This is a genomic window from Thalassospira sp. CA1 (assembly GCF_059052855.1).
Genome location: NZ_JBZCIA010000005.1, coordinates 115,001 through 172,671 on the forward strand (window position 1 = coordinate 115,001; position 57,671 = coordinate 172,671).

At 54.4% G+C, this 57,671-nt stretch carries 50 protein-coding genes (2 of these 50 running past the window's edge); 23 read left to right on the forward strand and 27 right to left on the reverse strand.

Features of this window, described 5'->3' with window-relative positions:
* Positions 1 to 29, reverse strand: partial view of a 30S ribosomal protein S6 gene (gene rpsF / locus AC5Q5A_RS10705; RefSeq protein WP_008890544.1) — the start only. The gene continues 349 nt to the left of window position 1, outside the view; 29 of the gene's 378 nt are visible here — the first part of the coding sequence; it begins with the start codon at positions 27 to 29; the stop codon falls past the left edge of the window.
* A gap of 644 nt (positions 30 to 673) precedes the next feature.
* Here rpsF and fabD point away from each other — a divergent pair.
* The 5 genes from fabD to mltG all read left to right on the forward strand — a co-directional run bounded on the left by fabD (position 674) and on the right by mltG (position 5,157).
* Complete coding sequence (gene fabD / locus AC5Q5A_RS10710; RefSeq protein ID WP_008890545.1) at positions 674 to 1,615, forward strand: ACP S-malonyltransferase; 942 nt, start codon at positions 674 to 676, stop codon at positions 1,613 to 1,615.
* A gap of 42 nt (positions 1,616 to 1,657) precedes the next feature.
* Positions 1,658 to 2,398 (forward strand): 3-oxoacyl-[acyl-carrier-protein] reductase, encoded by a 741-nt coding sequence (fabG, locus tag AC5Q5A_RS10715; protein WP_008890546.1) that lies wholly within the window; start codon positions 1,658 to 1,660, stop codon positions 2,396 to 2,398.
* A 170-nt stretch (positions 2,399 to 2,568) separates the two neighbouring features.
* Positions 2,569 to 2,805 carry an acyl carrier protein gene (locus tag AC5Q5A_RS10720; protein WP_008890547.1) on the forward strand — a complete coding sequence of 79 codons (237 nt, stop codon included), beginning with the start codon at positions 2,569 to 2,571 and terminating at the stop codon, positions 2,803 to 2,805.
* 88 nt (positions 2,806 to 2,893) lie between these two features.
* The gene (gene fabF, locus AC5Q5A_RS10725; RefSeq protein ID WP_064781619.1) at positions 2,894 to 4,153 is read left to right on the forward strand and encodes a beta-ketoacyl-ACP synthase II; all 1,260 of its coding nucleotides are present in this window, start codon (positions 2,894 to 2,896) and stop codon (positions 4,151 to 4,153) included.
* A 29-nt stretch (positions 4,154 to 4,182) separates the two neighbouring features.
* A complete protein-coding gene (gene mltG / locus AC5Q5A_RS10730; RefSeq protein WP_493895252.1) occupies positions 4,183 to 5,157 on the forward strand; it encodes an endolytic transglycosylase MltG in 975 nt (324 codons plus the stop codon).
* Between the two features lie 62 nt (positions 5,158 to 5,219).
* Here mltG and AC5Q5A_RS10735 read toward each other — a convergent pair whose 3' ends face one another.
* Positions 5,220 to 6,011 (reverse strand): SDR family NAD(P)-dependent oxidoreductase, encoded by a 792-nt coding sequence (locus tag AC5Q5A_RS10735; protein ID WP_493895253.1) that lies wholly within the window; start codon positions 6,009 to 6,011, stop codon positions 5,220 to 5,222.
* A gap of 192 nt (positions 6,012 to 6,203) precedes the next feature.
* Between AC5Q5A_RS10735 and AC5Q5A_RS10740 the strand changes: the two genes are divergently transcribed.
* Positions 6,204 to 7,088: a YicC/YloC family endoribonuclease gene (locus AC5Q5A_RS10740; protein WP_493895254.1), complete on the forward strand. Its 885-nt coding sequence runs from the start codon at positions 6,204 to 6,206 to the stop codon at positions 7,086 to 7,088.
* Between the two features lie 20 nt (positions 7,089 to 7,108).
* Complete coding sequence (gene gmk, locus AC5Q5A_RS10745) at positions 7,109 to 7,741, forward strand: guanylate kinase (RefSeq protein WP_063088361.1); 633 nt, start codon at positions 7,109 to 7,111, stop codon at positions 7,739 to 7,741.
* Between the two features lie 23 nt (positions 7,742 to 7,764).
* Here the strand turns inward: gmk and rsmA are convergent, their stop codons facing one another.
* From rsmA to AC5Q5A_RS10780, 7 genes are all read right to left on the reverse strand, one after another.
* Positions 7,765 to 8,634 (reverse strand): 16S rRNA (adenine(1518)-N(6)/adenine(1519)-N(6))-dimethyltransferase RsmA, encoded by an 870-nt coding sequence (rsmA, locus tag AC5Q5A_RS10750; RefSeq protein WP_493895255.1) that lies wholly within the window; start codon positions 8,632 to 8,634, stop codon positions 7,765 to 7,767.
* Between the two features lie 5 nt (positions 8,635 to 8,639).
* On the reverse strand, positions 8,640 to 9,656 hold the full coding sequence (pdxA, locus tag AC5Q5A_RS10755; protein ID WP_493895256.1) for a 4-hydroxythreonine-4-phosphate dehydrogenase PdxA: 1,017 nt from the start codon (positions 9,654 to 9,656) through the stop codon (positions 8,640 to 8,642).
* A gap of 27 nt (positions 9,657 to 9,683) precedes the next feature.
* The gene (locus AC5Q5A_RS10760) at positions 9,684 to 10,964 is read right to left on the reverse strand and encodes a peptidylprolyl isomerase (protein ID WP_493895257.1); all 1,281 of its coding nucleotides are present in this window, start codon (positions 10,962 to 10,964) and stop codon (positions 9,684 to 9,686) included.
* Between the two features lie 6 nt (positions 10,965 to 10,970).
* The gene (locus tag AC5Q5A_RS10765; RefSeq protein WP_493895258.1) at positions 10,971 to 13,139 is read right to left on the reverse strand and encodes an LPS-assembly protein LptD; all 2,169 of its coding nucleotides are present in this window, start codon (positions 13,137 to 13,139) and stop codon (positions 10,971 to 10,973) included.
* Positions 13,140 to 13,160: 21 nt separating this feature from the next.
* Positions 13,161 to 14,264 (reverse strand): LPS export ABC transporter permease LptG, encoded by a 1,104-nt coding sequence (gene lptG / locus AC5Q5A_RS10770; protein ID WP_493895259.1) that lies wholly within the window; start codon positions 14,262 to 14,264, stop codon positions 13,161 to 13,163.
* Positions 14,261 to 15,379 carry an LPS export ABC transporter permease LptF gene (lptF, locus tag AC5Q5A_RS10775; protein ID WP_493895260.1) on the reverse strand — a complete coding sequence of 373 codons (1,119 nt, stop codon included), beginning with the start codon at positions 15,377 to 15,379 and terminating at the stop codon, positions 14,261 to 14,263. The genes lptG and lptF overlap by 4 nt, the downstream gene beginning before the upstream one ends.
* A gap of 214 nt (positions 15,380 to 15,593) precedes the next feature.
* Positions 15,594 to 17,360 carry an acyl-CoA dehydrogenase family protein gene (locus tag AC5Q5A_RS10780; RefSeq protein WP_493895261.1) on the reverse strand — a complete coding sequence of 589 codons (1,767 nt, stop codon included), beginning with the start codon at positions 17,358 to 17,360 and terminating at the stop codon, positions 15,594 to 15,596.
* A gap of 381 nt (positions 17,361 to 17,741) precedes the next feature.
* Here AC5Q5A_RS10780 and AC5Q5A_RS10785 point away from each other — a divergent pair, with 381 nt between their 5' ends.
* Positions 17,742 to 19,244, forward strand: coding sequence for a S41 family peptidase (locus tag AC5Q5A_RS10785; RefSeq protein ID WP_232308362.1), 1,503 nt, complete (start codon positions 17,742 to 17,744; stop codon positions 19,242 to 19,244).
* Between the two features lie 84 nt (positions 19,245 to 19,328).
* On the opposite strand, the gene AC5Q5A_RS10790 is transcribed toward AC5Q5A_RS10785, so the two are convergent.
* From AC5Q5A_RS10790 to AC5Q5A_RS10800, 3 genes are all read right to left on the reverse strand, one after another.
* On the reverse strand, positions 19,329 to 20,198 hold the full coding sequence (locus tag AC5Q5A_RS10790) for an NAD(P)-dependent oxidoreductase (protein WP_008890561.1): 870 nt from the start codon (positions 20,196 to 20,198) through the stop codon (positions 19,329 to 19,331).
* Between the two features lie 123 nt (positions 20,199 to 20,321).
* On the reverse strand, positions 20,322 to 21,374 hold the full coding sequence (gene ppk2, locus AC5Q5A_RS10795) for a polyphosphate kinase 2 (protein ID WP_493895262.1): 1,053 nt from the start codon (positions 21,372 to 21,374) through the stop codon (positions 20,322 to 20,324).
* A 246-nt stretch (positions 21,375 to 21,620) separates the two neighbouring features.
* A complete protein-coding gene (locus AC5Q5A_RS10800) occupies positions 21,621 to 21,863 on the reverse strand; it encodes a DUF1127 domain-containing protein (protein ID WP_493895263.1) in 243 nt (80 codons plus the stop codon).
* Positions 21,864 to 22,001: 138 nt separating this feature from the next.
* Between AC5Q5A_RS10800 and gcvA the strand changes: the two genes are divergently transcribed.
* Entirely contained in the window at positions 22,002 to 22,949 is a 948-nt protein-coding gene (gcvA, locus tag AC5Q5A_RS10805; RefSeq protein WP_493895264.1) for a transcriptional regulator GcvA, read from the forward strand.
* A gap of 2 nt (positions 22,950 to 22,951) precedes the next feature.
* Here gcvA and AC5Q5A_RS10810 read toward each other — a convergent pair whose 3' ends face one another.
* Positions 22,952 to 23,368, reverse strand: coding sequence for a DUF1489 family protein (locus AC5Q5A_RS10810; RefSeq protein ID WP_493895265.1), 417 nt, complete (start codon positions 23,366 to 23,368; stop codon positions 22,952 to 22,954).
* Positions 23,369 to 23,584: 216 nt separating this feature from the next.
* Between AC5Q5A_RS10810 and AC5Q5A_RS10815 the strand changes: the two genes are divergently transcribed.
* From AC5Q5A_RS10815 to AC5Q5A_RS10845, 7 genes are all read left to right on the forward strand, one after another.
* Complete coding sequence (locus AC5Q5A_RS10815; protein WP_008890566.1) at positions 23,585 to 23,878, forward strand: DUF2849 domain-containing protein; 294 nt, start codon at positions 23,585 to 23,587, stop codon at positions 23,876 to 23,878.
* A gap of 10 nt (positions 23,879 to 23,888) precedes the next feature.
* A complete protein-coding gene (locus AC5Q5A_RS10820) occupies positions 23,889 to 25,544 on the forward strand; it encodes a nitrite/sulfite reductase (RefSeq protein WP_064781601.1) in 1,656 nt (551 codons plus the stop codon).
* On the forward strand, positions 25,531 to 26,046 hold the full coding sequence (locus AC5Q5A_RS10825; RefSeq protein WP_008890568.1) for a DUF934 domain-containing protein: 516 nt from the start codon (positions 25,531 to 25,533) through the stop codon (positions 26,044 to 26,046). The genes AC5Q5A_RS10820 and AC5Q5A_RS10825 overlap by 14 nt, the downstream gene beginning before the upstream one ends.
* Before the next feature lie 341 nt (positions 26,047 to 26,387).
* Positions 26,388 to 28,055 (forward strand): methyl-accepting chemotaxis protein, encoded by a 1,668-nt coding sequence (locus AC5Q5A_RS10830; RefSeq protein ID WP_493895266.1) that lies wholly within the window; start codon positions 26,388 to 26,390, stop codon positions 28,053 to 28,055.
* A 178-nt stretch (positions 28,056 to 28,233) separates the two neighbouring features.
* A complete protein-coding gene (locus tag AC5Q5A_RS10835) occupies positions 28,234 to 29,904 on the forward strand; it encodes a methyl-accepting chemotaxis protein (protein WP_493895267.1) in 1,671 nt (556 codons plus the stop codon).
* A 426-nt stretch (positions 29,905 to 30,330) separates the two neighbouring features.
* Positions 30,331 to 31,668 carry a hypothetical protein gene (locus AC5Q5A_RS10840; protein ID WP_493895268.1) on the forward strand — a complete coding sequence of 446 codons (1,338 nt, stop codon included), beginning with the start codon at positions 30,331 to 30,333 and terminating at the stop codon, positions 31,666 to 31,668.
* 37 nt (positions 31,669 to 31,705) lie between these two features.
* Positions 31,706 to 33,094 carry an MATE family efflux transporter gene (locus tag AC5Q5A_RS10845; RefSeq protein ID WP_493895269.1) on the forward strand — a complete coding sequence of 463 codons (1,389 nt, stop codon included), beginning with the start codon at positions 31,706 to 31,708 and terminating at the stop codon, positions 33,092 to 33,094.
* A 16-nt stretch (positions 33,095 to 33,110) separates the two neighbouring features.
* Here AC5Q5A_RS10845 and AC5Q5A_RS10850 read toward each other — a convergent pair whose 3' ends face one another.
* From AC5Q5A_RS10850 to AC5Q5A_RS10870, 5 genes are read right to left on the reverse strand one after another with little or no spacing between them, the layout of a single operon-like run.
* Entirely contained in the window at positions 33,111 to 33,620 is a 510-nt protein-coding gene (locus AC5Q5A_RS10850) for a GNAT family N-acetyltransferase (RefSeq protein ID WP_064789742.1), read from the reverse strand.
* A gap of 3 nt (positions 33,621 to 33,623) precedes the next feature.
* Positions 33,624 to 34,553 carry a hydroxymethylglutaryl-CoA lyase gene (locus tag AC5Q5A_RS10855; protein WP_493895270.1) on the reverse strand — a complete coding sequence of 310 codons (930 nt, stop codon included), beginning with the start codon at positions 34,551 to 34,553 and terminating at the stop codon, positions 33,624 to 33,626.
* Complete coding sequence (locus AC5Q5A_RS10860; protein ID WP_493895271.1) at positions 34,553 to 36,556, reverse strand: acetyl/propionyl/methylcrotonyl-CoA carboxylase subunit alpha; 2,004 nt, start codon at positions 36,554 to 36,556, stop codon at positions 34,553 to 34,555. Before AC5Q5A_RS10860 ends, AC5Q5A_RS10855 begins: the two co-directional genes overlap by 1 nt.
* A 1-nt stretch (position 36,557) precedes the next feature.
* Positions 36,558 to 37,370 (reverse strand): enoyl-CoA hydratase/isomerase family protein, encoded by an 813-nt coding sequence (locus AC5Q5A_RS10865; RefSeq protein ID WP_493895272.1) that lies wholly within the window; start codon positions 37,368 to 37,370, stop codon positions 36,558 to 36,560.
* A 7-nt stretch (positions 37,371 to 37,377) separates the two neighbouring features.
* Positions 37,378 to 38,988 (reverse strand): carboxyl transferase domain-containing protein, encoded by a 1,611-nt coding sequence (locus AC5Q5A_RS10870; RefSeq protein ID WP_493895273.1) that lies wholly within the window; start codon positions 38,986 to 38,988, stop codon positions 37,378 to 37,380.
* Positions 38,989 to 39,244: 256 nt separating this feature from the next.
* On the opposite strand from AC5Q5A_RS10870, the gene AC5Q5A_RS10875 reads away from it, so the two are divergent.
* Positions 39,245 to 40,111 carry a hypothetical protein gene (locus tag AC5Q5A_RS10875; RefSeq protein ID WP_493895274.1) on the forward strand — a complete coding sequence of 289 codons (867 nt, stop codon included), beginning with the start codon at positions 39,245 to 39,247 and terminating at the stop codon, positions 40,109 to 40,111.
* Between the two features lie 62 nt (positions 40,112 to 40,173).
* Here the strand turns inward: AC5Q5A_RS10875 and AC5Q5A_RS10880 are convergent, their stop codons facing one another.
* Together AC5Q5A_RS10880 and AC5Q5A_RS10885 are read right to left on the reverse strand one after the other, a co-directional pair.
* Positions 40,174 to 40,806, reverse strand: coding sequence for a 2-hydroxychromene-2-carboxylate isomerase (locus AC5Q5A_RS10880; RefSeq protein WP_008890578.1), 633 nt, complete (start codon positions 40,804 to 40,806; stop codon positions 40,174 to 40,176).
* A gap of 119 nt (positions 40,807 to 40,925) precedes the next feature.
* A complete protein-coding gene (locus tag AC5Q5A_RS10885; protein WP_008890579.1) occupies positions 40,926 to 41,399 on the reverse strand; it encodes an Lrp/AsnC ligand binding domain-containing protein in 474 nt (157 codons plus the stop codon).
* A 204-nt stretch (positions 41,400 to 41,603) separates the two neighbouring features.
* On the opposite strand from AC5Q5A_RS10885, the gene putA reads away from it, so the two are divergent.
* The 3 genes from putA (at position 41,604) to AC5Q5A_RS10900 (ending at position 46,664) form a co-directional block, all read left to right on the forward strand.
* Entirely contained in the window at positions 41,604 to 45,407 is a 3,804-nt protein-coding gene (gene putA, locus AC5Q5A_RS10890) for a bifunctional proline dehydrogenase/L-glutamate gamma-semialdehyde dehydrogenase PutA (RefSeq protein ID WP_493895275.1), read from the forward strand.
* Positions 45,408 to 45,635: 228 nt separating this feature from the next.
* Positions 45,636 to 46,265 (forward strand): BON domain-containing protein, encoded by a 630-nt coding sequence (locus AC5Q5A_RS10895; RefSeq protein WP_064781583.1) that lies wholly within the window; start codon positions 45,636 to 45,638, stop codon positions 46,263 to 46,265.
* A gap of 165 nt (positions 46,266 to 46,430) precedes the next feature.
* Positions 46,431 to 46,664, forward strand: a complete 234-nt coding sequence (locus tag AC5Q5A_RS10900) for a (2Fe-2S)-binding protein (RefSeq protein WP_063088336.1) — start codon at positions 46,431 to 46,433, stop codon at positions 46,662 to 46,664.
* 93 nt (positions 46,665 to 46,757) lie between these two features.
* Here the strand turns inward: AC5Q5A_RS10900 and AC5Q5A_RS10905 are convergent, their stop codons facing one another.
* Positions 46,758 to 47,807 (reverse strand): Glu/Leu/Phe/Val dehydrogenase dimerization domain-containing protein, encoded by a 1,050-nt coding sequence (locus AC5Q5A_RS10905; RefSeq protein ID WP_493895276.1) that lies wholly within the window; start codon positions 47,805 to 47,807, stop codon positions 46,758 to 46,760.
* Positions 47,808 to 48,345: 538 nt separating this feature from the next.
* On the opposite strand from AC5Q5A_RS10905, the gene AC5Q5A_RS10910 reads away from it, so the two are divergent.
* Positions 48,346 to 48,579 (forward strand): hypothetical protein, encoded by a 234-nt coding sequence (locus AC5Q5A_RS10910; RefSeq protein ID WP_063088334.1) that lies wholly within the window; start codon positions 48,346 to 48,348, stop codon positions 48,577 to 48,579.
* A gap of 108 nt (positions 48,580 to 48,687) precedes the next feature.
* Here AC5Q5A_RS10910 and AC5Q5A_RS10915 read toward each other — a convergent pair whose 3' ends face one another.
* From AC5Q5A_RS10915 to AC5Q5A_RS10940, 6 genes are all read right to left on the reverse strand, one after another.
* A complete protein-coding gene (locus tag AC5Q5A_RS10915; protein ID WP_493895277.1) occupies positions 48,688 to 50,364 on the reverse strand; it encodes a thiamine pyrophosphate-dependent enzyme in 1,677 nt (558 codons plus the stop codon).
* A gap of 67 nt (positions 50,365 to 50,431) precedes the next feature.
* Positions 50,432 to 51,781, reverse strand: coding sequence for an NADP-specific glutamate dehydrogenase (gene gdhA / locus AC5Q5A_RS10920; RefSeq protein WP_493895278.1), 1,350 nt, complete (start codon positions 51,779 to 51,781; stop codon positions 50,432 to 50,434).
* 113 nt (positions 51,782 to 51,894) lie between these two features.
* Positions 51,895 to 52,494 carry a 2-hydroxychromene-2-carboxylate isomerase gene (locus AC5Q5A_RS10925; RefSeq protein WP_493895279.1) on the reverse strand — a complete coding sequence of 200 codons (600 nt, stop codon included), beginning with the start codon at positions 52,492 to 52,494 and terminating at the stop codon, positions 51,895 to 51,897.
* A 164-nt stretch (positions 52,495 to 52,658) separates the two neighbouring features.
* Positions 52,659 to 53,837, reverse strand: coding sequence for a hypothetical protein (locus tag AC5Q5A_RS10930; RefSeq protein ID WP_493895280.1), 1,179 nt, complete (start codon positions 53,835 to 53,837; stop codon positions 52,659 to 52,661).
* 32 nt (positions 53,838 to 53,869) lie between these two features.
* The gene (locus tag AC5Q5A_RS10935) at positions 53,870 to 55,006 is read right to left on the reverse strand and encodes an NAD(P)/FAD-dependent oxidoreductase (protein ID WP_493895281.1); all 1,137 of its coding nucleotides are present in this window, start codon (positions 55,004 to 55,006) and stop codon (positions 53,870 to 53,872) included.
* 31 nt (positions 55,007 to 55,037) lie between these two features.
* On the reverse strand, positions 55,038 to 56,027 hold the full coding sequence (locus AC5Q5A_RS10940; protein ID WP_493895282.1) for a hypothetical protein: 990 nt from the start codon (positions 56,025 to 56,027) through the stop codon (positions 55,038 to 55,040).
* A gap of 239 nt (positions 56,028 to 56,266) precedes the next feature.
* Between AC5Q5A_RS10940 and AC5Q5A_RS10945 the strand changes: the two genes are divergently transcribed.
* Both AC5Q5A_RS10945 and AC5Q5A_RS10950 read left to right on the forward strand, forming a co-directional pair.
* Positions 56,267 to 57,166 (forward strand): division plane positioning ATPase MipZ, encoded by a 900-nt coding sequence (locus AC5Q5A_RS10945; protein WP_008890591.1) that lies wholly within the window; start codon positions 56,267 to 56,269, stop codon positions 57,164 to 57,166.
* Between the two features lie 67 nt (positions 57,167 to 57,233).
* On the forward strand, positions 57,234 to 57,671 hold the 5' portion of the coding sequence (locus AC5Q5A_RS10950; protein ID WP_493895283.1) for a VWA domain-containing protein. 285 nt of this gene lie beyond the right edge of the window; only the first 438 of its 723 coding nucleotides appear in the window; it begins with the start codon at positions 57,234 to 57,236; its stop codon lies off the right edge, out of view.

Genomic DNA, 57,671 nt, shown 5'->3' on the forward strand with positions numbered 1-57,671 from the left:
GCGATAAACACGCTTTCGTATTTGCTCATAATACTCCTATTACTCCTTTTGGCTTATCTCTTCCTGCATGACCTCGTGCCATGCAGGCATAGCCGGACAATCCCGGCAAGGAGCCGTGAGACGGCGGAATATACACTTTTCGCCCATGAGTGCAACGCCAAATGCAGCTTTTTGCCGATTACGGGATAGTGCGATGGCTTTGACAGTATCGGCAGAAACCTGCGTGTTTCTGGCTTGGATCTGTCATGGGGTGAGCATTGCAGTTTCGGGATAACCGACATGCACGCGATTGTGAAGGCGGCGTTTGTCCCTGCATTCAATGTATCTTCCGACTTAAAGCGACAGCAGGCCTTGGTTTTCCATACGGCTTCGGCGGTGGAGCTTGTGGATGTGTGGGTGTTGCGTATTGTGCGCTGCGCAACAGCCAGTCCTTCGTAAATGACGCAAAATATGCCATAAACGCGCAAATCGGGTGTCAAACCCGAAAGTCACACTATTGTTATAGTGTGATCGCGACGTGCAGTTTTGGGGCGTAAAAAAATCAAACCAACCGCGTCCATCAGGTTTCAGTTCTTGACAGTGCGCTTGCGCACGCTATCAAGGGTGGCTCAATTTCAAGGGGCCGGTTTTCGGCACAGTCTTCGTAGAAGCGGACAAGGGTTTATTTAATATAATGACACGCGCACTCGTTTTCCCCGGACAGGGGTCGCAAGCGGTAGGTATGGGCAAGGAACTGGCAGACGCATTCCCGGTTGCCCGCGAAGTTTTCCAGGAAGTTGATGATGCGCTTTCGCAAAAGCTTAGCGCGTTGATGTTCGAAGGTCCGGAAAACGAACTGACCCTGACCGAAAACGCGCAGCCGGCCTTGATGGCGGTCAGCCTTGCGGTGACCCGTGTTCTGGAAAAAGAAGGCGGCTTTACCCTGACCGATAAGTGCGATCTTGTTGCCGGTCATTCCCTTGGCGAATATTCCGCCCTTGCAGCAGCGGGCACCTTTGCCATTTCCGATGCCGCGCGCCTTTTGAAAATCCGTGGTCAGGCGATGCAGGCCGCCGTCCCGGTCGGTGTTGGCGCGATGGCAGCCCTTCTTGGTCTTGATTATGTCGATGCGGTTGCGGTTGCCGAAGAAGCAGCACAGGGTGAAGTTTGCACCGCCGCCAATGACAATGCCAGCGGGCAGGTTGTTGTTTCCGGTCACAAGGCCGCTGTGGAGCGCGCGATTGAGATCGCCAAGGAAAAGGGCGCAAAGCGCGCTGTGTTGCTGCCGGTATCGGCACCGTTCCATTGTGCCCTGATGCAGCCGGCAGCCGATCGCATGGCAGAGGCGCTTGGCGCTGTGACCATGAACGCACCGGGCAAGCCGGTCGTGGCCAACGTGACCGCAGAAAAAACTGATGATCCGGAAACCATTCGTAAACTCCTTGTAGAGCAGGTTTGCGGCACCGTGCGCTGGCGTGAGTCGGTTCTTTATATGAAAGAACAGGGCATCACCGATCTGGTAGAGATCGGCGCAGGCAAAGTTTTGACCGGCATGGTGCGTCGTATTGACCGCGATCTGAGCGGTACGGCTGTGAATGGTCCGGCAGATATCGAAGCATTCCTCGGCGCTCTGTAAGAGTGTCCGGAACACGAACGAACCCAAAGGGAACGAAAATTTATGTTTGATCTTGCAGGGAAAACAGCACTCGTAACCGGTGCGACCGGCGGTATCGGTGGCGAAATCGCCAAGGTTCTGGCCGAAGCTGGTGCGAAGGTTGCTCTGTCGGGGACCCGTCAGGAACGCCTCGAAGCGGTTGCTGCCGAAATCGGTGGCAACGCTGTTGTTGTTCCGGCCAACCTTTCGGATAAAGAATCGGTCGATGGTCTGATCAAGAATGCCGAGGAAGCCCTTGGTGGTCAGCTTGATATTCTGGTTAACAATGCCGGAATTACCCGTGATCAGCTTGCCATGCGTCTTAAGGATGAAGACTGGCAGGCAGTTCTTGATGTGAACCTGACCTCTGCCTTCAAGCTTGCGCGTAATTCGCTGCGCGGCATGATGAAACGCCGCCACGGCCGTATTATCAACATCACCTCGATCGTTGGTGTGACCGGCAACCCGGGCCAGACCAACTATGCCGCTGCCAAGGCCGGGATGATCGGTTGGTCAAAATCGCTGGCGCAAGAGGTTGCGGCGCGCGGAATTACGGTTAACTGTGTGGCACCGGGCTTTATTACCACGGCCATGACCGAAGAACTCGGAGATGCCCAGAAAGAAAAGCTTTTGGGCGGTATTCCGGCAGGTCGCATGGGCGACAGCAAAGAGATCGCAGCAGCGGTTCTGTATCTTGCAAGTGACGAAGCTGCTTATGTCACAGGACAGACCTTGCATGTGAATGGCGGAATGGCGATGATTTAACCCGTTGCGGGTTGCCTTCTTTTCTGTTTAAAAGAGGCCGCTATACCAAATATTGAAACTGGCGATTGTTCGTTGCCGGTTTCCGGTTCCCGGGAACTCCTTCAATAGGGGGACACAACGGGTACCACGTGTAAACTAACTGACAGAAAACCTATTGAAGGATTTGAGCTATGAGTGATGTCGCAGATCGCGTGAAGAAGATCGTTGTCGAGCACCTCGGTGTTGAAGAAGACAAGGTCACTGAAAACGCAAGCTTCATCGACGATCTGGGCGCAGACAGCCTGGACACCGTTGAGCTGGTTATGGCGTTTGAAGAAGAATTCGGTTGTGAAATTCCGGATGACGCGGCTGAAAAAATTCTGACCGTTAAAGACGCGATCGACTTCATCGAAAAGGCGGACAGCTAAGTTTGCTGTTAGACATGGGCGCCTAGAGGGCATCCTCAGGCGCCCTTTTCGTCTTTGCTGGATTCATAGAATAAAGGCGTAATGCGGGATGAGACGCGTAGTTGTTACCGGTATTGGTGCTGTTACTCCGCTTGCTAGCGGGGCACAGAATACTTGGCAGAAACTGCTGAACAGCCAATCCGGGATCAAAAGCATCGATACGTTTGACGTGTCGGATATCCCTGCCAAAATCGCAGGCCTCGTGCCGCGCGGTGAGGGTGACGGACTTTTCAACGCTGAAGATCATGTCTCGATCAAAGACATGAAGAAAATGGACGATTTCATCGTCTATGGGATTGCTGCTGCTGATCAGGCGATTGCGGATTCTGGCTGGAAGCCGGAAACCGACGAAGATCAGGAAGCAACCGGCGTTTTGATCGGTTCGGGGATCGGTGGGTTGCCCAAGATTTCCGAGGCAACTGATCTGGTCAATAACGGCAAGACCCGTCGTGTCAGTCCGTTCTTCATTCCGTCTTGTCTGATTAACCTGGTCTCGGGTCAGGTTTCGATCAAACACGGTCTTAAAGGTCCGAACCACGCGGTGGTTACCGCTTGTTCGACCGGTGCACACGCCGTTGGCGACGCATCGCGCATGATTATGCTTGGCGATGCCGATGTCATGGTTGCCGGTGGTGCCGAAGCTGCTGTTTGCCGTCTTGGCATGGCGGGCTTTGCTGCTGCACGTGCGCTTTCGACCAGCTACAACGACACACCGACCGAAGCATCCCGTCCATGGGATGAAGGCCGTGACGGTTTCGTCATGGGCGAAGGTGCGGGCTGTGTCGTTCTTGAAGAATACGAACACGCCAAGGCGCGTGGTGCCAAGATTTACGCCGAAGTTGCCGGTTACGGCATGTCAGGTGATGCTTATCACATCACCGCACCGGCCGAAGACGGCAATGGCGGCTTCCGTTCGATGCGCAATGCCATCCGCAATGCGGGTCTGAACCCGGAAGATGTTGATTACGTCAACGCGCACGGTACCTCGACTCCGCTGGGTGATGAAATCGAACTGGGTGCGGTCAAACGCCTGTTTGGTGATCATGCCCAGAAAATGTCGATGTCTTCGACCAAATCGGCAACCGGTCACCTTCTGGGTGCTGCCGGTGCGATTGAAGCAGTGTTCTCGATCCTTGCGATCCACGAAGGCGTTGTTCCGCCGACGTTGAACCTGCGCAATCCGTCCGAGGCATGCAAAGGCATCGATCTGGTTCCGCTTGAAGCCAAACAGCGTAAAGTCAATGTCGCTCTGTCGAACTCGTTCGGCTTTGGCGGCACTAACGCATCGCTTGTTTTCAAGGCCGTTTAAACAGCAGAGCAACCCCCGGGAGCATTCCCTTGAAGCGTTTTCTGCTTTTTATTGGCTTTCTGATCATCACCGCTGCTCTCGCCACAGGTGGGGCAGCGGTGTATGTTTATGTGCAATACACATCGCCCAGCAATTTGGCGCAGGAACGCGACATCATCATCCCGCAGGGGACCGGTGTTCGCGGTATTGCCGAGATTTTCCAACGTGAAAACATCATCACCGAACCGCTGATCTTCCTTGCCGGGGTTCGCGTCAGTCAGCTTGACCGGTCACTACGTGCGGGTGAATACCATTTCCCGGCCCGGGTCAGCCCGAAACAGGCTGCTGAAATTCTGGCCTTTGGGGATACGGTCAAACGGTTCGTCACCATCCCCGAAGGTCTTCGTTCCGGCGAAATCGTCGATCGGATCAATCTGGTTGACGGATTAAGTGGCGAGATCACTGATATTCCGGCCGACGGAACCTTGTTGCCGGAAACTTATCAGTTCTCGTTTGGCGATACGAAGCAAAGCATCATTGATCGCATGCGCGCAGCTCACGATGAAATGGTCAAACAGCTTTGGCCGGGCCGTCAGGAAGGATTGCCGTTCGACACCATTGAAGAGGCGGTCATCCTGGCCTCCATCGTTGAACGCGAAACCGGTGTTGCTGGCGAACGGGCACGGGTTGCCGGCGTGTTCATCAATCGCCTGCGACGCGATATGCGCCTGCAGTCTGATCCGACAGTTGCCTATGCGCTTAGCCCGGACAAGCGTCTTGAACGTCCACTGACGCGCAAGGATTGGCGTTTTGAGAGCCCCTATAACACCTATGTCACCAGCGGCCTGCCGCCGGGGCCGATCACCAATCCGGGGCGCGATGCGTTTTATGCCGTGCTGCATCCGGCTGCGACCGAAGATCTGTACTTCGTTGCAGACGGGACAGGTGGGCATGCCTTTGCCAGAACCCTTGATGAGCATAATCGCAACGTTGCCAAGTGGCGGCGCATCCGTGACGGGCAGTGATCACCAAAGAGTTTGGCTAAAAAGATAAAGGCGGCATCAATCTGATGCCGCCTTTTTACTTCCTAATGTTCGCCGTGGCTATCGGGCGATGATGTTTTCTTCGGGATCCGGGATGCCGCAAGATCCATCAACCATTGCGGTGTCATCTTAAGCATTCCGATAATCAGGTTCATTTGCCAGGGGAAGGCGATCATGCCCTTGTTGCGTTCAAGACCGCGCACGATCTTCTTTGCAGCCTTGTCGGCCTGCATGAAGAAGGGCATCGGGAAATCATTGGCATCAGTGATGCGGCTTTTAACAAAGCCCGGGCAGATGACATTGACCTTCACGCCATCGGGCGCCAACGCACCACGCAATCCTTCGCCGTAAACCCGGACAGCCGCCTTGCTGGCGCAATAGGCCGGGGCAGAGGGCAGTCCACGCCAGGATGCCTGGGATGCAACCAATGCGACCTGACCCCGTCTGCGCGCACGCATAACCTTGATCGCCGGATCAATCGTGTTCAGGACACCGCCAACATTGGTTGCAAAGATATCGCGAACCTGTTCTGGGCTTTCGCCAAGGCCACCGGTACCGGCCGAAATGCCTGCATTGGCGATGACGAGGCTGAGCTGCGCAATTTCATCGCAATGGGTGACATAGGCGTCCATGGTTTCGCGCGACGTCACATCGAGAACATCGGCATAAACATTGGCCCCGGCGGCGCGACAATCATTTTCCACCAGTTGCAAGCGCGTTTGATTGCGACCGCTGATAAAAAGGGTCACGCCGGTACGTGCGAAATGGCGGGCAAGGGCAGCGCCAATACCCGAACTGGCACCGGTGATCAGAATGGCATCGTACTGAAAAGACATTGTTGCTCGTACTGGGTTTTGAATTAAGGAAATTGATTTTTGCGGAACATGCTGCAGCAATAGGGCAGCATTATGAAATACGGCTTATGTTTACCATATTGTCGTTATCGCGTGATGATCGGTGTTCACCCTTGGCGGGACACGGGCCAATGGTTATAAACGCCCAAACACAAAAGCGAACTGGATGAAAAGATGACCGTTTCAAGCATGACCGGATTTGCGCGCGTTGATGGCGCGGCCGATGGGTTCGGCTGGACCTGGGAACTGCGCAGTGTCAATGGCAAGGGGCTTGATGTTCGCATGCGTCTGAATGGCGGGTTTGAGCGTCTTGAGGCCAAGGTGCGTGATGCGGTTTCCAAGCGGTTCAAGCGCGGCAATATGGGCGTGACCCTGAATGTTACACGTTCCGGTGATAGCAATGCCTATTCGGTGAACCGTGAACTGCTTTCCGAACTGGTCCAGATCGCCGAGGAGTTTGATAATACCAGCAGCCTATCGGCAGGAACGATTGCAGATCTTATGAATGTGCGCGGTGTGCTTGAGGCCTATGAGCCACAGGAAGACGAAGCAACCCGGGACGCCAATGACACCGCCGTGCTGGCAAGCCTGAATGATGCGATTGATCAGATGGCCGCCCACCGGGCAGAGGAAGGCGAGAAACTTGACGCCATGCTGCGCGGCCATGTCGACAACATCGAGGCAACTGTTACACGTGCTGAAAATTGCGAATCAGCGCGCGCAGACGCGATCAAGGATCGTCTGAAACGTCAGGTCGAAGAATTGATGGATGCGGGCAAGTTCGACCCCGAACGCCTGCATCAGGAAGCGGCGATCTTGGCAACCAAGGCCGACATCCGCGAAGAGATTGATCGTCTCAAAGCCCATATCAGCGCAGCACGCGATATGCTGACCAAGGGGGGCGCAATCGGGCGCAAGCTTGACTTCCTGTGTCAGGAGTTCAATCGCGAGGCCAACACGCTATGCTCAAAGGCCAATGATATTGAACTGACCAATTGCGGCATGGAGCTTAAAGTGATCATTGATCAGCTCCGCGAGCAGGTTCAGAACGTCGAATAAGCGGCAGGGAAGGAAACATCATGATCGATCCGCATAACCGCCGTGGCGTGATGCTGGTATTCTGTGCGCCGTCCGGTGCCGGGAAAACGACCATCACCCGTCAGTTGCTTGAAAATGATGACAAGATCTCCTTGTCTGTTTCGGCAACAACGCGTGCGGCCCGCCCCGGCGAAGAAGAAGGCACACACTACTTTTTCAAATCGGTTGATGAATTCAAACATATGATTGCCGATGACGAACTGCTTGAATGGGCAGAAGTGTTTGGCAATTACTATGGTACGCCGATTGGACCGGTTGAAAAGGCACTGTCGGAAGGCCGCGATGTGTTGTTTGACATTGACTGGCAGGGGGCCCGCCAACTGCGCGACAAGGGCGGTGATGACGTGGTTTCAGTCTTTATCCTGCCACCGTCATCGGGTGAGTTGGAACGCCGCCTGCGTGATCGCGGACAGGACGCCGATGACGTGATTATGAAACGCATGGCCAAGGCCGGTGCCGAGATCAGCCATTGGGAAGAATTTGACTATGTGCTGATCAATGATGATCTGGATCGTTGCATCGCCGATGTTCAACACATTATCGGTGCCGAACGGATCAAACGCGAACGCCAGACAGGCTTGCCGGGCTTTGTCAAAAAACTTCTGACAGACTGATACCAGATAGAAAAATGGCCGCTTTACGAAGCGGCCATTTCATCATGAACCTGTGTCAGGCGGACAAAATCCGCAACACTGAGTTCCTCGGCCCGGACAGTTTCCGTAATCCCTGCCTTCGCAAGCAACTCAGTTACATTGATGTTCAGGGTCTTGAGGCTTGCGCGCAGCATCTTGCGACGTTGACCAAATGCGGCCTGGGTAATTTTGGCAAGGCTATCCAAATTGATGTCTGTGCCGCGATCCGCCTTGGGGCGGAGTTGCACGACGGCCGAGGTCACCTTCGGCGGTGGGGTAAAGGCACTGCGGTGGACATCAAACAGGATGTCGCAGTCACAAAGATACTGACACAGGACGGACAGACGCCCATAAGCCTTGGTCTTCGGGCGGGCGACGACACGTTCGGCCACTTCCTTCTGAAACATCAGGGTCAGGCTGGCGAACTGATCAATCTGCATCAGCCAGCCAAGCAATAGTTGCGTGCCGACATTATAGGGCAGGTTGGCGACGATCTTGCGCGGGGCGGGGCCCAATGTTGTAACGTCGACCTCAAGCGCATCGCCATCAATGACGTGCAGCGCACCGGGGTAATGATTGCTGATCTGTTCCAGAACCGGTTGGCAGCGCGGGTCACGCTCGATCACGGTCAGGTTCTTCGCACCGTTGAACAGCAACGCACGGGTCAGGCCGCCCGGGCCCGGACCGATTTCAATCACGGTAGCATCATCAAGCGGTGCGGCCGCACGGGCAATGCGCCCGGTCAGGTTCAAATCAAACAGAAAGTTCTGGCCGAATTTCTTTTGCGCGGAAAGATCATGGGTTGCGATCACTTCGCGCAGCGGCGGAAGGCCATCATTGGCAAGCTTGCCAGTATTATCGTTGTCTTCTGACACGTCGGTCAGGCTCCTGTCGCAAGGCGTTTTGTTGCCATTTCTGCCGCCATCTTCAGGGCTGCAATCAGGCTGTCGGGGCGCGCGATGCCTTTGCCGGCAATATCAAGCGCGGTGCCATGATCGGGCGATGTTCTGATAAATGGTAATCCGAGTGTGACATTCACGCCACCATGGAAATCAAGCGTCTTGACCGGTATCAGGGCCTGATCGTGATAGGGGCAGAGCGCCACGTCGTAATTGGCGCGTGCCTCTTCATGGAACATGGTATCGGCCGGAAGGGGACCGATAACATCCACATCTTCGTCACGCAGTTGTTTGATGGCCGGGGCCATGATGGTTTTTTCTTCGGTACCCATCGTGCCATCTTCGCCCGCATGCGGGTTCAGCCCGGTAATTGCAAGGCGCGGCTTGGCGATCCCGAAGGCATTTTGCAGGGACTGATGCGTGATCCGGCAACGCTCGACAATCAGCTCAGTTGTCAGCTGTGTCGGGACATCCTTGAGCGGGATATGGATGGTTAGCGGCACCACGCGCAGTTTGCTGTTGGCCAGCATCATGACGGGTATTGTGCCCGGTCCGGCGAGCTCTGCCAAAAACTCTGTATGGCCGGGATGGCTGAAGCCCGCTTCATACAATGCGCTTTTCTGGATCGGGTTGGTGACGACGGCACTTGCTTTACCGGTAGTCGCCAGTTCTACGGCCTTTGTGATGCTCTCAATCACGACGCTTGCGGTTTTGGGTGATGCTACACCTGAAACGACTTCGGCAGCGCTATCTGTGATTTCCAGAACCGGCAGAGCATCGGTAAAGATGGACGTGGCTTCGTCGATTGTCTGGATCACGCGCACCGGAACATCAGTGCCGCTTCGGATGATTGCTTGAGTGATCATGCTGACAGGCGAGATCAGGCAAAATGGTGCAAGCTCATCCTGCATGCGACGCAGCCATGCCTTGATAGCAAGCTCGGGGCCAATGCCGCCGGGTTCGCCGATCGTCAATGCGATGGGGGCGCGTTCTGTCATCTTGCTATCGGGGTCCTGTAGACCGGATCAGATCCGGATATCAATAAATGCCTGACGGCGCAGTTCACGAAGTTTGCGACGTGCCAGAATATCAAGACGTTCCAACCGCAGACGGTTTTCAATGTCCTGACGGCTGGGCAGGTTGCTTTCTTCTGTGATGTTACAAATCATCACCATCAACGCACCGCCATCAACCTGAATAATGTTGGACGGTGTTCCTTCATCAAGGTTGGTGACGGCTTGGCGGATCGGGCCAGAAAGTTCGCCGGGCGAAATGCCTTCCATCTTGCCGCTCAGATCAGATCCAAGGTCGACAGCGACAGTTGCCATGGCGTCACAGCTATTTGCCGTTTCACGGGTGTTTTGCAGGACTGCGATTTTGGCGTCGATCTGGTCTTGCGGCATGTCACCACTGATCGGGACAAACAGCTGATAAAGGTCCAGTCTGGTGTCGGTAATAGCATCGGCGTCACCAACGCGGCGGTCCAGCAATTTGACGATGTAATATCCGCGGACGGTCTGGACCGGCGCACTTACGTCACCGGGTTGCAGCTGGTTGACCGCCTGCTGCAAGTCAGCCGACATTTCACCGGCATAAAGCCAACCAAGGTCGCCACCATTGGCAGCACTTGCACTGGCTGAGAACTGCCGTGCCAGACCTGCGAAATCCGCGCCCTTGTTCAGGGCATCACGGATTTCTTGCGCGGTTTGGTAAACACGTGTGCTGTCCTGCGGGTTGTCGACAGGCAGGAAGATTTCCTGAACGCGGTTACGCGGCTTGTTCTGGTTGCTGACGATGCGCTCAAGCGTGTCGTCGATCTCTGCTTCGGAAATCTGAACTTCACCGCGCATACTGCCAAGAACTTTTTGCCAGGCGACCTGCGGGCGGATCTGATTTTCAATCGTTCCGGATGCGATTTGCCGTTGCGACAGATACCTGTCGAGCATGCCGTCCGGAAGGCCGGCATTCTGTTCGATCATTGACTTGCCGCGCGCGATGTCTTCATCGGTGACTTCGATGCCACGACGCTCTGCTTCCTGCAGTTGCAGTTTTTCATTGATCAGTTGCTGCAGGATCTGCGGCGCCATCTCGTTGCTGCGCTGAGGTGTCATCTCGATGTTGGAGGACACGGCAACAAGTTTGATGCGTTCAACCAGATCAATGACTGAAATCGGATCATCATTGACCACGGCAGCAACGCCAACTGGCGACTGTGCTCGAACTGGTGCGACCATCATCGATAGTGTGACAGCAATCATCACAGCGCAGATTTTCAAGGACGTCGAAATCGAAATATTGGAAATCATTTTTACTTACAATCCGGCTGCAGATGCAAACTCGCCCAGGGTTTTGAAAACGAGACGGAAAAGGACTTCGTCAGATTCACCTAAATCCTGATCCCGATAGAAGGTCCGACGTACACGACCATCGAAGATGAAGCACTCATCTTCATAAACGAAACCGATACCATATTCCAAGGGGTCGGTTTCATCGAGGTCGTAGCGCCCATACGCTTGACCCGACCAGTACTGATTAAACTGACGTTCCGCGCGGAAGTAGATTTCCTCACGCTCGTCAAACTCTTCGCTGCCTGCTTCATCTGTGAAGTGTAGATACGTCGTATTCAGGCGTAACGTATCAAGTGATCCGACAGTCGCTGTTACCTGATTTCGGCGAGCAGAAAAATCGTCTTTTGAAAGACGGTAGCGATATGTCAAATCAAGATATTGGTTCGGGGCGACAGTCACTCGGCCAACATAATCTGAAAGATGCTCATCTAGTCCAGAGCCTCGGGCAAAAGTATCATTTTCATTTGCGCGGTAGCTTTGACCAAACATCGCGCTGGTATAGCCTCCTTGGGGACCGTAGATACCCCACTCAAGGCCATAACTTGCCCTGAAACCGTCTTCTGCGCGATCCAGGCCGCCAAACCTGTCGTGGGAGAACAGGTTGATATCGTCCAGTTCAAACGATTGCGAGTCCTCATTGGGAATCTCGTCAGGATTGCCGCCGTTCGGAGACCAAGCTGCCATGGCGATTGGAGTAATGACCTGTTGGTAGCTGCCTTGGTTGCTTACGAACGGCATTTGCCAATCAATCGCAGCCAATGGCAGCAGGCGTCCCGTATATCCACTGTAGTTTTCTCTATTAGTGCGAGATACGTCTGAGACGAGGTAGTTGTCACTTCGGACGGAGAGACTGAGTTTGGTGACATCACCCATTGTGCCGACGTGAGGGAGCTCCCAACCGGCTTTGGCAGACACACGATGCGAATTGGTACCCTCGTCGCGGGTCAGGGAGAGGCCATCCAAGTCCAAGGTTGTTATGCTACCGTATTTTGCTGGCACGGATTGTCCGTGAAACTGCAGATGCGGCAATACAATGGGGGTCGTGTCCCGATCATCATCACTCTTTAGGCCTTGGAAATAATATGCATCAGCGCGCGTGTAGCTGGCGCCGCGAAACCCCTCGGTAAACAGGTTCGAGGTCAGGACAGAAGGTGAGCCAAAACCATACCGTGAGAGATAGGTTTTTTCTGAGGCTTGTTCGGCGTCAAAGCCCCAACGCCACGTCGGATCGATGTCAAACCGTCCTTTGGCATCAATATGGCCTTGCCAGTCATCCTCTGTGTCTCTGGTAATGCTATTGACGACGTCGAATTCTCCGCTGTCCAGGCGCTGTCTGTACTCGGTTGCGAGGACAGGACCTTCATCCGTTGTGTAGGTTGGCGTGAAAGTCATGTCCTTGCTATTGTCGATCGACCAGTAATAGGGTTGGCTGAAGTAGCTTCCAACGTGGCTGGTGCTGCCGAATGACGGCGCAAGCAAGCCGGACTGGCGTTTCACTGTCGGGTCAGGATGCTGAAAATATGGGGTGTAGAGAACAGGAATACCTGCGACCTCCAGACGAGCGTCTTCGTATTCCACCGTTTTACTATCTGAGTCATGCAGGACGCGCGCTGCGCGGATGCGCCAAAGCGGTGTCGAGCTGCTGCCATTGTCTTCGCAGACTTTGCAGGGGGAGTACACGGCTTTGGCAATCTCGGTAAAGTTCCCGCCGCTGCGGCGGGCACCAGCTCCGGCAATCCGGGTGTTCTCATCCAACAGTACGTAAATATCCTGAACGATTCCTTCCTTGAAATCACCGCTCAGTTCGACATAGCTAGCGAAGGTGACTTCGCCCGTCGGTTCAGTGATACTGACATTTCCCGAAGCCGTGAGAACATCCTGGGATCTGTCATAGCTTACCGTGTCAGCAAGCAATATACGTCCTACCCGGGAAATTTCGACATTTCCACGCGCAGTGACGGTTTGGAGTTCCTGATTGTAATCGACCTCATCGGCACTGAACAGAATGGCTGGTTCCGGCGGAGGAACTTCTGAGCCTGTTGTTTGTGCCGTGGCTGAATGCAAACTCGCAAGACCGCCACCAACGAAGATCCCACAGCCCAGAATGGTACTGGTCACAAGTCTTTTTATCATTCCCCCCGCCATGACCATAGGCTAGCCATCCTCAAGATGTAGCAATGTAGTAACCCCGAGCAACAAAGAAATTCCAGCTGGAGCCCACGCCGACAAAATCGGTGGAATTCCGCCGGAAACGCCCAAAGCTGAAATCACGTCTGTGCAAAAATATAGAACGAAGCCAGATGCAACACCCCCACCGATAACAAGGGATGCGCGCCGACGTCGAGAAAATTTAAGGCAAAATGCAGCCGCGATCAAAACCATGGCACATAGAAGTAAAGGTCTCGACAACAGGCTGTGAAAATGGATGCGGTGACGGGTGGCGTTAAAACCGGCACGTTCAAGTAGTGTGATGAACGGCTTCAGGTCCCAGAATGACATTGTCTCAGGTGACGCGAAGCTGTCTTGTATCTTGCGCGTCGTCAGATTGGTGGGCAGCATCATTTCTTCTGCAAACGTGCTGGCCTGTCCGGGGACGAAGGTCCATGAATCATAGAAACGCCAAGTTCCCGGTTCGAGAACTGCCCGACCGGCATCGATCCGCATCGTGAAATCATCCGCATCTTCAAAACGGAAGATTGTCACGTTTCGAAGATCAAGTTGGTCGCCTTGCTGGTTGCTGACCGATCGCGCAAAAATAACAGCCTGGCCATCCTGCGTGCCTTGACGTAACCAGAGGCCGCTTGAAGACAGGTTCATGACACTTGCATTGTTCTGCAAATAGCGTGCTTCAAGCGTTTCGTACTTCTGAAGCAGGATTGAGGACAACGGATTGAGTGCGCCTACCTGAAGGCTGCCAAGAACGAGGGCGCATAAGATAGGTGGTAGCATGAACTGCCATGCAGAGACACCTGCCGCGCGCGTCACTACAAGCTCCTGATTTCCGGTCAGTTTCCAGAATGAAAACATCGACCCGAACAGGACGGCGAAAGGTAGGACTTTCTCCGTCATGAACGGAATACGACTGGTGGCCATTTGCAAAACAATGCTCACCGTGGCGTCCGGTTTATTGCCTGCACGACGAAGGAGCTCGATAGTGTCACCGATCAGGATCAGACCAATCAGCAGTGCAAGAATAGACAGGATTGAAATCAGGACATGCTTGCCAAAATACCATGTCAGAAGCGGTGAAATTCTCATGCTTCCGCCTCTTGGCTTATTGCGCGCCTTGCCTTGATAACAGGACCACGGAAAGTCCAGTAAAGCCCCAAGGCAATCGGTATCATTGCATTCATATACATCAATGGCACGAGCGACGGATTTTTGGCCGCAAGGTTTTTCATGGCGATACCGGCTGCCTGAAAAACTACCATGACACCAATTGCGAGCAACAATCTGCCGGTCTGACCACGTCTGGAGAAGCTGCTTGATACAAGCACAGCCAGTGCAATGCTGGCAAATGCGATGGCATTCAGTGGTGAGATCAGGCGGTCATGCCCCTCTGCCCGAAACGCATTTAGGTCTCTCTCAATTATGTCCGGGGGGACGGCAGTTAAGAGATTTTCAACGCTGCGTTCTCGCGCGTCTTGATAGCGAAGGCCCTCGTCGACAGCGCCTTGCGCGATATCAACCGCATAACGATCAAAATACAGGATCGACATGGTGCCGTCGTCGGCATTGACTTCCTGGCGGTTGCCATCAAGCAGAACAATGCGTGGCCCCTCGTCAGTCCTCAGCAAGGCGCCATGTTTGGCCATCATGGTCGTTTGGGCATCGGGATCACGTGCGTCATGCACCAGAATTCCCAGCAATTCGTTATCCCGACCGACTTCGCGAACATAAATGGTCAGGCCGTCAATGTCGGTGAAGCTGCCTTCCTGCAACAGCACCGATGAAAAATCATTGCGGATCGAGAATTGCAGTTCCTTGAACTGCGTGTAGCTGTAGGGAAGGTAGAACAGTGTCAGGAAATAACAGACTGCCGTCGACAGAAGTGCGACAATCAGGGCTGGCTTGGCGAGTGCCCACTGGCTCAATCCCGCCGAGCGCATGACGATGAGTTCGCGGTCCTGGATCAGTTTGTTGTAGGTAAAGACAATAACGAAAAACAGGGCGATCGGAATAATGATCGTCAGAAAGCTGGGCAGCAGCAGGGATGTCAGCTGCAAAAAGACGGAGATCGATAAGCCCCGATTCACAATCATTTCGACAAAGCGCAAGCTTTGCGATAGCCAGATCACACACATAAGTCCCAGTGTGACAAAGACCATCATGATCAGCTGCTGTTTGAGCATATATCGGGTTAAGCGATTCATTGGGCGGATTATAGACAAGCAATCAAAAACCGAAACAGGAAATTGTCGTCAAACCCGTTCAAATCTTGCGGGATTTCCGAATGTTGGTCGGTTGGTGTCGTTAAGATCGGATGGGTTGAATAGGGGCACTAAAAAAGTCGCACCACCGTTCTGCCTTTGCGGCGATGGTGCGACGTCGTCATGATCAAAAAGCGCGGCAAAAATATGACTGTAGTTAAAGCAGTTCCGTTTCCGTGCAATTCCTGATCTGTGTTGCCATGAAAGCGGCCTCAGGCAGGAGTTGAGTGAAAAAGAACATGCAGCTTTTTGTCTTAGCCTTGCGCACGTCTTCCGGCGTTTCGGCGTTATTCACAGCGCCAAGCGAGCGCAGCATCAACCATCCGGAAATGCAAAGCGCGGCCTGACGCAAATACGGGGAGGCAAGTACTTGTGCCATATCAGCATCCGCGACACAGCGTTCCAACACGGACTCCGTAGAATTTTCGAGATCGGTAATGGCGTGATCCAGTTCACGGCGTGCCTTGGCGAGGTCGCTTGTTGCATCGATATCTTTCAGGCCGTGGGTCGTTTCCTTGATATCTGCAAGCATTGCTGTCAGTGCGGTCGCCTGATCCCCAAGCACCTTGCGCCCAATGAAATCAAGCGCCTGTATGCCATTGGTTCCCTCATAGATCGGGGCAATGCGGGCGTCACGAAGGTGCTGGGCTGCCCCGGTTTCTTCGATAAAGCCCATGCCGCCGTGGATCTGCACGCCAAGGGATGCGTTGTCGACCCCGAGATCAGTCGACCAACCTTTGACCAGCGGGATCAGGAGGTCAGCACGCGCCTGTGCTGCCGCGCGATCCTGCTTGTCAGAAAGGTGGTGGGCAAGATCAAGCTGGGCGGCGGCATAGAGCGAAAGTGCGCGTGCGGCATCGGTTGAGGACCTTATGCGCATCAACATGCGCTGCACATCACCGTGGACTGCGATCGGTGTCTCTTCGCCGGTTTTGGCATCTCGTCCCTGTTTGCGTGTGTTGGCATAATCAAGGGCTTGCTGATAGGCACGTTCGGATATGGCGATACCCTGTTGGCCAACGGCAAGCCTTGCGTTGTTCATCATGGTGAACATATAGGCCAATCCCTTGCCTTCTTCGCCAACCAAAAAGCCGGTCGCACCGCCTTTGTCGCCAAACTGCAGAACCGCCGTAGGGCTGGCATGAATGCCAAGCTTGTGTTCAAGCGACACACAGGTGACGTCGTTGCGTGCGCCGATTTCACCACTGTCCGAGACCAGATATTTGGGAACGATAAACAGTGAAATGCCTTTGATACCGGCCGGGGCATCGGGTGTTCGGGCCAGAACAAGATGCACGATGTTCTCGGTCATCTCGTGATCGCCATAGGTAATGAAGATCTTCTGGCCGGAGATTTTGTAGCTGCCATCCTCTTGCAAAACGGCTGTGCTGCGTACTTTCGAAAGGTCCGATCCGGCTTGCGGTTCGGTCAGGTTCATGGTGCCGGTCCATTCACCTGATATCATGCGCGAAAGATACAGTTCACGCTGTTGTTCTGATCCATGGGCAATAAGGGCCTCAATCGCACCGGATGTCAGCATCGGGCAAAGCGCAAAGGCCATGTTTGCCGCCTGCCACATTTCGGCAACCGCCGCGCCAAGCAAGATCGGCAAGCCCATGCCGCCTTCTCTTTCCGGGGCGGATATACCTTGCCAGCCGCCTTCACAGAATTGCGCATAGGCCTCGTTCCAGCCCGTCGGTGTGCGAACAGTACCGTCCTCAAGAAGTTTTGCGCCTTCCTTGTCGCCAACACGATTGAGCGGGGCGAGGACGGAGGCTGAAAATTTCCCAGCTTCTTCAAGGATTGCGTCAACCAGATCCGCACTGGTTTCACCATAGGGCGGCAGGTTGGAAACCGTATCCAGACCAATCACGTCATGGATCAGAAAACGGATATCTGAAATGGGGGGCGTAAAGTCGCTCATAAAAAAAGACGTCTCCCTGAAATGTGAGCCGCCCGCTCGGAACAGTCGGCTTTTTGCCAACCTTGTTTTATTGCCTCGTAGCATAACGACCCGATCCCGCAAGATCGAGTCTGATTCGTGCAGTTGGGCGACAGGACGCATTCAACATTGGTTTAAGTCACGCTTTGTGGCTTTCACACTGGCGAAATGACAAAAGACTACCGATATGTCCCAAAGACCCTAGTTCGATGCCTTAAACAGGTAAAAGTTGCGTGATCTGGCATCTATTATTTGCCAAGGGGTCGCCAATCGAAAAGAGGCAGGCTAGACTTGTCGTTGTTCAAGGCCACTTGATGTTCAATATGCATTTGGTCAAAAAAATCGAAGGACAGGAGCAAGCTGTTGCTGCGTAAAGGAATATTGCCAATTTTGTTTGCGGTGGTGATTTCGTTCGCCGGGACAAGACTGGTGGCCTGTGCCGGACCGGCATGGCCAAGCGATGAAGAACGCAGATTTCTGGACGCTTACCGCACCAGCGTGACCGCTGGCGCGAGCGAAGAACAGTTTGCCCATGCCGACAAGCTTTACGTCGAAGCACTTCAGGTCCTGTCGGAAACCTATGTCGAGCAAATTGATCGCGTGGCGTTTGTTGATAACAGCATTGCGATGTTGGGCGACCTTGAAACCGATGACACTTCGCCGATCGGTGTGGTTGGTGCCGTGCTTGATGATAGCTTGCATGACCTTGATCCGCACAGCGCGTATATGACCGACGATATGTTCCGCCGCCTGCAGGAAAGTACCGAAGGCAGCTTTGCCGGTGTCGGGATCGTCATTGCCCTTGATGATGAAAAGCGCATCCGGATTGTCTCTCCGATTGATGATACGCCGGCGGCACGCGCCGGTTTGCGACCGGATGACCGAATTACACACATAGATGGCTACCAGATGGTTGGCGAACCGATTTCAGAGGCCGTACGTCGGATGCGTGGCCGGGTCGGGGATCCGGTGACCCTGACCATCCAGCGTGTCGAAGACAGTTTTGATGTCACGGTGAAGCGTGCCCGGATTGAGGTGCCCTCGGTCACGGCAAGCATCATTGATCAGGATATCGGTTATATCCGGGTGTCGCGGTTTGACGCGACCACACTCGACCAGACGCAGGAATATTTGCAGGAACTCGAAGACCGCATTGCATCGCCGCGCGGCATTATTGTCGATTTGCGCCGTAATCCGGGTGGGCTTCTTGATAGTGCGGCAGACATCGCCGATCAGTTCCTGACAGAAGGTCTGATCGTCGCCACCGAAGGACGTGGGGAGCGCAAACTGAGGAGCTACGAAGCCGACCGATCCGATTTCTTTGAGAAAGTGCCAATGGCAATCCTGCTTGATCGCGGTTCGGCATCCGGTGCAGAGCTGATGGCAGCGGCCCTCCGTGAAAACGGTCGCGGCATCATCATCGGGGAGCGGTCCTTTGGTAAAGGGTCGATGCAGCGCATCATGCCGCTGACGTCTGGTGGTGGGCTTAAAATCACCACCGGTTACTACACCACACCTGAGAACCATATTGTGCAGGGTCATGGTGTGATTCCGGATATCGAAATTACGCTGGCGGATGCCGAGGAATTCGAACGCGAGATTGATCTGGAACACGCACTGCCCTCGCGCCGTCGCGATCCGCGTCAGTCATTGGCAACCCTTGAGGCCACCAGTTGCGAACAGGACATCGAGATCGAACGCCTCGGTAAATCGAGCCGCGAGAATCTAGAGGAAAATCTGGCAGACGGTGAGGGTGAGAAACCCCTTCGCGATTCCGTTCTTGAATGCGCGGTGGGCTATTTCGATAAAGGGCCGCTGGCAAACTACCGCAATCAGATGGAGCCGCTGCTGCGCGCAGGTCTCTGATCGGTATCGCCTGATATCGTATCAAAAAGCGCGACCTTAACGGGTCGCGCTTTTTGTTTTGTCGGTCTGATGCCAGGCGGCAGTTTAACCGCGTGCCAGCAAATCAATCAGGCTCGAGGTATCCCAACGGTTGCCGCCGCGTTCCTGCACCTGGGCATAGAACTGGTCAACCAGGGCCGTGACCGGCAAACGGGCACCATTGCGTTTTGATTCTTCAAGACAGATGCCCAAATCCTTGCGCATCCAGTCAACCGCAAAGCCGAAATCAAACTTGTTCTCGACCATGGTGCTGCCGCGGTTTTCCATCTGCCAACTGCCAGCCGCACCCTTGGAAATCACATCAAGGACCTTTTCCATATCAAGGCCGGCCTTAACACCGAAATTGACACCTTCGGAAAGGCCCTGAACCAGACCGGCGATGCAAATCTGATTGACCATTTTGGTCAACTGGCCAGAACCACTTTCACCCATCAGCTTGCACGATTTGGCAAAGGCATCAATGACCGGGGCAGCGCGATCAAACGCATCCTGATCGCCGCCACACATGACGGTCAGAACGCCATTCTCGGCACCAGCCTGACCACCGGAAACCGGGGCATCGATAAATGAAATTCCCATATCCTTGGCCGCAGCATAAAGTTCGCGGGCGACATCGGCCGATGCGGTGGTGTTGTCGATCAGGACAGATCCCTTGTCCATACCGGCGAACATCCCGCCGTCGCCCAGCATGACGCTGCGCAGATCGTCGTCATTGCCGACACAGGAAAAGACGAATTCCGCACCCTTTGCCGCCTCGGCCGGGGTAGGGGCGGACGATCCGCCAAACTCGGACACCCATTTTTCTGCTTTGGCTGAAGTACGGTTGTAAACGGTAACGTCGTGACCTGCCTTTTGCAGGTGACCGGCCATCGGATATCCCATGACACCCAGACCGATAAATGCACATTTTGCCATTGTTTGCCTCCCGAAGGTTTATATGCATCCAGTAAAGGTTGCAGCGCGGGCAATGTCAATGAACGCAAATGTTACCGCGACAATGTTTTCACCATCCGGAAGACCAGAGATTGAGCGATCTGGTCAATCCTCATCAAGTTCCTCGGCGACGCTGTGAATGATCCGGCGGTCATATACAAGGATTTCCGGCCGTTTTCCGGGGTATTCAAATTGCGACAGATAGAACCGGATGGCGTTGATGCGCGCACGTTTCTTGTCATCCGACTTCACGATCACCCACGGGCTGTCGGTGGTGGAGGTATGGAAGAACATGTCGCGTTTGGCCTCGGTATAGGAATCCCAAAGGTTCTGGGAGGCCAGATCAACCGGGCTGAGTTTCCATTGTTTGAGCGGATCGCTTTGACGCTGTTTAAAGCGCCGTGCCTGTTCTTTCTTGCTGACCGAGAAATAGAACTTGGTCATGTGGATGCCTGATCGGATCAACATGCGTTCAAGTTCGGGGACGGATTGCAAAAACTCGCTGACGTCAAACATGCTGCAAAAGCCCATCACCCGTTCGACCATCGCACGGTTGTACCAGGACCGGTCAAAAAGGGCGATCTCGCCGCCGCTGGGCAGATGTTCGATATAGCGTTGGAAATACCATTGCGTCAGTTCGCGGTCGTTGGGTTTGCCAAGCGCCACAATCCGCGCACCACGCGGATTAAGGTGTTCGGTAAAACGTTTGATCGTGCCGCCCTTGCCAGCGGCATCGCGCCCTTCAAAAATAATCAGCGATTTGAGGTTTTCCGCCTTGATCCAGTTTTGCAGTTTCAAAAGCTCGATATGAAGCGGGGCAATCAGTTCCAGATATTGCTTTCCCTGCATCTTTTTTGCCCGTGCCTTCGGGTTCAGGTCGATATCGGGTGGAAGCTGATTTTCCGGAATGTTGTGCAGGTTCTGGCTGGTTGTTTTGTTCGGGCCGGAAGGATGATCGTCAATCCGGTCCATGGTCAGGTTTTCGGAGTCCAGCAAGAAGTGGTCCTTTGCCTCAGTATCAAGTTTTGAAAGCGCATCGGTACGGTTGGCCGCAGATCGGCTTTTACCCGTGCGCCGGGTTGCGTCACCGAGCACATCATTGCTGTCCTGCTTGGCTGTTTTCACGGTTTTCTTTGACGTTTTCTTTTCCGAGGTCATGCGCCCGATTCCGCCGGTTGTGGTCAGATGTAACCATAACTTTGCGGGATTATTGAACTCATCGCAATGCAATGGATCAAATTACGACCTGTTGCGCGCTGTATGAATGTGACGCACGAAAAAGCCCGGTCAATGTGAGGGCATTGACCGGGCCAAGGGTGGGTTGTGCGGTGGCACGAAGGGGGGATCTGTCTTGCGCTGTGTTCCGTGGGGGGCGGGGTAATGCAGGACAGATCCCGTGCAGGGTTATCGCAGCGGGAAAGACTGCCGGTATTCTTCTTCAGCCTGGGCACGGGTGATCCCGATGTCCGCAAGCTGCTGATCTGACATTCTGAGCAACATCCGACGTTCTTCACGAACCGCAAGCAACCGTGCAAATCGGTTTGAAAGATCATTAAGGCGGCTAACAAGGGTGGTGACGAACGTACGGATACTTGCTTTGGGCGGGCGCTCCACGGCAGACGGAGCAGGGCTAAGTGAATAAGCCATCATTCTCTCCATGAGTTAATATTGCTAATGCAATGTTTGCTGTTGAAGGCATATTGCGGCTATATTTCGAGCGCGACAAACGAGTATTTCTGATCAAACGGATTAGGAATTCTAATTCATGATGTTGGAGTGATATCCATGCGGCTTCCGCCTTTGCAGTCCGTGCGCGCCTTTGATGCCGCTGCCCGCCATCTGAGCTTTACCAAGGCGGCCGAAGAGTTGTTTGTCACCCAGGGTGCGATCAGCCAGCAGGTCCGCCAGCTTGAGGATTATCTTGGTTTCAAGCTGTTTCATCGGTTGCCGCGTCAGATCCATCTGACCGAAGAGGGCGCGCAACTGGCCCAGGCAACCACAGCAGGCTTTTCATGCATTGCCGAGGAGATCGAACGCCTGACCACGATTGAGGAAGCCGGTGTGGTAACGGTCAGTGTGTTGCAAAGTTTTGCGGTGAAATGGCTGGTGCCGCGTCTCGGGCATTTCCGTGATGCGTATCCTGATATTGATGTGCGCATTCATGCCGATGACCGGCTTGTCAATTTACGGACCGAGGGCATTGATCTCGCCGTTCGGTTCGGCAGTGGCAATTATCCAGGGCTGGTGTGCGAAATGCTGATGCGTGACGAGTCTTTCCCGGTTTGCAGTCCGGCCTATCTCGCCGCCAATCCCGAACTGAAAGAACCGGCCGATGTCGCCGGGCACCAATTGCTTCATGATGCCACCACCTTTATGGATCACCCGCATGCGGCCGATTGGGAATTCTGGCTTAACGGTGTCGGTGCCGAAGGTGTCGATGTCAGTCGCGGTCTTCGATTTAACTCTGGTGATATGGTCATTCAGGCCGCCCTGATGGGGCAGGGGATTGCCATGGCGCGCACCAGTCTGGCCGCCCTTGATCTGGCGGCGGGCAATCTGGTGCGGCCGTTTGCACAAAGCGTTGCCTCAAGCGGGGCCTATTATCTGGTGTATCCGGAAGAGCACCTGAGACGGCCGCGCGTAAAGGCATTTGTCAGCTGGCTTAAAAATGAAGTGGCTGAAACCTTGCGCGAAATTGATCCCGATGAAGCGGACGCGCCTGTGGAGGGCTGAGCTCAGATTAACCCAAGGTCACGCAACTCATCGGCCATATCTTCGGGCAGGGCGTCAGTGCCGCCGCCCTGTTTTTCATCCGGCGGGCATTTATCATCGGGGAAATAGCGCCACCCCTGAAAAGCGCGGTGCGGGTAGGGACGGGTGGCGATCAATTCGTCGTCCAGCACGATGCGGCAATATTTCGTGCCTTCTTCATTGACGTATTCTTCAAGATCAATGACCTGCTGGCGGCAGCGCACGGCCCCCTTGATCACCCAGTAAATCGATCCACCATCAAGAATCTCTGCCTTGCGTTTGGGTGTCATGCGTGTGGTATGGAAAATACGCCCGTGCATGGCCTGAAAATAGGTCTGCCATTCCTTCAGGCTTTCGGGGCTTTCTGTTCCAACACTCAGTTTGATGATGTTCAAAGGCATATCAGGAGGGTTTCTTGTGCGGTGGTGTTCAATGACTGATGAGGTAGAACCCGTACGCCGAGCGGTCAATAGCGGATTATTAAAACACAAAAATAAGTGTAATATATGATATTTCACAAAAAAACTTGACCAATAAGGGGTAATCAGCCAAATTCTGGTGCAGAAAAGGTCCGATACAGGACCAAACCCGAGAGATTTACAGGCTGAGAGAACCGAATGTCCCTGCAAGTTGTCACGGCAAACCGTCTGGAAGACGGGTTGGTGGTGTTCCTGACCAGCGATGGTAGCTGGAGCGAAAACATCAACGATGCCCGCATCGCTGACGGCAAAGAGGCCGCAGATGCGCTTTTGGCTGAAGCCAGTGCACCCGAACTCGATATCGTGATTGTCGGGCCGTATCTGATTGATGTCGAACAGCAGGGCGCGGATATCGTGCCGACAAAATACCGCGAAGTTTTGCGCACCAAAGGTCCGAGTGTCCGCGAAGACCTCGGCTATCAGGCGGTATAAGGAGAGCCCCATGTATCGTTATGACGATTTTGACCGCCAGCTTGTCCATGAACGGACTGAACAGTTCCGCGAACAGGTAAAACGCCGCCTAGCCGGTGATATTACCGAGGAACAGTTCCGTCCGCTGCGTCTGATGAACGGTGTGTATCTGCAACTGCATGCCTATATGCTGCGCGTTGCCGTTCCGTACGGCACGCTGCGCGCTGATCAGCTGCGCCAGCTTGGCATGATTGCGCGGGTCTATGACAAGGGCTATGGCCATTTCACTACCCGCCAGAACATCCAGTATAACTGGCCGAAACTTGATGAGATCCCTGATGCGTTGCTCGATCTTGCGAAGGTCGAAATGCATGCGATCCAGACATCAGGCAACTGCATTCGTAACACCACGACCGACCAGTATGCAGGTGCCGCGGCCGATGAAATCGAAGATCCGCGCCCCTATTGCGAACTGATCCGTCAGTGGTCGACCTTCCATCCGGAGTTCACTTATCTGCCGCGCAAGTTCAAGATCGCCGTGACCGGATCGCCAAATGACCGCGCCGCGGTCAAGGTCCATGATATCGGTCTTCGCATGCATCAGAACGATGCGGGTGAAACCGGCTTTGAAGTCATGGTTGGCGGTGGCCTTGGTCGTACGCCGTTTGTCGGCAAGACCATCCGCGAGTTTATCGGCAAGAACGACTTGTTCTCCTATCTCGAGGCCATTCTGCGCGTTTATAACCGCTTTGGCCGCCGCGATAACAAGTACAAGGCGCGTATCAAGATTCTCGTTCACGAGGAAGGCATTGATAAAATCCGCGAGCTTGTCGAAGAGGAATGGGCTCAGATCAAGGACGGGTCGCTGCGCGTTGATGATGCGGAAATCGCTCATTACATCGAACAGTTCGCCCCTCCGGCATTTGAAACCCTTTCTGACGACGATGCCGATTTCGAACGTCACAAGTCGGAAAACCGTCGTTTTGCCAACTGGGTGCGTTCGAACGTCATCGAACATAAACAGCCGGGTTATGCGATTGCCAACGTATCGCTGAAACCGATTGGCGGCATTCCGGGCGATGCAACCGATACCCAGATGGAACTGGTTGCCGATCTCTCGGAAAAATACAGCTTTGGTGATGTGCGTGTGACCCACGAACAAAATCTTGTTCTGCCGCATGTCAAAAAGGCCGACCTGTTCGCGGTTTGGAGCGAACTGGACAAGGCCGACCTTGGTACCGCCAACCTTGGCTATGTCACCGATATCATTTCTTGCCCGGGCCTTGATTATTGCGCCTTGGCAACCGCGCGTTCGATCCCGCTGTCACAGCGGATTTCCGAACGTTTTGGGGATTTGGATCGTCAGCATGATATCGGCGAGCTCAAGATCAAGATTTCCGGCTGCATCAATGCCTGCGGGCATCACCATGTTGGTCATATCGGTATTCTTGGCCTCGATAAGCGCGGCAAGGAATTCTATCAGATCACGCTGGGTGGCGATGCCAGCCAGGATGCCTCGATCGGCAAGATCGCCGGTGCCGGTTTCTCCGAAGCCGAAGTGGTCGATGCGATCGAAAGCCTTGTGACCAAATATATTGATATCCGCGAAAGCGGCGAACGTTTCATCGACACCTACCGTCGTGTCGGCATGGATCCGTTCAAGGAGGTGCTTTATGGCGATCGTTAAGAATGACAGCGTGATCGAACAGGAATGGATCACGGTTGACGCCGAAGGCGACCTTCCGGCAAGCGATGAAAACCTGATTGTGCCGCTCGCCCGTTTCAAGGAAGAACGTGACAGTCTTCTGGGCCGCAATGGCGGTCTGGGTGTGCAGTTGAACCCGGGCGATGCGCCCGAAGATCTGGCAGATGATCTTGATCGTCTGTCGATCATCACGGTCAATTTCCCGGCCTACACCGATGGCCGTGGATATTCCTATGGCCGGGTGTTGCGTGAACGCATGGGCTTCACCGGCGAACTTCGCGCGGTTGGCGATGTCCTGCGTGACCAGATCCTTTACATGCACCGCTGTGGTTTTGACGCCTATGACCTTAAGGTCGAAGGCGAAGTCGCCCTGAACAAGGTGCGCGCCGCACTTAAGGAAATGTCGGTCTATTATCAGCCGACCGGTGATGGTCGCGTCACCGCACAATCTTTGCGCGAACGTCGTCGCGCCGCTTTGCAGTAACCGACGAAAAGTATCCGGCCTTCGACCATTGTCGAATAAGTCTGAGCCATTTAATCAAGGGTCCCCGAACAGGGGGCCCTTTTTCTTTTTCCACATTGCTCAATGCATTGGAAAGCCTCTAATAAGTGAAATTACATCATTGATTTCACGATAATCTTTCTCCAAATCAAACGTATATATAAGATTATTCTTAAGTTTTATGCTTATACGCAAGGTGTCCTCACAATGAATAGGTCGATATCACCTAACGCATAGTGACGTAATCACGCGTATATCACGTAATGATTGTAAAAATATAATATGATGAATGAGGTGACAGAGTAATTGGGAGAACCTCGTTTATGTCGATGTTTAATCGTCTCAAAATTTCAACAAAAGTATATGGCGGCTTTGGCGTTGTGCTGGTTTTGCTCGTACTAGCCTCTCTCTGGTCGGAGTTCTCGATCAGCAGTGTCGGGGATGACTTTGTGCGGTATCGCCATATCGCATTGCAGTCCAACCAAGCAGGCAGGGTGCAGGCCAACCTGCTTGAAGCACGCGTCTCGGTTAAACACTATCTGCTGACAGGGGACAGTGCTGCGGCAGACAATGTCGATGAGCGTCTGGCGACAGCAATAAAGTTAAATGACGAACTTGTTGCCCTGCTTGATGAACCGCAAATGATTGAAACGGCGCAATCTGCCGGGGCAAACCTGATCGTCTATCGCGATACCTTCGACAAGGTTGCATCACTGCCGGTGGGGGATCCGGCGCGTGATCAGCTGGTGGCTGATACGCTCGATGAAGTTGGCCCGGTGGTTGCCGAAAATCTCGAAGACCTGAAACTGTCGGTCAAGGCGGAACAGGATCAAATCGGCCCGCGTGCGACCAAGGCGGCGTCACAGGCGGTGATCGTTACCGCCATTGTCGGCGGTGTCGCGGTGATCCTTGGTGGTTTTGCCGCATGGATCATCGGTACGGGTATTTCGCGTCCGATCCGTCAGATCACCGAGGTCATGAAGGAACTGGCCGGTGGCAACAAGCAGATTGATATTCCAGGCCAGGACCGCCGCGATGAAATCGGCGATATGTCCAAGGCGGTGCTGGTCTTCAAGGAAAACATGATCAAGGCTGAACAGCTCGCAGCGGAAGAAGCCGAGGCCGTCAAACGTCGCGAAAAAAGGGCCGCGAAAATTAACGAGCTGACCGCCAGCTTTGATCAGGACATGTCGGTTATCCTTAAAACCTTGGCCTCTGCCGCGACCGAGATGCAGTCAACCGCAACTGGCATGAGCAGCACGGCTGAGGAAACAAGTCGTCAGTCGGGCATCGTCGCGGCCGCCGCCGAACAGGCATCGACCAACGTTCAGACCGTTGCCAGTGCGACCGAACAACTCAGCGCATCGATTGCTGAAATCACCCAGCAGGTCAGCCAGTCATCGACGGTTGCCAATCGCGCAGTCGAAGATGCCGAGAAAACCAACATCCAGATCCGTGGCCTTGCCGAGGCCGCGCAAAAGATCGGTGATGTGGTCGGTCTGATCAGCGACATCGCCGAACAAACCAACCTGCTGGCCCTGAATGCCACCATCGAAGCAGCCCGTGCGGGCGATGCAGGCAAGGGCTTTGCCGTTGTCGCGGCAGAGGTCAAAAATCTTGCGACCGCGACGTCACGCGCGACCGAGGACATCACCAACCAGATCACCGGTATTCAGAATGAAACTGATGGGGCGGTGACGGCGATTGGCTCGATTTCGTCCACCATCACAGAGATCAGCGAAATATCAGCTGCCATCGCAAGTGCCGTCGAAGAACAGGGGGCGGCAACCCTTGAAATCACCCGCAACGTTCAGGAAGCCTCCGTCGGTACGACCGAGGTAACATCGAACATCGTCAGTGTGAACGAGGCGGCCGGGTCCACCGGGGCAGCCGCCGAACAGGTGCTTAGTGCCGCGTCAGAATTGTCGCGGGAATCTGAAAGCCTGCGCCACAAGGTTGAAGCATTCCTGAGCGCGGTACGCACTGTTTGACAGGAACGCTATGCGATTTTTCCGGGCGGGGATGTTTAACATTCCCGCCTTTTTTCTTAAAACGAGAAATTCATGCTTTAAATACCCGAAATAAGTGAACTTGTTCACAGGTTATTCTTAATATTATTGGGCCGCATCCCAACATACCCCTAAGTGGCTCATTTCCTAGGGGTATGAAATGAATTCAGCATTCAGCAACCTGAAAATCTCTGCGAAGGTGTTCGGGGGATTTGGTGTCGTTCTTCTGTTGCTTGTCACTGTTTCGGTGATCGGCGTTTTGTCCACTTCTGGCGTCGGCGATGATTTCTTGCGCTACCGTCAGACGGCCCTTCAGTCCAATCAGGCAGGCAGGGTTCAGGCCAATCTTCTGGAGGCCCGTGTTTCACTTAAGGATTATGTGATCACGGGTAGTGACAGTTCGGCCGCAAAAGTCAGAGAGCGACTTTCCTCCACCATGAGCCTGATAAATGAACTTGACGGGATGCTTGATCGGGCGGAACGCAACAAGGTTGTCGCGGATGCCATCGGTCTTCTGACAGCCTATTCAGAGGCCTTTGATGAGGTTGCATCGCTGCCGGCAGGCGATCCAAGGCGTGAAGACCTGATTGCCAATACGCTTGATCGTATCGGACCGGCGGTTGCCGCCGATCTTGAGACGCTTAAACTCGACATCAAGGCAGAGCAGGATGAAATCGGCCCGCGGGCATCGCGTGCGGCCCAGCAATCAATCCTCATCACCGAAATCCTTGCGGTTGTTGCCGTCGTGCTGGGTGTGTCAGCGGCATGGCTGATTGGTGCCGGCATTTCGCGACCGATCCGCGCGATCACGGATGCGACAAATGCCTTGGCAAACGGTAACAAGCAAATCGATATTCCAGGCCAGGAACGTGGTGATGAAATTGGTCAGATGGCCAAGGCCGTTCTGGTATTCAAGGAAAACATGATCCGCGCTGATCAATTGGCAGCACAGGAAGTCGAGGCAGCCAAGGCACGTGAAAAACGCGCCCAGAAAATCAGTGAACTGACATCTGGTTTCGATCAGGAAGTATCTGCTGTTCTTAAAACAGTGTCGTCGGCTGCAACCGAGATGCAGGCAACCGCAACCGGTATGAGCAGCACGGCCGAGGAAACTAGTCGCCAATCCGGCATTGTTGCCGCTGCGGCGGAACAAGCATCGACCAATGTGCAAACCGTTGCCAGCGCGACCGAAGAACTCAGTGCCTCGATTGCCGAGATCAATCAGCAGGTTACGCAGTCGTCTTCTGTGGCAAGTCGCGCGGTTGAGGATGCCGAAAAGACCAATGCTCAAGTCAGGGGCTTGGCCGAAGCGGCACAGAAAATTGGTGATGTGGTTGGCCTTATCAGTGACATTGCCGAACAGACCAACCTGCTGGCGCTGAATGCGACCATTGAGGCGGCCCGTGCCGGCGATGCGGGCAAGGGCTTTGCCGTGGTCGCGGCCGAGGTTAAAAACCTTGCCACGGCAACGTCAAAGGCGACCGACGAAATTACTGCCCAAATCACCGGCATTCAGAACGAAACCGAAGGGGCGGTTTCGGCCATTGCCTCTATTTCCGCAACCATTGCCGAAATCAGCGAGATTTCAGCCACCATCGCCAGTGCGGTTGAAGAACAGGGTGCAGCCACCCTTGAAATCACCCGTAACGTGCAGGAAGCATCTGCTGGTACTTCGGAAGTTACGAGCAATATCGTCAGCGTTAATGAGGCCGCAGGTTCGACCGGCACTGCAGCCGAACAGGTCCTGACGGCGGCGGGTGAGTTGTCGCGTGAATCAGAAAGTCTGCGCCAAAAGGTCGAAGCTTTCCTGAGCGCGGTACGCGCGGCCTGATCCTATACATTCGAACATGGCAAATATGTTCTGACTTAGGGGCACTCGTTTGGGTGCCCCTTTTTCTGTCCGCATGGCGGTTGAAAACTTTAGAAAGTTATTATTTTAGAGTTACTTGAACTGTGCGTCCCGCGAAACCGAGTATCAGTGCCACATTAATCTTTGGTAATATGGGTACGTATAGTTTTCGCCAAAAGGGTAGCGTCAGGTCGCAATATCCTGTATGCAATTAATAGCTGTTTATGTTGGTCTTTGAGACAACCTTTAAGGTTTTAGTTGGCTGTTCTTTGCGTGAAGACAGCAGCCCTTGAGGGGATTTCTGACCGACACCCGGACTTTTCGATATGTGCCATCTTTTGGGCAAAGAAGGTGGTTCTAATCACAGACAGCCGTTCTCTTGATCAAGCGAGGTGGCCGGAACCATAGATGACTACTGTATCGGGACTTGCACATGCGGTGGACGGATGCGTGATTACGCGGGATTTTGCCCGCTATGACCGTGCCTATCACGACAAAGTACAAAGATATAACGATCATCTTGGTGCCATGGCGGGGATATTGCGCCGGTTCAGCGAATATAGCCGCACCATGCTTGCGTCCCAGCAGCTTTATATCTATGCCAAGTGGCTTGCACGTTACACGGCCTATTGGCCGCGGCTCGATGATCTTGTAACGCGCCTTGAAAGCAGTTTTGCCGAAACCGATCAAAGTTACGTTGCGCGCCAATCATCGATCGATGGATCGTGGGGCTGGCAATATACCGAGTTTCATCACAAGTTTGATGCGACCATTGTGCGTCTGCATGAACTGGCAACGGAAAAACGCGCACCGCGCCATCCGCTTCATTTTCTGGAGCCGGTATCGACCATCGCGAAAATGCGGGCCTATCTCGAAGATCTTCTGGTGTCGGATATTGCCGCAACCGGGCGCAACAAGCGTGATGAACTGGGCTCGGTCCTGTGCTGCCTGGCGCAGTTATGCTTCAAGCCGCGCCTGCGCAATTTTGCCCGGGAACATGTGCGCGGGATCGCGCTTGATGATGCCTATATCAAGGCTTTTACCGATTTCCTCGACGACATTCAAAACCCGGAAACCGGTTACTGGGGGCCATGGTATTCATCAGATGGTAAAACCCATCGCTATGACGATCTGAGTTTTACGTTCCACATTGTGTCCTATCGCAAAGGGGATGTTCGCCATTGGCCAAGCCTGATCCGCACGACCCTTGAGCGGCGGGGTGAAGAATATCCGGTCGGCTGGCGGAGCCGCGGCAATTTCAACAACCACAACAATTATGATGTCGCGAAGATATTTCGTCATGGCTGGTCACATATGGCACCAGCCCAGCGCGATTTCGCAGCAAGGCAGCTTGACGAGATGTTGGACTGGTGTCTGACGCATTCGATGCGCAAGGATGGCAGTTTTGTCTTTGACGAACATTTTTATAATTCGCTTGAGTCCTGTCACTATTTCGGCGTTTCGTTTCTTGATGAGATCGGCTATTTCAGGCCGCGCAAACGGTTCTGGACGGACCGGAAATTCCCCGAGGCCAGCCGGGTGCAGCATCATGTGATAGCCCGCTTGAATGAGTTCTGTCCGCAAAATCCAAGCGTCATCGCCGCGAAATGGAAGGCTGGAACGGATCTGAACCTTGCCGCGAAACAACCGGTGTCGGCGACAGAAACAGAACATCTTTCAAGGCGGCAGCGGCACAAGTTCCTTATCAGTGCCGATACATCTGCAAGCTCTTTCAAAAACGATTGATGCCTCGCTCTTCCAACCGTGACGGATCAAACCCAAAATGGCGTTGCAGCAGCAGTATTTTATCGGTGGTTCGGTTCTGCGCCATATCCTGAGCATGGCTTCGACAAGCATGCTTGCACTTGTTGCGATGGTGGCTGTCGATGCGCTTGATCTGTTTTTCCTGAGCCTTCTGGGCGATGTCGATATTGTTGCCGCACTTGGTTTTGCCTGGCCCCTGATATTTTTCACGCTGGCGATATCGCTTGGGGTCTCGACATCAATGACGGCGTTGGTGGCACGGGCCGAGGGGCTTGGCGACCGTGAGCGCGCGCGCGTGATGGCAACGCATATACTACTTTTCGGTGTCGGCCTTTCGGTTCTGATGACGGCGGTGATTTGGTGGGGGGCGCCAGTTATGCTGGCAGCGCTTGGCGCATCAGGCCGCGTTCATGAACTTGGCACCAGTTATCTGCAGATTGTCATGCTTTGCCTGCCCATTCTGGTGCTTAGCATGGCGTCCGGGGCGCTTTTACGGGTGATCGGGGCCAAACAACGGTCGATGTGGGCGAAGATCGCAGGGGCGGTTACCAATGGCGTGCTTGATCCGATATTTATCTTTGGTTTTGGCTGGGGTGTGGAAGGCGCTGCATGGGCCACCGTGATATCGCGCGTCGTGATCATGGTGATTGCGTTTTATGGCGTGCGCAATGTGCATAACATGCTGGGCCGTTTTGATGCTGCTGTATTCGCGCAAGATGTTCGCGAAATTGCCAGGGTCACGGTACCGGTCGGTCTGGCCAAAACCGGCCCGCCAATTGCCAGCGGTTTTATTATGGCATCGATGGCAAAGTTTGGTTCGGACGCCGTCGCGGCAATGGCGATCATTGAACGCATCGCGCCATTTGCCTTTGTCGGTTACATGGCCTTGCCACAGGCTATCGGTCCGATCTTTGGACAGAATTTTTCCGCCAAGCGTACGGATCGGGTGCGCGCCATCTGGCATTCGGTCTGGGGGCTGATTGTTGTTTATGGTCTGCTGGTATCAGCGCTGTTGTTTGTTTTGTCTGACCAATTGTCTGAACTGTTTCGCACCACCCCGGAAACCGCAAACCTGCTGGGCCTGTTTTGTACGGCGATTGCGCCGCTTTACATGTTTCTGGGTCTGCAGTTTTCATCCCATACTTTCTTTAACGTCACCGGGCGGCCTAATTTTGCGATGCTTGCCGATCTTGCCAAGGAGTTTCTTGGCGTGATCCCGCTCGTCTGGTTGGGCAGCATCTATTTCGGGGCCGTCGGGGTTTTGTGGGGGCAGGTCGCAGGGATTGTGTTGTTTGGTGCCTTGACCGGCATCGTCAGCTACAGGCTGGCGTGCCAAAAACCGCGCTCAGACCAATTGTTGCAATCGGGTCCACACAATCCCGTGGTGGGTGGCGGGAACGCAGGGTGATGTGCGATCAGAAAGATCAGCTTTGTTTCTGGTTACGGGCATCAAGCGTCATCAAAAGGCACGGGCCCTTGGCGGTTTCATATTCCCGCCCGGCAACAAACCCGATGGCCTCATAACACCGGATGGCACGTTCGTTTTCCGGATCGGGATCAATCCCGATCATGGGCGCGCCACGTTCAAACAATTGGCGTGTCAGCATCTTTAAAAACATCTGACCATGTCCGCATCCCATCATGTCGGGCACACCGATAAAGGCGTCCAGACAGCGGGTATGTTCCGGCAGGGGATCAAAATGCGCCTGTGGCCATTGATGGGCGTCGTAATGCTGCACAAAGGCAAACGGGCGATTGCGGTATGACACAATCAGGGTCGCCATTTCGGCCAGTTCGACATCTTCGGAAATCAGTTCAAGCTGTTCGGCCGGATCGCCCCACCAGCGGATAACTTCGGGCACGTGCAGCCAGCGGCCAATCATTGGCAGGTCGTTTGGGGTGGCCCGTCTGAAGCTGTATTTTGACGGGCCCATCCATTAGTCCCCGGTCGTTGATCTTTTTGCTGCCAAGGCCAGATTGACCTTCGATGCACTTGATTTTGCTATCTGATCACAAATCCAGCTTCCTGTCTCGGCAAGCTTTTCAAGATCGATACCGGTTTTGATGCCAAGCCCGTTCAGCATATAGACAACATCCTCGGTCGCGACATTGCCACTGGCCCCCTTGGCATAGGGGCAGCCACCTAGACCGGCGACGGAACTGTCGATGTTGGCGACACCCATCTGAAGCACGGCAAGCAAATTCGCCAGCGCCTGACCATAGGTATCATGGAAGTGGGCGGCGAGCTTTTCGGTTGGGACATGCTTGGCAACGGCGGAGATCATCGCCTGTGCTTTGGCGGGCGTCCCGGTGCCGATGGTATCGCCCAGACTGATTTCATAGCAGCCCATGTCGTAAAGCGCCTTTGCGACCTCGGCCACTTTTTCAGGCGCAATGTCGCCTTCATACGGGCAGCCCAAAACGCAGGAAACATATCCGCGTACTGCAAGGCCGGCGTCACGCGCCGCGTCGGCGACAGGGCGGAAGCGATCAAGGCTTTCAGCAATCGAGCAATTGATGTTCTTTTGCGAGAAGCTTTCTGATGCCGCGCCAAATACCGCAACCTCGGTCGCGCCCGCCGCAATCGCGGCCTCAAGGCCCTTCATGTTCGGGGCCAGCACTGGGTATGTCACACCGGCTTTACGGGTGATCTGTGCCATGACATCGGGCGCATCGGCCATTTGCGGCACCCATTTCGGGCTGACAAAGGCGGTGGCTTCGATCACCGATAAACCGGCATCATTCAGGCGATGGATCAACTCGACCTTGGTTGCGGTCGGGACCATCGCCTTTTCGTTCTGAAGCCCGTCACGCGGGCCGACCTCAACGATTTTGACGCGGCTTGGCAGATCGGAAAGCAAGGCCATTATTGGGCCTCCTCAATCGCGATCAGTTCTGCGCCATCATCGACCTGATCCCCGACGCCAAAGAACACTTCCTTGATCGTGCCGGTGACGGGGGCGGAAATGGTGTGTTCCATTTTCATCGCTTCCATCACGACGAGCTTGTCACCCGCCGTGACGGATTGACCGGCCTCTGCCATCACAGCGATGATCTTGCCCGGCATCGGTGCGGTCAGACCACCACCCGTACCTTCGTTGCCACCAGCCGCAGCCAGCGGATCAAAGATGTCGAGACGGTCCGAACGGCCATCACGGAAAATCATCAGACGATTACCGTCACGAAGCACCGACGCGCGTTTGCGGACGTTATTCAGGCTGGCAACGATGGCGCCATTTTCGTCATGCTCGGCACTGGCGATGATAGCGCTACCATCAGGCATATCGATGACATAGCCCTGATCGCGGTAATGCACCTTGACCAGCAGGTCCGATCCGTCATGACGCAGGATCAGGTCATGGTGGTTATCGTCATTCAGCCGGAAACCAGCCGTGCTGTGCCAGGGCGAATAGGGATCGTTGCTTTGGGCAGCATAACGGGCGGCCTCCGCATCGCGGGTCAGCAGGATATCAAGGGCGGCAAATGCCAGCGCCTCGTTATCAGGCGCACTTGGGGCGGGGAGCAGATCATCCTGATAGTTCGGGATGAAACCGGTTTCGACTTCGCCCCGTTCAAAGGCCGGATGACGAGCGATATTGCCAAGGAAGCCGGTATTGGTGGTCACACCAACAATCTGCACATCATTTAATGCGGTCGCCATGCGACGGAGTGCCGAGGTGCGGTCCACATCCCAGGTGATCAGCTTGGCGATCATCGGGTCATAATGAATGGAAACTTCGCCGCCCTCATAAACGCCGGTATCAACCCGCACATGATCGGTTTCAGGTGGCATGCGCATATGTACAAGCTTGCCGGTTGCGGGCAGGAAATCGTTCTGCGGGTCTTCGGCATAGATGCGCACTTCAAAGGCATGACCATTGATCGAAAGGTCTTCCTGCACCTTTGGCAGGGCCTCGCCATCGGCCACGCGCAATTGCCATTCCACCAGGTCTTCGCCGGTGATTTTTTCGGTCACCGGATGTTCGACCTGAAGGCGGGTGTTCATTTCCATGAAATAGAACGCACCCGACGCATCAAGCAGGAATTCAACCGTACCCGCGCCTTGGTATCCAATCGCCTTGGCGGCATCGACGGCGGCCTTGCCCATCTGGGCGCGGAGCTCCTCGGTCATACCCGGTGCAGGGGCCTCTTCAATCACCTTCTGGTGGCGGCGCTGCAAGGAGCAATCGCGTTCAAACAGATAGACCGCATTGCCATGGCTGTCGGCAAAGACCTGAATTTCAACGTGGCGCGGTTTGACGATCAGTTTTTCGATCAGGCAATGATCATCGCCAAAGCTGCTGGCAGCTTCGCGTTTGCAGCTGATCAGGGCATCCTTGAAATCGGATGCCTTTTTAACCGCACGCATGCCTTTGCCGCCACCACCAGCGGATGCCTTGATCAATACCGGATAGCCGATCTTGTCGGCCTCAGCCGCGAGAAGGTCAGGGTCCTGATCTTCGCCGTGATAGCCGGGCACCAGCGGTACTCCGGCCTTGCCCATGATTTTCTTGGCTTCGGATTTCGACCCCATGGCGCGGATCGCACTTGCCGGCGGGCCGACAAAGACGCAACCGGCCTTTTCCAGCGCATCGGCAAAACCGGCGTTTTCCGACAGGAAGCCATAGCCCGGATGAACCGCATCGGCACCCGATTGCGCGATGACTTCAAGCAACCGGTCGGTGCGCAAGTAACTGTCCTTGGGGGCGGGGGCGCCAATGTGATAGGCCTCGTCCGCGTGTTTGACATGCAGGGCATTGGCGTCGGCATCGGAATAAACGGCGACCGTGGCAATTCCCATGCGACGGGCGGTCTTGATCACGCGGCAGGCGATCTCACCGCGGTTGGCGATCAGAAGTTTGCGCGGCATGTTATTTCTTGCTCCAGTTCGCAGGACGTTTTTCCAGAAAGGCACCGACACCTTCGCGGCCCTCGTCGCTTGCGCGTTGATCGGCGATGCGTTGGGCTGTGTCATCAATTACGGCATCTGAAATCGGTTTGTTGGCGACCGCGTAAATCAGGTTCTTGGCGGCATGCATAGCATCCGGACCATTGGCCAGCAGGAGTTTTGCCATTTCCTGTCCACGGGCAGCCAATTCATCGGTTGTGGTGATTTCATGAACCAGCCCGATCTGTTGGGCAGTTTTGGCATCAAACCGTTCGGCGGTCAGGAAATAACGCCGCGCCTGATTGACCCCGATGGCCTCAACAACATAAGGCGAAATCACCGCCGGGATCAGACCCAGCTTGACTTCCGACAGGCAGAAACTGGCACGGTCAGATGCAATTACAATGTCACAGCACGCCGCCAGACCAACGCCGCCACCAAAGGCAGCCCCGTTGACCAGTGCGATGGTCGGTTTCGAGGCAAAATTCAAAACCTTCATCAGTTTCGCCAACGCGCGAGAATCGGAAAGGTTTTCAGCATGGCTATAGCCCGCCATGCGCTTCATCCAGTTAAGATCCGCCCCGGCCGAGAAGCTTTTGCCGGCCCCGGTCAGGATGATCACCCGAACAGCAGGATCGGCATCAAGGGCTTCGATCTTGGCGGTCAGATCGTTGATCAGGACATCATCAAAGGCATTGTGAATTTCGGGCCGGTTCAAGGTGATGGTCGCAACGCCATTGGCGGCGATTTCACAGAGCGCGGCATCAGAAATGTTATCAGTGTTTGCATTGCTCATGATCACCTCACATTCTGAACACGCCAAACCGGGTTTCTTCGACCGGTTTGTTGAGTGCGGCAGACAGGCCAAGGCCAAGCACCATGCGGGTATCAGCCGGGTCAATCACGCCATCATCCCAAAGGCGGGCGGATGCGTAATAGGGGTGGCCTTGTTCCTCGTACTGATCGCGGATCGGGGCCTTGAACGCCTCTTGCTCGGCTTCCGGCCAGTTTTCACCGCGCTTTTCGGCGGCATCGGCACGAATTTGCGTTAGAACGTTCGCAGCCTGTTCGCCGCCCATGACGGAAATACGGGCATTTGGCCACATCCACAGGAAGCGCGGGCTGTATGCGCGACCACACATGCCATAGTTACCAGCCCCAAAGGACCCACCGATCAGGACGGTGAATTTCGGGACATTTGCGGTGGCAACGGCGGTTACAAGCTTCGCGCCATCCTTGGCAATGCCGCCGCTTTCATATTTGCGGCCAATCATGAAGCCGGTGATATTTTGCAGGAACACCAGCGGAATACCGCGCTGCGCGCACAGTTCGATGAAATGCGCACCCTTAAGCGCGCTTTCGGAAAACAGGATGCCGTTATTGGCAATGATGCCGACCGGATAGCCAAAGATGCGGGCAAAGCCGGTGACCAACGTCGTGCCGTACTGTGCCTTGAACTCATCAAAGTCGGAGCCATCAACGATGCGGGCGATGATTTCACGCACGTCATAGGGTTTTTTGGTGTCGGTCGGCACCACGCCATAAATCTCGCGCGGGTCATAGGCCGGTGCGCGCGGCTCGGTCAAAGTCAGGCCGGGGTTCTTCGTCCAGTTCAGGTTCTTGACGATATCGCGCGCAATCGAAAGCGCGTGGCTATCATCCTGCGCATAATGGTCGGTCACACCGGATGTTTTGCAGTGAACGTCTGCACCGCCGAGGTCTTCGGCCGATACGACTTCACCGGTCGCGGCCTTCACCAGCGGCGGACCGCCAAGGAAGATCGTGCCTTGTTTGCGGACAATAATGCTTTCATCCGACATTGCCGGGACGTAGGCACCACCCGCCGTACACGACCCCATAACAACCGCGATCTGCGGGATGCCCTTTGATGACATGGTCGCCTGATTAAAGAAGATGCGCCCAAAATGGTCGCGATCGGGGAACACATCATCCTGACGGGGCAGGTTGGCCCCGCCGCTATCGACCAGATAGATGCAGGGCAGGTTGTTTTCCAGTGCGATTTCCTGTGCGCGAAGATGCTTCTTCACGGTCATCGGGTAGTAGGAACCACCCTTGACCGTGGCATCATTGGCGACGATCACGCATTCAACGCCTGAAACACGGCCGATACCGGTAATGATGCCGGCTGCCGGAACGTCTTCATCGCCATACATGCCATGTGCGGCAAGCTGCGAGAGTTCCAGAAACGGGGAGCCGACATCAAGAAGCTGGCGAATGCGTTCACGCGGCAAAAGTTTGCCCCGCCCGGTATGACGATCACGGGCGCGTTCACCGCCGCCCAGTTTGACCGCAGCAATTTGATCGCGCAAATCCGCAACCAGCTCTTCCATATGTTCGGCATTGTTGCGGAATTCTTCGGAACGGGCGTTCACCGCAGATTTCAGTACCGTCATCGTCCGTTTTCACCGTGTTTTTGTTATGGGCAAATCGGCCCGCGTGCAGGGTGTTTATGGCTGTTGTTATCGGTGAAGTTTACGTAAACGTCAATATTAAATCGGTATTTCAGTACCGAAATTAACTATATGCTATCAAATCACCCATAGCGTTTAGCGCATATGAGGTTGTTTGCAGGTGACCAGTGGTCGTCATAAAATCGCGACCGATCCATATTTTGATCGATCTTGTCTTGGGAATGCGGGCGAAAAAATAATGTCATACCGGCCTTTGATCTGTTTGGTTTTTTGTTCATGTGTTGCTGCTGTTTTCGGACAAAGGCCAGCGCATGCGCAAGATACGCTTCAGGAAATTCATTGGCTTAAGGCAGATGTGCCGCCGATTGGTATTGGCAGCGGGCCGTTGGCGGGCAAGGGGCTTCATGGTGGGATCCTTGACATACTGTTCGGTGCGTCGCTTGATCCCGACATGGTGAAGGGGCATGCCAATATGGCGCGGTTGTTTGCCTTGATGAAAACGGGAAACTACTGCGTGCCGGGACTGATACGGACTTCTGAGCGCGAAGAGGTTGTCTATTTTTCCGAACATCCAAGTGCGGTGCTTGAAAGCAGTCACCTGGTGTATTCGCCGGATAACCGAAAGCTTCGTGAGGCGATTGATGACAAGGTCTCGCTGGCCCAGTTGCTTGACGCGGGCTTTGTCGTCGGAATCGGGGCGGGCATTTCGTATGGCGAAGAAACAGACAGGATCATTCAGCGCTATTCAAACTCAGACAGCGTCGTTCGACATCCCACGCCCAATTTCCTGGCGCCGATGTTGTCGATGATTGAAATGAAACGTGTGGACTTTTCGCTAGCGCCACCCTGGGCGTTGACGTGGTTTCTGATCAATCAAAAGAACGGTCTTGGTGGTGATAGCGCACCAATGATCGTCACCCACCCATTCCGCGAAGCATCAGAAAAAATCAACTACCACGTGGTTTGCACCAAGAATGATTGGGGCAAGAAAGCGGTCGCCATGATCGATGAAGTGCTTGCACGCGATGATATCCGTCAAGCTCTTGCACGCAATGCGCAAACCTGGTTGTCCACCACGAAAGTGCAAGAAAAAGTCGTGAAGTAGAAAGGCTGATCTGCATCTTCCAGAAGAGCTTGTTCTGCATTCAACGGCGACGTTTGACGGTGCTACTGACCGGGGTTGTCTGTTGTGCTGCCAAGTGTGAGTTTTCGCAGCGAAATCCACTGGGCGAGTTGATCAATCCGGTCATTCCCGAAGAAAGGTTCGTCCTCGTAGAAGAAGAAGGGCGAACCAAAGGCGCCCATCTTGATCGCGTCCTCGGTAACAGCGCGGACATGGTCTTTCCATTTCTGGGATTCGACGGCGGCACGCATTTCGGATGCATTGATGGAATGGCGGGTTGCGGCGGCAAAAACGTTTTCCGGGTTGGACATATCAAGCCCGTCGGCAAAATAGCCGCGATAGATGTCCTTGGCGAATTTGCGCGCCAGCATCGGAGATCGCGATTCAAGCCAGTAATAGGCCCGGGTCGGAACCAATGCCGCGTAGGGGAAGTTATTGGGGATTTGGAACGGAATGTTTTGCAGGCGTGCGCATCGTTCCATGTCGTGACGGAAATACGGACCGCGGATCGGCTGATCCAGAAGCGGGCTTTGTCCTGTCTGTTTGAAGGCTGCGCCAATCATGAAGGGGCGCCAGACGACCGTGACGCCATGGCGTTTTTCGAAGTCTTCCATCCGCTCGGCGGCAAGGTAGCCGTAAGGTGACGAGAAATCGAAGTAGAAGCTGACTTCAGACATGTTCCTGCACCCGTTTTCCGTTTTGTTTTCACCAACAACTTTTCCAGCAGATCTGATGTCTGCTTTGATGGATGCGATTTTGATCTATTAAGTTGTTGCGAATCAACAAAAAAAGAAAATCAGGGAATGACGATGCCGGGTCGGACTTTTACTTCTTCCATCACAACATATGTATGAGTCTGACCGACACCCTGAACAGAAGACAGCCGTTCAAGGAACTCGCGATAGGCATACATGTCCTCGACGCGCAGTTTTGCAAGATAGTCAAAACCACCTGCGACCATATGGCATTCTTCGATTTCAGGGAGCTTCTTGATCGCAGCGGCGAATACGTCAAAGACGTCAGGTGTGGTACGATCAAGAGTGATTTCAACGAAGACCACAAGTGACTGGTTAAGCTTGCGCGGATCCAGCGTCGCCATATAGCCGGTGATAAAACCGTTTTGCTCAAGGCGGCGCACGCGTTCCAGACAGGGTGTCGGGCTCAGATTAACCCGGCGTGATAGCTCCACATTGGACATGCGGCCATCGTTCTGAAGTTCGCGGAGGATCTGTTTGTCGATCTTGTCCAAGCTCTTGTGGTTCTTCTGCATTTTAAGCGTCCAGCCAGTATTTGTGACTATGCGAATGTAAAAATCGTGGATGATATATCGTATTTTTGCCAAAAATGGCAGCACATTTTTCGGATGAAATAATATTGTCTGTCGCCATAGAGGTGCAAAAGGCCCCGAAGCGCCTGAAATAATGTGCGTTCTTCGGGATCGGCAAAGTCCAACATCAGGGAGAGGCTTTTAAACATGTTCCGTACCGAACTGCCGCAACCGAATGAAATCCGCCAGACGATCCGTGACACGTATCGCGCCGATGAAGAGGCCGTTGTTGAACGCCTGATCGAAACAGCGCGTCTTTCCCAGGAACAGACCGGGCGCGTTCAAAACCGCGCCTATCAACTGGTTGCCCGTGTGCGCAGTGCCGATAACGGCAAAAGCGGCATTGATGCCCTGCTGCATGAATACGAGCTGTCGAGCAAGGAAGGCGTCATCCTGATGTGCCTGGCCGAAGCGTTGCTGCGCGTGCCCGATGCGGTGACCGCCGACAAGCTTATTCAGGACAAACTGTTTGATGCCGATTGGCAAAGCCATCTCGGCCATTCCGACAGCTTCTTTGTTAATGCGTCGACGTGGGGGCTGATGCTGACCGGGCGGGTGATCAAGTTCGGCAAGGCGGAAAAGGCAGATCCGGGCCGTCTGATCAAACGCATGATCGGCCGTTCGGGGGAGCCGGTCATTCGCAAGGCATTCAACCATGCGATGCGGATCATGGGACGCCAGTTCGTGATGGGTCGCACCATTGACGAAGCTGCCGAGCGTGCCAAGGCGAATGAAGAAAAAGGCTATCGTTATTCCTATGACATGCTGGGCGAAGCCGCCCGCACGATGAAGGATGCCGATCGCTATTATAAGGCATATGAAACCGCCATTCATGATATCGGACGCGTTGCCAATGGCCGTGGGCCGATTGATAGTCCGGGCATCTCGGTCAAGCTTTCGGCGATCCATCCGCGCTATGACTTTGCCAACTATGATCGCGTGATGAACGAACTGACCCCGCGGCTTAAGGAACTGGCACTTCTGGCAAAGAAATACGATATTGGCTTTACCGTCGATGCCGAGGAAGCCAACCGTCTTGACCTGTCGCTCGATGTCATCGGGGCTGTCTTTGCCGATCCGGATCTTGATGGCTGGGAAGGCTATGGTTTGGCGGTTCAGGCCTATCAGAAACGTGCCTATCACGTTCTGGAATGGCTGGCCGATCTGTCGACCAAGGTCGGGCGCAAGATGATGGTCCGCCTTGTGAAGGGGGCCTATTGGGATACCGAAGTCAAGTTCAGTCAGGAAAACGGTTTTGACGGCTATCCGGTCTTTACCCGCAAGGCATCGACCGATGTATCCTATCTGGCGTGTGCGAAATATATGCTGTCGCGTCGCGATGCGTTCTATTGCCAGTTTGCCAGCCACAATGCCCACACGGTGGCATCGGTTCTGGAAATGGCGGGCAATGACCGCACCTTTGAATTCCAGCGTCTGCATGGCATGGGCGAAGCACTTTACGAGCAGATCGTCGACAAGAACGGCGAAAACGTTCCGTGCCGTGTCTATGCGCCGGTTGGCACCCATGAAGACCTTCTGGCCTATCTGGTGCGCCGTCTGTTGGAAAACGGCGCAAACACCAGCTTTGTGAACCGTATTCAGGATGAACAGCTGCCGATCGAGGAAATGATCGCCGATCCGATCGAAAAGATGGCGGCCCTTCCGCGCAAAGGCCATCCGAAGATTCCGGCACCGATTGACCTTTATGGTGCAAGTCGCGTCAACTCGCGCGGGCTTGATCTGACAGATACGCAAAAGCTTCTGCCACTCAGTGCCAAGCTTGCCGAGATCAAGAACAAGACCTGGAACGCCGCCCCGCTGATTGATGGCAAACTTGTTTCGGGCACCCCGATTGATGTCATCAACCCGGCCAAGCTTGACGAGAAGGTCGGTGATCTTGTGCAGGCGACCGAGGCCGATATTGACGCCGCCGTTGTGGCAGCGCTCAAGGGCTATGAAACCTGGAACAAGACACCGGCAAGTGACCGCGCGACGGCACTGCGTCGTCTGGGTGATCTGCTTGAAGAAAACATGGACGAGTTCATTGCGCTCTGTCAGCGCGAAGCCGGGAAGCTTTATTCCGATGGTGTTGCCGAGGTGCGTGAGGCTGTCGATTTCTGTCGTTACTATGCCAACCGGGCGGAGGAAACCTTCCGCGAAGGCAGCCCGCTTGAAGGCCGGGGCGTGATTGTTTGCATCAGCCCGTGGAACTTCCCGCTTGCGATCTTCTTGGGGCAAGTAACCGCGGCCCTTGCAGCAGGAAATGCTGTGATTGCCAAACCGGCAGAGCAGACTTCACTGATTGCTGCCCGTGCGGCAGAACTGATCCTCGAGGCGGGCGTTCCGGGCGCGGCATTCCAACTGGTGCCAGGACCGGGGCGTGTGATTGGTAATCAGCTGATCAATGATCCGCGCATTGCCGGTGTCGCCTTTACCGGGTCAACCGAAACCGCACAGGTCATCAACCAGGCGCTGGCAAAACGTCCGGGAGTTCCGTTGCCACTGATTGCCGAGACCGGTGGTCAGAACGCGATGATCGTTGATTCGACCGCGCTGCCCGAACAGGTCGTGCAGGACGCAATCATTTCCGGTTTCCAGTCAGCCGGTCAGCGTTGCTCGGCCCTGCGTGTGCTGTTTGTTCAGGAAGACATTGCCGACAAGCTTTGTGAAATGCTGGTCGGTGCGATGAAGGAACTACGCGTTGGTGATCCGAAGTTCCTTGATATCGATGTCGGTCCGGTGATTGACGAAAAATCGCGCAAGGTTCTTGAAGCCCATGCCGAACGCATGAAAAAGGAAGCCAAGCTTCTGCATGCTTGTGACATGCTTCCGGAATGCGAAGGGGGTAATTTCTTTGCACCGCATTGCTTTGAAATTCCATCGATCAATGTGCTTGAACGCGAAGTGTTCGGTCCGGTTGTGCATGTGGTGCGCTATAAGGCGCGCGATCTGCCCAAGATCCTTGATCAGATCAATGCATCTGGTTATGGCCTGACCCTTGGTATCCATTCCCGTATCGATACCACCGTGCGCGAAATTTCGCAGAAATTGCGCGTTGGCAACTGCTATGTGAACCGTAACCAGATCGGTGCGGTGGTTGGTGTCCAGCCGTTTGGCGGGCAGGGTAAATCGGGGACCGGTCCAAAGGCCGGTGGTCCGCACTATGTCGAACGTTTCGCCAAGCCGATTGCGAAGGCGAATACCATTTCCAATGATGACGTGTCAGACGATCGTTCACCGATCATCGTCAAGGATGTGATTGCGACCAGCGAATATGCCGCGATGTTGACTGCCCAGGAAGAATGGCAGGCAGCCGATGGCAATGCGCGCGTGACCATCCTTGAAAAGCTGTCGGCCAAGATGGATGCATCGGGCAATGATGCCCTGATGGCGGGGGCCGATCATGTGGCGAACTTTGCTGCCCTTTCGGAAAACGGCTTTGTCGCGCCGACCCGGATGCCCGGGCCGACCGGTGAAACCAACGATCTTTATTGTCAGGGCCGTGGTGTTTACCTGATCCAGGCGGACAAGGATGCGGAACCTGCAAAAATCATCCGTCATCTGGGGGCCGCCCTTGCCGCGGGCAATGCGGTGATCCTTGCCGGTGATCAGAAATGGTTGGCCGACATTCCAGGACTCGCACAGGAGGCTGGTCTTCCGGCCAAGCTGGTCAAGGCGGTTGGCACCAATACTGGTCTGGGTGCGATGTATGATGGTGATATTGCCGGGGTATCGTGCGTGGCATCGCTTGATCGCGTGACGTCGTTCAAGCAGCTTCTGGCCAAGCGCGATGGCGCGATCCTGTCGCTGATTTCCGATAGCGGGGCCGAGGATGACGGTGCACTGCCTGATGAGGCGTTCCTGCATCGCTTTGCCACTGAAAAGACAATCACGATCAACACCACGGCGGCGGGCGGTAACGCATCGCTGATGTCGATGGAAGAAGATTGATCTGCCAGATGAACCTGCTAGATGGACCGGGGCGAAATTCCCGGTCCATTTTTCTTTCTTTTATTCATGATCTCTGATGTAGGATGTGCTCGCCTGAACGCGGTCGGGCTTTTTTTCGTCAAAATTGGCTGCAATAGCTATTGGTCGGAACAGTTGACGTCCTGCGGCGTTTGAACTGACGCAAGAAGATTGACCCATGTCAGGCAGGCATGAACAAGGAGAACAGGAATGATCAAGGTAAACCGCGGCATTGGCCGTGTTCTGAAAACGGTATCGGTATGTGCGCTGCTGGCGGTGCCGCTGGCGGCCTGCGGACCGCTGCAAATGCCGTTGGAAGACCGCACCGGCAATGACCAGTGGCAAGATACCCAGATCAAGTCCGGCATCCTTGGCGAGTTCTCCAAGGTGGATCACACCTATCTGATGGATGTGAATATCGACATCTGGGAACAGAATGTCATGGTCACCGGCATGGTGGACTCCAAGGGCAAGTATTATGACGTCATGTCGCTGGTCAAACAGGATAACCGGATCAAAACGGTGTATGACCATCTGGTAATTGCCGATCAGGAAACGATTGATGCCTATCACCGGGCCGAAGATGAATATGGCAAGAACGCCGTTCCGACCGATTCGGCAACCCAGTCCGTGTCCGACGTCTGGATCGAAAGCCAGATCAAGGCATTGTTATTGGCCGAAAAAGGTGTGAGCTCCGTCAATTATCGTTGGCAGTCGGTGCAGAATGTCGTCTACATCATGGGCGAGGCACAAAGCGATGCAGAGCTTGAAAAGGTCCTGTCGATCGTGCGCCGGATCAAAGGTGTGACCAAGGTCGTTAGCCACATCGCAAAGGCCTGATCACTTTTATCGCCTTGTGATAAAACAGTTTTTCGAAAATTCCCCGCAGGCGTTCGGCCTTGCGGGGAATTTTTTTGTCCGGGTTTGTTGCAAAAGTGTTTGAAAACTATTCGCATTTATCTTAGACGTGGCGATACGTAATTAATAACTGATTGCAATCGCACCATGTATGTCTGCATTTGTAATGCGCTCAAGGAAAAAGACGTCCGCCGTGCTGCCGAGCAGGGCGGGGCGACACGTCCGGCGGAAGTTTTCCGTTTCCATGGTTGCGCGCCGCAATGTGGCAAATGCGCCTGCCACATGCGCGCAGAACTGCTTCAGGCCAAGACCTGCGGCAATTGCGATTGCGATGATGCAGCGGCTGTGACGGCAAATATCGAACCGATCGCCGCCGAGTAAGCTACCTCCAGGCAATTCGTACAAAACGAAAAAGGCGAAGCCACATGGGCCTCGCCTTTGTTGTTTGTGGCTGATGCTGCTTGATCAGTACCGTTACTTTTTCAGGCCAAAGCGTTCCTCGGCCAGGCGGTCGGCGACAAAGCCGGTCGACAGGTTCTGCTGCTTGGCGCGTTCAAAAATCTCGCGCACGGTCTCACCAATGCCTTCGATATGCATGTTGGTTTCGGCAACCGTTTTGCCTTCGCGGCAGTAATAGACTTCGATGACACCGCCGGCATTGATCACGTAATCCGGGGCATACAAAATCCCGGCTTCGCGCAACATCTCGCCATGGCGATCATCTTCAAGCTGGTTATTGGCCGCACCGGCAATCACACCAACCTTGAGTTCCTCGATAGTACGGTCATTGATCACCCCGCCAAGGGCACAAGGGGCAAGGATATCGGCATCAACCGACAGGATTTTATCAACCGGAACCGCGGTTGCGCCAAATTCCATCGCGGCGGCCTTCATGCTGGCGGCATTCAGGTCCGCGACAATCAGCTTGGCCCCGGCCGCATGCAACATCCGGCACAAGTGGTCGCCGACATGTCCCAGACCCTGCACTGCGACCCGCATGCCCGCAAGGTCGTCGCTACCATGTTTGAAGCGCACCGCTTCCTTAAGCCCGATGAAAACGCCATAGGCGGTAAAGGGGGACGGATCACCGGTGCGCTCCGGGTCCTTGCCATCATTGATGCCACCGACATGTTTGGTCTGGCTTGCGATATGTTCCATATCTTCGGGGCTGGTGCCGACATCCTCGGCAACGATATAGCGCCCGCCAAGTTGCTCGACAGCGCGACCCATCGCGCGGAAGAATTCTGGCGTCTTTTGACTGCGCGGATCACCGATAATGACCGACTTGCCGCCGCCAAGCGGAAGGTTGGCGAGGGCGGATTTGTAAGTCATGCCGCGCGACAGGCGTAAAACATCATGGATGGCGTCCTGTTCGCTGGCATAGGGCCACATGCGACAGCCGCCAAGTGACGGGCCAAGGTTGGTGTTGTGGACCGCGATGATGGTTTTCAGGCCGGTGGTTTTGTCGCTGGCAAAGACGACCTGTTCGTGGTCATCAAAGGCGATATCGGAAAAGACGTTCATCCTCTTGCAGCCTCCTGGCAGCATCATTTTTCTGGTGCAGGCTGTTTCCTGCTTATCCCTTTATGTTTGATGCATCCGGCGTTGGATCAATTTCTAATTCCGCGAATGTGCAAAAAAGATCGTTTCGGTTGAGGGGCTGCTTTGGTGTGGAATTATTCGGAGTTTGCCAAAGCTGCATTGTAATTTTATTGCGCGCACTGTGCGCTGCAGCATCTTCGCTGTTTGAAGGCAGGCGGTATTTTCGATCCGACCGAGATTCTTTTGTGGTCGAAATTGGTCGGTTTCAGCCTGGTTTTTATGGTGCAGTGCACTTGCGGCGATTTGTTCTGAATCAGGGCATTCGTCATGCGCCTATGCCAAATTCGCACTTGAAACCGGAGCAATTAATCTGGAAATATCAATTAACCGGATAATTTACGGCTCGTTAAGGTGCGAAACGTAGACTCACGGTTGGGTGTCTTGTGATTGAGATTCCCGGTTCAGGACAGGTTGGCGTCTGGGCGGCGCCAGCGAACAAAATATAAGGAGAGCGGCGGATATGTCTGCATTCACAGGCCATCGCCAAACCGTATTTGAAGTTGAACTGCACAATCAGGCTGTGCGCGAATGTGTCAAAGAGAACCGATCCCACGACCTCTTTGATGACCGCTGGGCTGATGTTCAAACTCATGAAGTTGCGGCCAGCGACGAAACCAAGGCCCTTGCCATGATCGAAAATAGCTATCCGTCAGAAGATGGTTTCGTTGTCGATCACGTCAAACGCCTAGGATAACAGTCACCAAACATATTCGAAAAAAAAAAGCGTGGTCAGCTTTGCTGCCACGCTTTTTTTCTGAGCTGAACCTGCAAAACAAAGCAGGCTTCGTCGGGAAGTGTCGGCCTATGACCTCAACTTGCCCAGCATTTCCCGCCCCTTGGCAACGGCAAATTTCTGTGCCTGCGAGAAGGTCGGGTTTGGCGGCATGATCAGGGCGTCAGGGTCAACCGGGACCTGAATGACGGTTGGCTTCTTGCTTGCAAACGCTTGTGACAGCGCGCTTGAAAGCTCCTTGGTGTTTTCCGCACGCAGGCCAAGACAGCCACAGGCCTGGGCGATGGCCGCCATATCCGGGTTTTTAAAGGCGATTGCATGTTCGGGCAGGCCTTTGGCTTCCTGTTCCAGTGCGATGAAGCCAAGCTTGCTGTTGTCAAAAACAACCGCCGTGATCGGCAGATCGTATTCGGCTGCGGTCAAAAGCTCACCCATCAGCATGTTGAATGCGCCGTCACCCGCAATGGCGACGACCTGACGATCAGGATAGGCAAGCTGCGCGCCATTGGCCCCGGACAGGGCAAAGGCCATCGTGCCGAGCCCGGATGACAGGGTGAAACGCTGGTTGCGTTTTACCCGCAAATGCCGCGCGGCCCAGGCTGTGGTCGTTCCGGTATCAACCAGGAAAATGGCATCGTCGGCGGCATGGTCTCCGATTGCGGACATGACACTTGCAGGGTGAAGCGGGCTTTTGTCGGACTTCTCGATCTTTGACCAATCGTCTTGCTGATCCTTGACCTTGTCGATCCAGTGTTTGCGCTGCGTTTCGGTGTCTTTGGGCGTGACGCGATCCAGAAGGCCTTGCACCGATAGCTTGGCACTGCCGATCAACGGGGCATCAATATCAAGCCGTTTGCCGATTTGGCTGCGATTGCTATCGATCTGGATGGTTTTGGCATCTTTGGGGAAAAATTCCTGATAGGGGAAATCGGCCCCAATGATGCACAGCAAATCGCAATCTTCGACAGAATCCTGACCCGGTTTACCGCCCAGAAGGCCCAGCCCACCAATGCAAATCGGATCGTCGTCATCAAGCCAGTCTTTGGCGCGCAGGGTTCTGACGATCGGTGCATCAATCCGGTGCGCCAGATCAAAGATCTCCTGGGCTGCCTCGGCACCACCGATACCTGCAAGAATGACGGGCTTTGATGCCTGATCAATCAGTTTGGCAGCGTGATCAAGGTTGTCGCTGGACGGGGAAACTTCGCGGGTTGCCAACAAGGTTGAAATACTGATCGGATCATCGGCGCAATCGGCACTGGCGATATTGTTCGGGATACAGACATGGGCGGGTGCTCGATTTTCAATCGCGGCCTTGCAGGCTTCTTTGAGGATACGCGGGGCCTGTGCCGGATTCATGATCGTCTCGGAATAGACAGTGACGTCTTCGAACAGCTTTTTCAGGTCAACTTCCTGATGATACTCGGTGCCGATAAATTCCGAATCAACCTGGCCTGTAATCGCAAGAACCGGGGCATGGTCATGACGGGCATCATAAAGGCCGTTCAAAAGATGGATGGCACCGCCACCCGCCGTGCCGACACAGCATGAAAGATTGCCGGTCAGTTTTGCCTGTGCGGATGCGGCAAACGCGCCACCTTCTTCATGGCGAACAAGGACGAAATCAATTTCATCCCTGTTTTCAAGGGCAAATGTAATGTCATTGATGGCGTCACCTGGGATGCCAAACACATGTTTGACGCCAAGATCACTCAGTAAATTGATTGCGATATCGGCAACTTTCATGGGGAAACTCCTTGGTTTCAGTCGTGAGAGAGCCGCAAACTACAATCGCATCAACGGCCGGGTTTGATTACGAAAGCCAGAATGCATTCATGGTTTCTGCTACGCGCTTGAACGACGCGAGATTGGCACCATCGCGATAATTGATGATTTTTCCGTCCGGACTGTTTTCGATGCAGTCCTTGTGAATTTTGGACATGATTTCACGAAGGCGTTTGTCGACGTTTTCCGTATCCCAACTCAGACGCTGCGCATTCTGGCTCTGTTCAAGGCCGCTTACGGCAACGCCGCCGGCATTGGATGCTTTGCCAGGGGCATGCGGGATATTGGCGTTGATGAATACTTCCTGTGCCTTTGCCGTCAGCGGCATGTTTGCGCCGTCACAGAGCATCATCACCTTGTTTTCAACAAGCTGCTTGGCGTCTTGTTCATCAAGCTCGTTTTGGGTTGCGCAGGGCAGGGCAATATCGCATTCAAGCGTCCAGGGGTTCTTGTCTTCAAGGAACTCGGAATTCTTGCCGCCGTCAAATTCTGACAGCGATTTGCGTTGGTTGTTTTTCCAGTCATCAACCTGATCAAGAAGGTCGTTTGTCATGCCATCGGCAAAGTGCATTGTGCCTGAACTGTCGCTAAGGCTGATAACCTTTGCATCAAGTTCCACAGCCTTGCGTGCTGCATGCAGGGCAACATTGCCTGCGCCACTGATCGCAATGCGTTTGTCTTTGATTTCCTTGTTTTCCTGATCAAGCATGTGACCAAGGAAATAGATACAGCCATAGCCGGTTGCTTCTGTGCGGCCAGCACTACCACCAAAGTGGCATCCTTTCCCGGTCAGCGCACCGGTCCACTTTTGCGTCAGCTTGATATAGTGACCAAAAAGGATGCTGATTTCACGTCTGCCAACGCCGATGTCCCCGGCGGGCACATCGGTATCTGGCCCGATATGGCGATATAGTTCCTGCATGAATGTCTGACAGAAACGGCCGATTTCCTGCGGGGATTTGTCCTTTGGCGAAAAGTCGGCACCACCTTTTGCCCCGCCCATCGGCAAGCCGGTCAGGCTGTTTTTCAGGGTTTGTTCAAACCCGAGAAACTTGAAGATACTGGTGCTGACCGTCGGGGCAAACCGAAGGCCGCCCTTATAGGGGCCCATCGATTGATTGAACTGAATGCGCCAGCCGCGATTGACCTGTATCTGTTGGTCATCATCTTCCCATGCCACGCGAAACTGCAGCACGCGATCCGGTTCGGTGCAGCGTTCAAGAACCGCATTTTTGCGCATCTCGGTTTGATCAAGATACCAACCGGAAATGGAGCCGACGACTTCCTCCACTGCTTGGTGAAATTCCGGCTCGTTCGGTGTCTTGTCCTCAAGCCGGTTCAGGAAGTCCTTTTGAAAATCAGATGCGCTTTGTGTCATTTAAATGCGGGCTTTTTTACTGTTTCTGCTGCTCTGGTTAACGTGCCAGAGGCGAAAAAGTGCCCGCATAATATTTTGTTTTGCTGGTTTTTAAGGTGCGATGGCGCGCTTGATCAGGCGTTCTGTTGAAGCGTTCGTTCAACAAAATCAAGGCGGTCCTGCCCCCAGAACATCTCGTTGCCGATGAAATAGGTCGGCACACCAAAGATGTTACGATCCCGTGCGGACTGGCAGTTCTCGTCATAGATCTTGGCGATCTCTGGCAGGTCGGCATGTTCAAGATATTCCGTCGAAAGGCCACTTGATATCAGGGCCTCGCGCACGGTCGCGGGCAGCGAAACATCATGTTCACGCAGCCAGATATCCCCCATCAGGGTTTCAGTCAAAGTACTGACGTCTTTGCCATCGTCCTGAACGGCAATGATGGTGCGCGCGGCAAGTGTTTCATCCACCGGGAAATGGGTCGGATGCATATTGATCGGAATGCCGAGATAATCCGACCAGCGTCTCAGTTCAACAAGTCGGTATTCTTGACGCGGTTTCGGGCGTTTTGCCAAGGGCACGCCGCCGCCATGTTCCCAGACATCGGCTGCCCGGCAGGGTTTATGGATAATTTCCACGCCATGTTTTTTGGCGATGTCGACAACGCGGCGAAACCCGAAAAAAGACCACGGTGATTGCACGAAGAAATAGTGGATGATGGGTTCGGACATATAGGCCTCCTGGCGCCGCGATGCAGATTATGTTTTTAAATTGCCGACATTCGACACCCACCACACTGCCCAAACAGGGGTGCTGCGTCAAATGTCCTTGGCGTAATCACGCACAGGTTCAGGTCATATGTTTGTGATGATGGAATGCGAAATGTCTGCGCGACCTAATAGTCAAGCCACCAGGAATATTCATCAATACCCGCCATCAGAACACCGTCAAAGCCGAGCTTCATGATGTTGCCGAGATAGCTGTTTTCGCTGCCAAAGATGATGCTTTGCCATTCGCGTGACCAATAATGCACGTGGTTTTCCTGTCCCCAGCGTGCCATCAGGTTGCCTTCACTGATGAAATCGGGACTTCCGGCGCGCCATCCGCTTTGCCAGTAATAGCGATATGTCTCGGCCGTCGCGATATTGAGATACGAAATCAGGTTCCGTGGTGTTCCGGTCTTCTTGTAACGAAGCCGCTTCATATCATCATAGGTCAGCGGAATGGTCCCGCGATGGAACGGATCAATGATCAGCGTGTCGTAGTTGGTCGCAACCAGCGCATCGACATAGGCGTCCTTGGTGCCATAGGGCGAACTCTCAAGCACCAGGGCAAAGTTCTTTGCCTCGCGGATATTGTCGATCACATGCGGGTTTGCCCCGAAAGGCGTGCTTGGAACCTTTGCCAGCGATGAAAGCTGCATGCCCGGCGGTGGGGCTGCGTAATAAAGTGCATCCAGCCCCCGAAGCTGCGCGCGCGCCTTGTCCATGTCGGATTGATTTTCGGTGTAGTCGACCGCAAGATATTGCAGGCCTTCAAGTTTAAGCCGTTCCAGATAACCGAGGATGTATTTGGTTTCTTCGGCGTTGGTGGCTTCGCCATATTTCTCAAAGCCGTAAAACGGGGCTTCGACCAAAATGCCGTCAAGGGCACGTAAATAGTTTCTGGCCGGTTCCGCGACGCCGCGCGTCGCAAACAGGGTTTTTTCAAGAAACTCGGTCAGTTCCAGGCCATTCATCGCAATGATCGAAAAGTCACTGCGATAGCTTTTTGCCCAACGGCTGATCGCGATGACGTAATCGCGCATTTCCTCGACGAAGTCTTTTTCGGGCTTACCGGTGTCGGTCAGGCCGGGGAGACCCTCGGTCAGGCTATTGGGGGCGGGGATAAAAGGTTCTAGCTGCTGTGCAATTGCGCCAAACGGTGTGGATGCCAATAATGCCCCGCCAAGCCCAGCCGAGCCGGCGCCAAGGAAATGTCGGCGCGAGATGGATTTGGGCGCGGCTTTTCCGCCAGACGCATTTTGCGCCGGTTGTCGGGTCCGCCCTGACGTGCTGTAAGGTTGCTTGGCCATGCCTTTATCCATCGCTGATGATATGGGCGATCTTATGATGCTGCCTTCATTGCGCCTTGCTGTGTGATCAACTCGGTCACCCGGCTGCCAATTGCAAGGGATGCAGTAAGACCCGGTGATTCAATACCATAGAGCATTACAAGACCATTAAGCCCGTGCTGTTTTTCATCAGCAATCATGAAGTCACGCGCCGCTTCGCCCGGGGCCTGAATTTTTGGGCGCACCCCGGCATAGCCTGTCTGAAGCGCACTTTCATCAAGATCGGGATAGTATTTGCGGATGGCTTCGGCAAAGGCTGCCCGGCGTTCTTCGGGGACGTCATAGTTTGGTGCATCAACCCATGTCACGTCCGGGCCAAAGCGCGCCTGTCCCCCCATATCAAGGGTCAGGTGGATGCCAAGGCCTGCCTGTTCGGGGGCCGGATAGATCAGGGTGGAAAACGGTGCCTTGCCCGACAGCGTGAAATAACAGCCACGCGCATAATGCTGCGGCGGGACAGATGCCTGTGGCAGGCCGGTAAAGTTCCGCCCCAATGTCTGGCTGTGCAGGCCACCGGCAACGATTAGTTCCGCGCAGGTCAGGCTCATTTCTTCGCCGTCGGCATCGGTGGTACTCACGGTATAAAGCCCGTTTTCGAAACTGACGGCTGTGACCTTGGTGTTGATCGCAAGTGTTGCGCCGTTGTTTTCCGCCTCACCCAGCAGGGTGACCATCAACTGGTGGCTGTCGACAATACCGGTGGACGGGCTTTCTAGGGCGCCGACACAATGAAGGGCTGGTTCGCGTTCAAGGGCCTCTTCGCGGGACAGCCAGGCAAGGTCGGTGACGCCGTTTTCAAAAGCCTTGTCCTTGATCCCGGACAGTGCTGCCATTTGGTCTTCGGCTGTGGCGACAATCAGTTTGCCGGTGCGTTTGTGTTCGATGCCGTTTTCTTCGCAATAACGATACAGCATCTCGCGCCCGGTGACGCAAAGTTCGGCCTTCAGGCTGCCTTTCGGATAATAAATTCCGGCATGAATGACTTCGCTGTTGCGTGCGCTGGTCTCGGTGCCAATCGCATCATGCTGTTCAATGATCAGGACTTCGCGGCCGGTTCGCGCAAGAGAACGGGCACAGGCCAGGCCGACAACGCCGGCCCCGATGACGATGGTTTGGATATCTGCAGTCATGATCGCGTATATCTTGGTTAGGGTGGTGGGGTTAGTTTGCCTGGCGGAAATAGACAGCCTGTCCTTGGTTGTCCTTGCCATTACCGGTGACAACAGCCGGGGATTCGCTTGTGTAAATACCGCGCGCAAAGCTGCTGTCGTTACAATAGACATACCAGCTTCCGAACGGAAGCGTATCACTTTGATAGGCACCGCCCTCGTGGCGCCAGATGCCCTCGCAATGACGTTGGTCATCATCAAGGATCATTGTGCCTTCGCCCGATGGCTGATCAAAGCGCAGCGTGCCGGTTCCGCGCACCGATTGCCAGTTGGTGATGATATCAATGCCATCAATCGGCGGCGGGGTGGTTTCGCCTTCAGGCTGCTGAAGCGGGGTTTTATCTGCTGGTGCGACAACAGTGGCGGCAATTGCCGAATTTTCGGCGAGCTCAATGTTCAATCGGCCAAAGAAACCGGCAGCAAATTCCTGGGCATCAATCATCGGCAGACCACTGAGTGGTGCACTGCTGCTACGTGTGGCCTGAACCTGTGTCGGGGTGCAGTAATAGCCCAGCAGGCGACTGCCACGTTGGGCCGGTGTTTGCGGATCCCATTGCCCGACAAAGGAAACGCATTGCGACCCGTTGCGGGTAAAGGGCGACAGGGCAATCGGGCCGTATCGGGTTTCCTGCACGAAGCTTGCGCCATTCAGGCTGGTGCGGCCGCGTAGCGCGTCAAACATATCAAGCAACTGCTCGGACGCCATGGCGGTGCTAAACCGAAAACCGGGCGCGGAGGTTGTATAGACCGTTTCTAGGTACAGGTCGCTTGCAGCGGCAGGGGATTCGCTTACCGAGTGCTGCGCATACCAGCGGCCGACAAAGACCGTGCTGTTATCGCGATACTGACGCAGGAAGCTGTTCTGACCCTCGACGTCTGAGGCAAAGACAATAGGGCTCTGCTCTTGCGGGATTTGCTCGAACCCACCGGTTTGCTGTGCGACGGCCATCTGTGGTGTTGCCACCAGAAGGCTTGCAAACATGCTGCCGATCAAAGCCGCCCGATACCTCACATTGCGTCCTTTCTATATGTTTTCAGGCGCATTTTTGTATTGCGCTACCCTTATCTTTACCTTTGTGCATCTAGATTGGCTAGGGGGCAGTCAACCGATGCCTGTTAACGTGATCTCTTTTACCTTGATTTTTGGGTGCAAACGGGCTCATTGGGGAGGTTGGCCTTGGGGACAAAGTCAAAAAGCCTGAAGATACGGAGCATTTTATCATGACGGTGCAACAGACCGGCGCGAACGGGGACAGCGCGGGCCAGCAGACGGCAACGGACAAACAACCGCCGTCCAATCGCGCCCATGTAATCGTGATCGGCAATGAAAAGGGCGGGTCAGGCAAATCGACAACGGCGATGCATCTGATCGTTTCCCTGATGAAGATGGGGTTCAAGGTCGGATCGCTTGATATCGATGCCCGTCAGGGGACGCTGACACGCTATGTCGAAAACCGGAACGCCTTTAACGACCGCAAAGGCCTTAAGCTTCCGGTGCCCGATCATCGACCGATTTATCGCAGTGAATTACCGGACGCCAACCAAGCCAAGCTGGACGAGCGCGAACGCTTTACGACCGCACTTGGTGAAATGGTGATCGGCTGCAACTTCATCGTCATGGATTGCCCGGGCAGTGACAATTATCTTTCGCGTTTGGCCCATGCCTGTGCCGATACGCTGATTACCCCGATCAATGACAGCTTTATCGACCTTGATATGTTGGCGCGGATTGACCCGGACAGCCTTGATATAAAGGGGCCCAGCATCTATGCCGAGATGGTCTGGGATGCGCGCAAGCGTCGGGCGGCGATTGATGGCGGCACGATTGACTGGATCGTCATGCGCAACCGTCTTTCACATCTTGATGCGCGCAACAAACGCGACATTGCCGAAATCGTTGACAAGTTGGCCGATCGCATCCGCTTCCGTCAGGCGCCAGGCTTTGGCGAACGCGTGATTTACCGCGAACTTTTCCTCAAAGGTCTGACCCTGCTGGATCTGCGTGAAAAGGGTGTCGGCATCCCGATGAGCATGTCGCACATGGCCGCCCGTCAGGAAGTCAGATCGCTTCTGGAAGTGATCGGCTTCAAACCGGCGGACGGCGAGGAGTTGCCGATCTGACTGCATCCGGCCTATATCTTGTAGGACGACAAATTGTCCAACCGGAATATGAAGCAGGCAGGTCTCCTTGACGCGCAAAGACATCATTCCAGAGACATCCGACGCCAACGAAGTGGCAGACTTCCTGGGCAAGGCGCGGCAGATGGCTGTCCATGCGCCATCATCCGGGCCGGCACAGGGGCGACTGATTTTTGCCATGGATGCAACCGCCAGCCGCCAGCCAAGCTGGGACAGCGCGGCTGAAATTCAGGCGGAAATGTTTGAGGCGGTCGATGGTGTTGGCGCCCTTGATGTGCAGCTTGTGTTCTTTCGCGGGCTTTCAGAATGCAAATCAAGTGGCTGGTGCCGCAACGCCAAATCATTTCGCGATTATATCACCAAGGTTACTTGCCGTGCCGGGCATACACAGATCGAACGGGTTCTGGCCCATGTCGAACGTGAAGCGGGTGAGAAAAAAATCGATGCCTTGATTTATGTCGGCGACTGTATCGAGGAAAATCCAGAT

Bases quoted from the DNA above. Each gene is read 5' to 3' on its own strand.
- fabD (WP_008890545.1), top strand. From the start codon at position 674: ATGACACGCGCACTCGTTTTCCCCGGACAGGGGTCGCAAGCGGTAGGT.
- fabG (WP_008890546.1), top strand. From the start codon at position 1,658: ATGTTTGATCTTGCAGGGAAAACAGCACTCGTAACCGGTGCGACCGGC.
- AC5Q5A_RS10720 (WP_008890547.1), top strand. From the start codon at position 2,569: ATGAGTGATGTCGCAGATCGCGTGAAGAAGATCGTTGTCGAGCACCTC.
- fabF (WP_064781619.1), top strand. From the start codon at position 2,894: ATGAGACGCGTAGTTGTTACCGGTATTGGTGCTGTTACTCCGCTTGCT.
- AC5Q5A_RS10735 (WP_493895253.1), bottom strand. From the start codon at position 6,011: ATGTCTTTTCAGTACGATGCCATTCTGATCACCGGTGCCAGTTCGGGT.
- AC5Q5A_RS10740 (WP_493895254.1), top strand. From the start codon at position 6,204: ATGACCGTTTCAAGCATGACCGGATTTGCGCGCGTTGATGGCGCGGCC.
- gmk (WP_063088361.1), top strand. From the start codon at position 7,109: ATGATCGATCCGCATAACCGCCGTGGCGTGATGCTGGTATTCTGTGCG.
- pdxA (WP_493895256.1), bottom strand. From the start codon at position 9,656: ATGACAGAACGCGCCCCCATCGCATTGACGATCGGCGAACCCGGCGGC.
- AC5Q5A_RS10760 (WP_493895257.1), bottom strand. From the start codon at position 10,964: ATGATTTCCAATATTTCGATTTCGACGTCCTTGAAAATCTGCGCTGTG.
- AC5Q5A_RS10765 (WP_493895258.1), bottom strand. From the start codon at position 13,139: ATGATAAAAAGACTTGTGACCAGTACCATTCTGGGCTGTGGGATCTTC.
- lptG (WP_493895259.1), bottom strand. From the start codon at position 14,264: ATGAGAATTTCACCGCTTCTGACATGGTATTTTGGCAAGCATGTCCTG.
- lptF (WP_493895260.1), bottom strand. From the start codon at position 15,379: ATGAATCGCTTAACCCGATATATGCTCAAACAGCAGCTGATCATGATG.
- AC5Q5A_RS10780 (WP_493895261.1), bottom strand. From the start codon at position 17,360: ATGAGCGACTTTACGCCCCCCATTTCAGATATCCGTTTTCTGATCCAT.
- AC5Q5A_RS10790 (WP_008890561.1), bottom strand. From the start codon at position 20,198: ATGGCAAAATGTGCATTTATCGGTCTGGGTGTCATGGGATATCCGATG.
- ppk2 (WP_493895262.1), bottom strand. From the start codon at position 21,374: ATGACCTCGGAAAAGAAAACGTCAAAGAAAACCGTGAAAACAGCCAAG.
- AC5Q5A_RS10800 (WP_493895263.1), bottom strand. From the start codon at position 21,863: ATGGCTTATTCACTTAGCCCTGCTCCGTCTGCCGTGGAGCGCCCGCCC.
- gcvA (WP_493895264.1), top strand. From the start codon at position 22,002: ATGCGGCTTCCGCCTTTGCAGTCCGTGCGCGCCTTTGATGCCGCTGCC.
- AC5Q5A_RS10810 (WP_493895265.1), bottom strand. From the start codon at position 23,368: ATGCCTTTGAACATCATCAAACTGAGTGTTGGAACAGAAAGCCCCGAA.
- AC5Q5A_RS10815 (WP_008890566.1), top strand. From the start codon at position 23,585: ATGTCCCTGCAAGTTGTCACGGCAAACCGTCTGGAAGACGGGTTGGTG.
- AC5Q5A_RS10820 (WP_064781601.1), top strand. From the start codon at position 23,889: ATGTATCGTTATGACGATTTTGACCGCCAGCTTGTCCATGAACGGACT.
- AC5Q5A_RS10825 (WP_008890568.1), top strand. From the start codon at position 25,531: ATGGCGATCGTTAAGAATGACAGCGTGATCGAACAGGAATGGATCACG.
- AC5Q5A_RS10830 (WP_493895266.1), top strand. From the start codon at position 26,388: ATGTCGATGTTTAATCGTCTCAAAATTTCAACAAAAGTATATGGCGGC.
- AC5Q5A_RS10835 (WP_493895267.1), top strand. From the start codon at position 28,234: ATGAATTCAGCATTCAGCAACCTGAAAATCTCTGCGAAGGTGTTCGGG.
- AC5Q5A_RS10840 (WP_493895268.1), top strand. From the start codon at position 30,331: ATGACTACTGTATCGGGACTTGCACATGCGGTGGACGGATGCGTGATT.
- AC5Q5A_RS10845 (WP_493895269.1), top strand. From the start codon at position 31,706: ATGGCGTTGCAGCAGCAGTATTTTATCGGTGGTTCGGTTCTGCGCCAT.
- AC5Q5A_RS10850 (WP_064789742.1), bottom strand. From the start codon at position 33,620: ATGGGCCCGTCAAAATACAGCTTCAGACGGGCCACCCCAAACGACCTG.
- AC5Q5A_RS10855 (WP_493895270.1), bottom strand. From the start codon at position 34,553: ATGGCCTTGCTTTCCGATCTGCCAAGCCGCGTCAAAATCGTTGAGGTC.
- AC5Q5A_RS10860 (WP_493895271.1), bottom strand. From the start codon at position 36,556: ATGCCGCGCAAACTTCTGATCGCCAACCGCGGTGAGATCGCCTGCCGC.
- AC5Q5A_RS10865 (WP_493895272.1), bottom strand. From the start codon at position 37,370: ATGAGCAATGCAAACACTGATAACATTTCTGATGCCGCGCTCTGTGAA.
- AC5Q5A_RS10870 (WP_493895273.1), bottom strand. From the start codon at position 38,988: ATGACGGTACTGAAATCTGCGGTGAACGCCCGTTCCGAAGAATTCCGC.
- AC5Q5A_RS10875 (WP_493895274.1), top strand. From the start codon at position 39,245: ATGTCATACCGGCCTTTGATCTGTTTGGTTTTTTGTTCATGTGTTGCT.
- AC5Q5A_RS10880 (WP_008890578.1), bottom strand. From the start codon at position 40,806: ATGTCTGAAGTCAGCTTCTACTTCGATTTCTCGTCACCTTACGGCTAC.
- AC5Q5A_RS10885 (WP_008890579.1), bottom strand. From the start codon at position 41,399: ATGCAGAAGAACCACAAGAGCTTGGACAAGATCGACAAACAGATCCTC.
- putA (WP_493895275.1), top strand. From the start codon at position 41,604: ATGTTCCGTACCGAACTGCCGCAACCGAATGAAATCCGCCAGACGATC.
- AC5Q5A_RS10895 (WP_064781583.1), top strand. From the start codon at position 45,636: ATGATCAAGGTAAACCGCGGCATTGGCCGTGTTCTGAAAACGGTATCG.
- AC5Q5A_RS10900 (WP_063088336.1), top strand. From the start codon at position 46,431: ATGTATGTCTGCATTTGTAATGCGCTCAAGGAAAAAGACGTCCGCCGT.
- AC5Q5A_RS10905 (WP_493895276.1), bottom strand. From the start codon at position 47,807: ATGAACGTCTTTTCCGATATCGCCTTTGATGACCACGAACAGGTCGTC.
- AC5Q5A_RS10910 (WP_063088334.1), top strand. From the start codon at position 48,346: ATGTCTGCATTCACAGGCCATCGCCAAACCGTATTTGAAGTTGAACTG.
- AC5Q5A_RS10915 (WP_493895277.1), bottom strand. From the start codon at position 50,364: ATGAAAGTTGCCGATATCGCAATCAATTTACTGAGTGATCTTGGCGTC.
- gdhA (WP_493895278.1), bottom strand. From the start codon at position 51,781: ATGACACAAAGCGCATCTGATTTTCAAAAGGACTTCCTGAACCGGCTT.
- AC5Q5A_RS10925 (WP_493895279.1), bottom strand. From the start codon at position 52,494: ATGTCCGAACCCATCATCCACTATTTCTTCGTGCAATCACCGTGGTCT.
- AC5Q5A_RS10930 (WP_493895280.1), bottom strand. From the start codon at position 53,837: ATGGCCAAGCAACCTTACAGCACGTCAGGGCGGACCCGACAACCGGCG.
- AC5Q5A_RS10935 (WP_493895281.1), bottom strand. From the start codon at position 55,006: ATGACTGCAGATATCCAAACCATCGTCATCGGGGCCGGCGTTGTCGGC.
- AC5Q5A_RS10940 (WP_493895282.1), bottom strand. From the start codon at position 56,027: ATGTTTGCAAGCCTTCTGGTGGCAACACCACAGATGGCCGTCGCACAG.
- AC5Q5A_RS10945 (WP_008890591.1), top strand. From the start codon at position 56,267: ATGACGGTGCAACAGACCGGCGCGAACGGGGACAGCGCGGGCCAGCAG.